Source organism: Nocardia sp. NPDC059691 (assembly GCF_042733915.1).
GTDB classification, from domain to species: Bacteria; Actinomycetota; Actinomycetes; order Mycobacteriales; family Mycobacteriaceae; genus Nocardia; species Nocardia sichangensis.
Genome location: NZ_JBHWFB010000006.1, coordinates 1 through 57,318, shown reverse-complemented (window position 1 = coordinate 57,318; position 57,318 = coordinate 1). Strand labels below are relative to the sequence as shown.

Annotated in this window: 50 protein-coding genes and 2 pseudogenes (1 of these 52 only partly in view); 24 read left to right on the top strand and 28 right to left on the bottom strand. The window is 66.9% G+C overall.

Annotated features, from left to right (window positions below):
* The 4 genes in view from ACFV2O_RS15025 to ACFV2O_RS15010 are tightly spaced (each overlapping or abutting the next) and all read left to right on the top strand, a layout consistent with a single transcriptional unit that may run on beyond the window.
* Window positions 1-497 carry the 3' portion of an FAD/NAD(P)-binding protein gene (locus tag ACFV2O_RS15025; protein WP_379252232.1) on the top strand. It extends 358 nt beyond the left edge of the window, so 497 of the gene's 855 nt are visible here — the last part of the coding sequence; its start codon lies beyond the left edge, outside the window; the stop codon is at window positions 495-497.
* A complete protein-coding gene (locus ACFV2O_RS15020) occupies window positions 494-1,267 on the top strand; it encodes an oxidoreductase (protein ID WP_379252231.1) in 774 nt (257 codons plus the stop codon). Before ACFV2O_RS15025 ends, ACFV2O_RS15020 begins: the two co-directional genes overlap by 4 nt.
* On the top strand, window positions 1,254-2,543 hold the full coding sequence (locus ACFV2O_RS15015) for a Ni/Fe hydrogenase subunit alpha (RefSeq protein WP_379252230.1): 1,290 nt from the start codon (window positions 1,254-1,256) through the stop codon (window positions 2,541-2,543). The genes ACFV2O_RS15020 and ACFV2O_RS15015 overlap by 14 nt, the downstream gene beginning before the upstream one ends.
* Window positions 2,540-3,019 carry a hydrogenase maturation protease gene (locus tag ACFV2O_RS15010; RefSeq protein ID WP_379252229.1) on the top strand — a complete coding sequence of 160 codons (480 nt, stop codon included), beginning with the start codon at window positions 2,540-2,542 and terminating at the stop codon, window positions 3,017-3,019. Before ACFV2O_RS15015 ends, ACFV2O_RS15010 begins: the two co-directional genes overlap by 4 nt.
* Window positions 3,020-3,045: 26 nt before the next feature.
* On the opposite strand, the gene ACFV2O_RS15005 is transcribed toward ACFV2O_RS15010, so the two are convergent.
* The 5 genes and pseudogenes from ACFV2O_RS15005 to ACFV2O_RS14985 all read right to left on the bottom strand — a co-directional run bounded on the left by ACFV2O_RS15005 (window position 3,046) and on the right by ACFV2O_RS14985 (window position 5,068).
* On the bottom strand, window positions 3,046-3,204 hold the full coding sequence (locus ACFV2O_RS15005) for a hypothetical protein (RefSeq protein ID WP_379252228.1): 159 nt from the start codon (window positions 3,202-3,204) through the stop codon (window positions 3,046-3,048).
* A complete protein-coding gene (locus ACFV2O_RS15000) occupies window positions 3,201-3,803 on the bottom strand; it encodes a hypothetical protein (RefSeq protein WP_379252227.1) in 603 nt (200 codons plus the stop codon). The genes ACFV2O_RS15005 and ACFV2O_RS15000 overlap by 4 nt, the downstream gene beginning before the upstream one ends.
* 79 nt (window positions 3,804-3,882) lie before the next feature.
* Window positions 3,883-4,266 (bottom strand): annotated as a pseudogene (locus ACFV2O_RS14995) (STAS domain-containing protein); the annotation flags it as partial.
* Between the two features lie 82 nt (window positions 4,267-4,348).
* A complete protein-coding gene (locus ACFV2O_RS14990; RefSeq protein WP_379252226.1) occupies window positions 4,349-4,762 on the bottom strand; it encodes a DUF302 domain-containing protein in 414 nt (137 codons plus the stop codon).
* 36 nt (window positions 4,763-4,798) lie between these two features.
* Window positions 4,799-5,068: a metal-sensitive transcriptional regulator gene (locus tag ACFV2O_RS14985; protein ID WP_379252225.1), complete on the bottom strand. Its 270-nt coding sequence runs from the start codon at window positions 5,066-5,068 to the stop codon at window positions 4,799-4,801.
* A gap of 181 nt (window positions 5,069-5,249) precedes the next feature.
* On the opposite strand from ACFV2O_RS14985, the gene ACFV2O_RS14980 reads away from it, so the two are divergent.
* On the top strand, window positions 5,250-5,711 hold the full coding sequence (locus ACFV2O_RS14980; protein WP_379252224.1) for a disulfide bond formation protein DsbA: 462 nt from the start codon (window positions 5,250-5,252) through the stop codon (window positions 5,709-5,711).
* A 623-nt stretch (window positions 5,712-6,334) separates the two neighbouring features.
* Here ACFV2O_RS14980 and ACFV2O_RS14975 read toward each other — a convergent pair.
* Complete coding sequence (locus ACFV2O_RS14975; RefSeq protein WP_379252223.1) at window positions 6,335-7,318, bottom strand: 1-phosphofructokinase family hexose kinase; 984 nt, start codon at window positions 7,316-7,318, stop codon at window positions 6,335-6,337.
* Between the two features lie 150 nt (window positions 7,319-7,468).
* Window positions 7,469-9,751 (bottom strand): heavy metal translocating P-type ATPase, encoded by a 2,283-nt coding sequence (locus ACFV2O_RS14970; RefSeq protein ID WP_379252222.1) that lies wholly within the window; start codon window positions 9,749-9,751, stop codon window positions 7,469-7,471.
* 384 nt (window positions 9,752-10,135) lie between these two features.
* On the opposite strand from ACFV2O_RS14970, the gene ACFV2O_RS14965 reads away from it, so the two are divergent.
* From ACFV2O_RS14965 to ppsA, 5 genes are all read left to right on the top strand, one after another.
* A complete protein-coding gene (locus ACFV2O_RS14965; RefSeq protein WP_379252221.1) occupies window positions 10,136-11,656 on the top strand; it encodes an AAA family ATPase in 1,521 nt (506 codons plus the stop codon).
* 259 nt (window positions 11,657-11,915) lie between these two features.
* Complete coding sequence (locus ACFV2O_RS14960) at window positions 11,916-13,358, top strand: wax ester/triacylglycerol synthase domain-containing protein (RefSeq protein WP_379252220.1); 1,443 nt, start codon at window positions 11,916-11,918, stop codon at window positions 13,356-13,358.
* A gap of 188 nt (window positions 13,359-13,546) precedes the next feature.
* Window positions 13,547-16,267, top strand: coding sequence for a cation-translocating P-type ATPase (locus ACFV2O_RS14955; RefSeq protein WP_379252219.1), 2,721 nt, complete (start codon window positions 13,547-13,549; stop codon window positions 16,265-16,267).
* 68 nt (window positions 16,268-16,335) lie between these two features.
* Window positions 16,336-16,890, top strand: coding sequence for a flavodoxin domain-containing protein (locus ACFV2O_RS14950; RefSeq protein ID WP_379252218.1), 555 nt, complete (start codon window positions 16,336-16,338; stop codon window positions 16,888-16,890).
* 26 nt (window positions 16,891-16,916) lie between these two features.
* Complete coding sequence (gene ppsA / locus ACFV2O_RS14945) at window positions 16,917-19,244, top strand: phosphoenolpyruvate synthase (RefSeq protein ID WP_379252216.1); 2,328 nt, start codon at window positions 16,917-16,919, stop codon at window positions 19,242-19,244.
* Here the strand turns inward: ppsA and ACFV2O_RS14940 are convergent.
* The 3 genes from ACFV2O_RS14940 to ACFV2O_RS14930 form a co-directional block, all read right to left on the bottom strand.
* Window positions 19,222-20,121: a universal stress protein gene (locus ACFV2O_RS14940; RefSeq protein ID WP_364425278.1), complete on the bottom strand. Its 900-nt coding sequence runs from the start codon at window positions 20,119-20,121 to the stop codon at window positions 19,222-19,224. The two genes, ppsA and ACFV2O_RS14940, sit on opposite strands and share 23 nt — an antisense overlap.
* A gap of 25 nt (window positions 20,122-20,146) precedes the next feature.
* Complete coding sequence (locus ACFV2O_RS14935; protein ID WP_379252215.1) at window positions 20,147-20,683, bottom strand: hypothetical protein; 537 nt, start codon at window positions 20,681-20,683, stop codon at window positions 20,147-20,149.
* Between the two features lie 95 nt (window positions 20,684-20,778).
* Window positions 20,779-21,768 (bottom strand): Acg family FMN-binding oxidoreductase, encoded by a 990-nt coding sequence (locus tag ACFV2O_RS14930; protein WP_364425274.1) that lies wholly within the window; start codon window positions 21,766-21,768, stop codon window positions 20,779-20,781.
* A gap of 398 nt (window positions 21,769-22,166) precedes the next feature.
* Between ACFV2O_RS14930 and ACFV2O_RS14925 the strand changes: the two genes are divergently transcribed.
* The gene (locus ACFV2O_RS14925) at window positions 22,167-23,960 is read left to right on the top strand and encodes an AMP-dependent synthetase/ligase (RefSeq protein WP_379252214.1); all 1,794 of its coding nucleotides are present in this window, start codon (window positions 22,167-22,169) and stop codon (window positions 23,958-23,960) included.
* Between the two features lie 95 nt (window positions 23,961-24,055).
* Window positions 24,056-24,484 carry a hypothetical protein gene (locus ACFV2O_RS14920; protein WP_379252213.1) on the top strand — a complete coding sequence of 143 codons (429 nt, stop codon included), beginning with the start codon at window positions 24,056-24,058 and terminating at the stop codon, window positions 24,482-24,484.
* Between the two features lie 113 nt (window positions 24,485-24,597).
* On the opposite strand, the gene ACFV2O_RS14915 is transcribed toward ACFV2O_RS14920, so the two are convergent.
* The gene (locus tag ACFV2O_RS14915) at window positions 24,598-24,723 is read right to left on the bottom strand and encodes an Rv1535 domain-containing protein (RefSeq protein ID WP_364425270.1); all 126 of its coding nucleotides are present in this window, start codon (window positions 24,721-24,723) and stop codon (window positions 24,598-24,600) included.
* Window positions 24,724-24,789: 66 nt separating this feature from the next.
* Here ACFV2O_RS14915 and ACFV2O_RS14910 point away from each other — a divergent pair, with 66 nt between their 5' ends.
* Window positions 24,790-25,056: a hypothetical protein gene (locus ACFV2O_RS14910; protein ID WP_355078183.1), complete on the top strand. Its 267-nt coding sequence runs from the start codon at window positions 24,790-24,792 to the stop codon at window positions 25,054-25,056.
* 48 nt (window positions 25,057-25,104) lie between these two features.
* Here ACFV2O_RS14910 and ACFV2O_RS14905 read toward each other — a convergent pair whose 3' ends face one another.
* On the bottom strand, window positions 25,105-26,982 hold the full coding sequence (locus ACFV2O_RS14905) for a glycosyl hydrolase 53 family protein (RefSeq protein ID WP_379252212.1): 1,878 nt from the start codon (window positions 26,980-26,982) through the stop codon (window positions 25,105-25,107).
* Between the two features lie 233 nt (window positions 26,983-27,215).
* On the opposite strand from ACFV2O_RS14905, the gene ACFV2O_RS14900 reads away from it, so the two are divergent.
* From ACFV2O_RS14900 to ACFV2O_RS14875, 6 genes are all read left to right on the top strand, one after another.
* Window positions 27,216-27,992: a response regulator transcription factor gene (locus ACFV2O_RS14900; protein ID WP_379252211.1), complete on the top strand. Its 777-nt coding sequence runs from the start codon at window positions 27,216-27,218 to the stop codon at window positions 27,990-27,992.
* A gap of 191 nt (window positions 27,993-28,183) precedes the next feature.
* A complete protein-coding gene (locus ACFV2O_RS14895) occupies window positions 28,184-28,801 on the top strand; it encodes a TetR family transcriptional regulator (RefSeq protein WP_379252210.1) in 618 nt (205 codons plus the stop codon).
* A gap of 214 nt (window positions 28,802-29,015) precedes the next feature.
* The gene (locus tag ACFV2O_RS14890; protein ID WP_379252209.1) at window positions 29,016-30,734 is read left to right on the top strand and encodes a CocE/NonD family hydrolase; all 1,719 of its coding nucleotides are present in this window, start codon (window positions 29,016-29,018) and stop codon (window positions 30,732-30,734) included.
* 311 nt (window positions 30,735-31,045) lie between these two features.
* Entirely contained in the window at window positions 31,046-31,402 is a 357-nt protein-coding gene (locus tag ACFV2O_RS14885) for a DoxX family protein (protein WP_364425257.1), read from the top strand.
* Window positions 31,403-31,583: 181 nt separating this feature from the next.
* On the top strand, window positions 31,584-32,474 hold the full coding sequence (locus tag ACFV2O_RS14880) for a fumarylacetoacetate hydrolase family protein (protein ID WP_379252208.1): 891 nt from the start codon (window positions 31,584-31,586) through the stop codon (window positions 32,472-32,474).
* A gap of 34 nt (window positions 32,475-32,508) precedes the next feature.
* The gene (locus tag ACFV2O_RS14875) at window positions 32,509-33,258 is read left to right on the top strand and encodes an IclR family transcriptional regulator (RefSeq protein ID WP_379252207.1); all 750 of its coding nucleotides are present in this window, start codon (window positions 32,509-32,511) and stop codon (window positions 33,256-33,258) included.
* A gap of 211 nt (window positions 33,259-33,469) precedes the next feature.
* Here ACFV2O_RS14875 and ACFV2O_RS14870 read toward each other — a convergent pair whose 3' ends face one another.
* Window positions 33,470-33,817, bottom strand: coding sequence for a nuclear transport factor 2 family protein (locus ACFV2O_RS14870; protein WP_379252206.1), 348 nt, complete (start codon window positions 33,815-33,817; stop codon window positions 33,470-33,472).
* Between the two features lie 178 nt (window positions 33,818-33,995).
* Between ACFV2O_RS14870 and ACFV2O_RS14865 the strand changes: the two genes are divergently transcribed.
* Window positions 33,996-34,676, top strand: coding sequence for a class II aldolase/adducin family protein (locus ACFV2O_RS14865; protein ID WP_379252205.1), 681 nt, complete (start codon window positions 33,996-33,998; stop codon window positions 34,674-34,676).
* A 162-nt stretch (window positions 34,677-34,838) separates the two neighbouring features.
* On the opposite strand, the gene ACFV2O_RS14860 is transcribed toward ACFV2O_RS14865, so the two are convergent.
* Complete coding sequence (locus ACFV2O_RS14860; RefSeq protein ID WP_379252204.1) at window positions 34,839-35,318, bottom strand: SRPBCC family protein; 480 nt, start codon at window positions 35,316-35,318, stop codon at window positions 34,839-34,841.
* On the bottom strand, window positions 35,315-36,208 hold the full coding sequence (locus ACFV2O_RS14855) for an NAD(P)-dependent oxidoreductase (RefSeq protein WP_379252202.1): 894 nt from the start codon (window positions 36,206-36,208) through the stop codon (window positions 35,315-35,317). Before ACFV2O_RS14855 ends, ACFV2O_RS14860 begins: the two co-directional genes overlap by 4 nt.
* A gap of 139 nt (window positions 36,209-36,347) precedes the next feature.
* On the opposite strand from ACFV2O_RS14855, the gene ACFV2O_RS14850 reads away from it, so the two are divergent.
* Complete coding sequence (locus ACFV2O_RS14850; protein WP_355078195.1) at window positions 36,348-37,091, top strand: GntR family transcriptional regulator; 744 nt, start codon at window positions 36,348-36,350, stop codon at window positions 37,089-37,091.
* 148 nt (window positions 37,092-37,239) lie between these two features.
* Here the strand turns inward: ACFV2O_RS14850 and ACFV2O_RS14845 are convergent, their stop codons facing one another.
* From ACFV2O_RS14845 to ACFV2O_RS14830, 4 genes are read right to left on the bottom strand one after another with little or no spacing between them, the layout of a single operon-like run.
* A complete protein-coding gene (locus ACFV2O_RS14845) occupies window positions 37,240-38,877 on the bottom strand; it encodes a long-chain fatty acid--CoA ligase (RefSeq protein ID WP_379252201.1) in 1,638 nt (545 codons plus the stop codon).
* A gap of 54 nt (window positions 38,878-38,931) precedes the next feature.
* Window positions 38,932-39,786, bottom strand: a complete 855-nt coding sequence (locus ACFV2O_RS14840) for an alpha/beta fold hydrolase (RefSeq protein ID WP_379252200.1) — start codon at window positions 39,784-39,786, stop codon at window positions 38,932-38,934.
* A 3-nt stretch (window positions 39,787-39,789) separates the two neighbouring features.
* Window positions 39,790-40,698 (bottom strand): VOC family protein, encoded by a 909-nt coding sequence (locus tag ACFV2O_RS14835; protein ID WP_379252199.1) that lies wholly within the window; start codon window positions 40,696-40,698, stop codon window positions 39,790-39,792.
* Window positions 40,699-40,737: 39 nt separating this feature from the next.
* Window positions 40,738-41,376 (bottom strand): VOC family protein, encoded by a 639-nt coding sequence (locus tag ACFV2O_RS14830; RefSeq protein WP_379252198.1) that lies wholly within the window; start codon window positions 41,374-41,376, stop codon window positions 40,738-40,740.
* A 98-nt stretch (window positions 41,377-41,474) separates the two neighbouring features.
* Between ACFV2O_RS14830 and ACFV2O_RS14825 the strand changes: the two genes are divergently transcribed.
* Entirely contained in the window at window positions 41,475-41,870 is a 396-nt protein-coding gene (locus ACFV2O_RS14825; RefSeq protein ID WP_379252197.1) for a YciI family protein, read from the top strand.
* A gap of 338 nt (window positions 41,871-42,208) precedes the next feature.
* Window positions 42,209-42,754, top strand: coding sequence for a hypothetical protein (locus tag ACFV2O_RS14820; RefSeq protein ID WP_379252196.1), 546 nt, complete (start codon window positions 42,209-42,211; stop codon window positions 42,752-42,754).
* A gap of 31 nt (window positions 42,755-42,785) precedes the next feature.
* On the opposite strand, the gene ACFV2O_RS14815 is transcribed toward ACFV2O_RS14820, so the two are convergent.
* Window positions 42,786-43,547 (bottom strand): dienelactone hydrolase family protein, encoded by a 762-nt coding sequence (locus ACFV2O_RS14815; protein WP_379252195.1) that lies wholly within the window; start codon window positions 43,545-43,547, stop codon window positions 42,786-42,788.
* 920 nt (window positions 43,548-44,467) lie between these two features.
* Here ACFV2O_RS14815 and ACFV2O_RS14810 point away from each other — a divergent pair.
* Entirely contained in the window at window positions 44,468-44,761 is a 294-nt protein-coding gene (locus tag ACFV2O_RS14810; protein WP_355073792.1) for a hypothetical protein, read from the top strand.
* Window positions 44,762-45,054: 293 nt separating this feature from the next.
* Here ACFV2O_RS14810 and ACFV2O_RS14805 read toward each other — a convergent pair whose 3' ends face one another.
* From ACFV2O_RS14805 to ACFV2O_RS14770, 8 genes and pseudogenes are all read right to left on the bottom strand, one after another.
* Window positions 45,055-45,693 carry a hypothetical protein gene (locus ACFV2O_RS14805; protein WP_379252194.1) on the bottom strand — a complete coding sequence of 213 codons (639 nt, stop codon included), beginning with the start codon at window positions 45,691-45,693 and terminating at the stop codon, window positions 45,055-45,057.
* A 201-nt stretch (window positions 45,694-45,894) separates the two neighbouring features.
* The gene (locus tag ACFV2O_RS14800; protein WP_379252193.1) at window positions 45,895-47,037 is read right to left on the bottom strand and encodes a fatty acid desaturase family protein; all 1,143 of its coding nucleotides are present in this window, start codon (window positions 47,035-47,037) and stop codon (window positions 45,895-45,897) included.
* Between the two features lie 307 nt (window positions 47,038-47,344).
* Window positions 47,345-48,835 (bottom strand): glyceraldehyde-3-phosphate dehydrogenase, encoded by a 1,491-nt coding sequence (locus ACFV2O_RS14795; protein ID WP_379252192.1) that lies wholly within the window; start codon window positions 48,833-48,835, stop codon window positions 47,345-47,347.
* A gap of 137 nt (window positions 48,836-48,972) precedes the next feature.
* A complete protein-coding gene (locus tag ACFV2O_RS14790; protein WP_379252191.1) occupies window positions 48,973-50,211 on the bottom strand; it encodes a VWA-like domain-containing protein in 1,239 nt (412 codons plus the stop codon).
* Window positions 50,208-51,449 (bottom strand): AAA family ATPase, encoded by a 1,242-nt coding sequence (locus tag ACFV2O_RS14785; RefSeq protein ID WP_379252190.1) that lies wholly within the window; start codon window positions 51,447-51,449, stop codon window positions 50,208-50,210. Before ACFV2O_RS14785 ends, ACFV2O_RS14790 begins: the two co-directional genes overlap by 4 nt.
* Before the next feature lie 57 nt (window positions 51,450-51,506).
* Window positions 51,507-52,907, bottom strand: a complete 1,401-nt coding sequence (locus tag ACFV2O_RS14780; protein ID WP_379252189.1) for a hypothetical protein — start codon at window positions 52,905-52,907, stop codon at window positions 51,507-51,509.
* A gap of 998 nt (window positions 52,908-53,905) precedes the next feature.
* Entirely contained in the window at window positions 53,906-56,299 is a 2,394-nt protein-coding gene (locus tag ACFV2O_RS14775; protein WP_379252528.1) for a heavy metal translocating P-type ATPase, read from the bottom strand.
* A 142-nt stretch (window positions 56,300-56,441) separates the two neighbouring features.
* Window positions 56,442-57,318: pseudogene (locus tag ACFV2O_RS14770) on the bottom strand (hypothetical protein); the annotation flags it as partial.

Genomic DNA, 57,318 nt, shown 5'->3' with positions numbered 1-57,318 from the left:
TCGTCATCGTGGGCGGCGGCGTCGGGCTGGCGCCGCTGCGCTCCGCCATACTCGCCGCGCTCGCCGCGCGCGACGACTACCGGCGGGTCGTGCTGATCACCGGAGCCCGGACCCCGGCGGACATCCTGTTCCGGAACGACCAGCGACTGTGGCCGGCAGCCGGGGCGATCGAACTCCATCAGACCGTCGATCACCCCGCACCGGATTGGGACGGCCGCGTCGGGTTCGTCACCGAGCCACTGGCCCACCTGACCGTGGAACCCGGCAAGACCACCGCCCTGCTCTGCGGCCCCGAACCGATGATGCGATTTTGCGCGGGATCACTGCTGCGCAAGGGCGTTCCCGCCAGCGACATCCAAGTGTCGTTGGAGCGCAACATGCAGTGCGGTGTCGCGCGATGCGGGCACTGCCAGCTCGGTCCGCTGCTGCTGTGCCGAGATGGCCCCGTCGTGGACTACGCGACTGCCGAACCACTGCTGGCGGTGCGTGAACTATGACGAAGCCACCAACACTCGCGGTGTGGAAGTTCACTTCCTGCGATGGTTGTCAGCTCACCTTGCTCGACTGCGAGGACGAACTGCTCGCTCTCGCCGGCCGGGTGCGCATCACGCACTTCGCGGAAGCGTCCAGTGCCATGGAGCCCGGCCCATACGATGTCTCACTGGTCGAGGGTTCGATCACCACGGAAGAAGAGCGACGCCGGATCATCGAGATTCGCGAGCGATCCCGGATTCTGGTGGCGATCGGGGCGTGCGCCACACACGGCGGAATCCAGGCGCTGCGCAATTTCGCCGACGTCACCGAGTTCACCTCGGTGGTGTATGCCAGTCCGGAATACATCGCCACCTTGGGCACCTCCACTCCCATTTCCGCGCACGTACCGGTCGACTTCGAATTGCGTGGCTGCCCGATCGACCGGCGGCAACTGCTCGACACCCTGTGCGCGTTCCTGACGGGCCGCGCGCCCGACATCCCGAACACGAGCGTATGCACCGAGTGCAAACGTCGCGGCACCACCTGTGTCATGGTCGCCGAGGGGATTCCCTGCCTGGGTCCGGTCACGCAAGCGGGATGCGGCGCCCTGTGCCCGGCGTATCACCGTGGCTGCTTCGGTTGTTTCGGTCCTATGGCGAATCCCAACATTCACGCGCTGCTTCCCATCCTGCGAGTCAATGGCATGGACACCGACGACATCGATCGCGTTTTCGCCACCTATGCCGTAGCCGCGCCGGAGTTCGCGAACAGGAACGGCGATGAGTCGGCATAGGCAGCTGAAAGTCGGCACCCTGGCTCGTGTCGAGGGCGAGGGCGCGCTGCGTGTTGTCATCGCGGACGGGCAGGTGGAAAGCACCGAGTTGAAGATCTACGAGCCACCGCGGTTCTTCGAAGCTTTTTTGCGTGGACGCGCCTACACCGAGCCGCCCGATATCACCTCCCGCATCTGCGGGATCTGTCCAGTGGCCTACCAGACCAGCGCCTGCAACGCACTCGAGCAACTCTGTGGGGTGGAGTTGGACCGACCACTGGCCGATCTGCGCAGGCTTTTGTATTGCGGCGAATGGATCTCCAGCCACTCTCTACATATTCATCTGCTGCACATGCCCGACTTCCTCGGCTACCCGGACGCGATCACGCTCGCCGCCGATCACCGCGCACTCGTCGAGGAGGGATTGGCGACGAAACGAGCGGGCAACGCGCTGCTCGAACTCCTCGGCGGCCGGGCCATCCATCCCGTCAACGTCCGGCTCGGCGGCTTCTACTCGGTCCCCGAACGCGCCGAGTTCGCCGCCGTGATCGAACAACTGCGCCGCGCGCGAGACCACGCGACGAACACCGCTCTCCGGGCTGCGCGGTTCGAATTCCCCGAGCTGGAAATCGAATACGATCTGCTGGCGGCGAACGATCCGGACCGATACGCCATCGACCACGGTGACGTGCACACCAGTACTGGGCTTCGCTTCCCGGCGATCGATTTCCCGAATCACGTACGAGAACATCAGGTTCCGCACTCCACCGCCTTGCACGCGACGCTCGACGGCGCACGCTACCTCACCGGGCCGTTGGCCCGATACACACTGAATCACCACCAGCTGTCACCGATCGCTCAGCAGGTCGCGGCCGAAATCGGACTCGGCGCGCAATGCCGTAACCCCTTCCGCAGCATCCTGGTTCGAGCGGTCGAAGTCGTCCATGCGATCGACGCGGCACTCACGATCATCGACGGTTACGAACGCCCCTCCCGCGCCGCGGTTCCGGTCGCTCCTCGAGCCGGCACCGGGCACGGCGTGAGCGAAGCGCCTCGCGGCCTGCTATACCACCGGTACGAGCTGGACGATCACGGCATCGTGCGCTCGGCCCTGATCATCCCGCCTACCTCGCAGAATCAGGCAGTGATGGAGGACGATCTGCGGCGCGTCGTCTCCGACCACCTCGACCTCGATGACGCCGCGCTGGCCACGATGTGCGAACGCGCGATCCGGAACTACGATCCGTGCATATCCTGCTCGGCCCACTTCCTGGACCTCGACATGGTGCGCCGATGACCGAGCCGTGGGCGGTGGTCGTCGGCGTGGGCAACGAATACCGCGGAGACGACGGGATCGGTCCGGCCGTCGCTTCCCGGATCGAAAATCTCCACATGCCAGGCGTTCTCGTGGCGATTTCCGATGGCGAACCAACGAGTCTGCTGGATATCTGGACCGGCTTCGATCTAGCTGTCGTGATCGATGCCGTGCGGTGCGTTCCCCCGGTCCCCGGCCGGGTTCGCCTGACGGACATCGACCTGCTCCGGCGTGCGGGAACCGCCTCTTCCCACTCCCTCGGCATCCGGGATGCGCTGCCATTGGGACGCGTGCTCGGCCGTCTTCCCGCCAGGATCGTCGTCGTCGCGGTGGATGTGGCGTGTCTCGAGCCGGGCGTCGGCCTATCCGAGCCGGTGGCGTCCGCCGTACCGCGCGCGGCGGAGGCCGTGGTGGGGGAATTGCGACGGTCCGAGCGCACGAGTCGGCCCCGGACATGAATCCGTCCGGCGGCAGTACCTCTCGTCTACTGCTGAGCGCGCCGATCGAGATCCGCCGGTGCGCCGGGGACGGGATGCAGCACCGCGACAAGCGCGATCGCCACCGCGATCCACAGGGGGACGGCAAGCAAGATCATGGGAACGAACATCCACCACTGCGCACCGTCCCCGTTCCAGTACATCATTGCGAACCCTCTTTCGTCGCACGACTCATCTGCCGCCACTCGCGGTCCCACCGCGCGCTCCGGCGCCGCTGTAGTAGCAGCGTCGCCCCGTTCATAAGGCACCATCCACACAGCCAGACGCCGATCAGGACGAACACACCCACGCCGATCCCGGTCACGACGGCGACGTCCGGGTGACGAGGTTGCGCAGCCGGCGCACCGTGGTCATCCAGCCAGAGATCGATGCGATCGCCGCGTTGTGCCGTCTCCCGCACCGGTATGACGGCGGTGCCGCTACGGCCGTCTTGGTCCCATCGCACCCGTGCCTGGTAGCGGTGCGAATCGATGCTGCTGGGCCCCTCGGTGATCACGGGCTGCACAAGAAACCTTGTCGCGTTTTCGGTGCGGATCTCTGCGGAAGTGTCGGTATACGCGTGAGTGCCGAAGGCGCCTGCGACAGGAACTGCGATCAGTGCCACGATCGCCGCGATGATTCGGACAGCGGATTCGATGCGGTCGCTGGGGCGCATCAGCCGATTCGAACTGCACGGTTGCAACGACCACAGGCGCGCCAGCCGGGTCCACCACCCCTGCCACGCGATGGTCACGCTATCGGTCATCGCCGTTCACCTCTTCTGACAGCTCGTGCCGTCAGCATCGATGATCGCGAGAGCGCCCGTTCAGGGGCAGAGACGAAGGTCATTCACCGGACGGACCATCGGACTCGGGCCGACGGCCCGCTTCGAAGGCCGCCACCGCGGTCGGCAGTGTCGGGTACAGATATTGCGCACCGATTTTCGACGCCAGCCCGGAAGCATCCAAGGCTGCTCGCAGGTCGGGTTCGACCCGGGCCATCGCGAATACGATCCCGCGCTCGTGGAATTCGGCTCGAAGCCGCTCCACCGCGTCGAGCGCCGTCGGGTCGACCTCCACGTTGGCCTCGATGTTGAGCACGAACCAGCGCACCGGTGTGCTCCGGCGTTCGGCGGCGGACTCGACCGCCTCCAGTGCTCTGCGGCGGAAATCCTCGGCGTTGGCGAAGCACAGCGGCGCGTCATAGCGATAGATGACAAGTCCCACCACCACGCGTAGCGCGGCGGCAATCACGGGCGCCGCACCGACGCCGGGTGCACTGACACGCGAAGGGCGCGCCCCGCGGACTGCGTTAGGGCACGCGGCTGGTGGTCTTCAGAGAGTCGATGGCCGCCTGTAGTTTGGCGGCGGCTCGAGTGGCCACCGTTTGCAGGGCCGGTTCGTTCGTGACCTGAACCATCAGTTGCGGATTCATCGCTTCGACGATGACTTCATCGTCGGAGTCGGGGTTGCGACGCACGACGACGTTGCAGGGCAGTAGGAGCCCGATCTGCCGGTCGATGCCGACCGCTTCGTGCGCCAGAGGCGGATTGCAGGCCCCGAGGATGAGGTAGTCCTCCATGTTCACGTCGAGTTTTGTCTTCAGTGTGGCTCGCACGTCGATCTCGGTGAGAACGCCGAATCCCTGCTCGCTCAGAGCGGCGCGGGTCCGATCGACGGCATCGCCGAAATTAATGTGCAACGTGGCGGACAGTCCCAGGTCCATAGTGCGGTCCTTTCTCCCGTGAGTGGACGATCTGAGTCAGGCCAGAGCGAGGAACAGTTTTTCCAGCTCTTCGACGGTCATCGGCTTCTGGCCGTCGGCGGAGTGCCCGCTGAGGCATTCGCGCAGTCCGGTCGCGACGATCTTGAATCCGGCGCGGTCGAGCGCACGGGAGACCGCGGCGAGCTGGGTGACCACGTCTTTGCAGTCGCGACCCTGCTCGATCATGGCGATGACGCCTGCGAGCTGACCGTGCGCGCGCCGCAGCCTGTTGAGTGTTTCGGTGATAGCGGTTTCGTCGCCGACCATGGGTGCGCCTTTCTCCTCGGCATCTGGCCGTTCAGCATACCCCATGGGGTATATACATACCATCACAGCGGGGTCGACTTCACATACCCCCACAGGTATAGTTCAGTATACGGGCGGGGGTATTTTCCCGCCAGCGACAGGAGGATTTCATGGCCGATATCGATCTGTATGTGGATCCGGTGTGTCCATTCGCCTGTTCGACCGATCACGCCGGGTGGGCCGCGTGTTCGCCGCCGCCGTCCGGCAGCACGGCCAGACCGCGTTCACCCCGCTGTACCTGGCGTTCGGGCAGCGATCACATGAACACGGGCAGGACGCCGAGGAGGCGATAGCGGCAGCCATCGCCGAGACCGCCTTCGGTCACGAACTGATCGAAGCCCTCGATGACATCGGCTGCGACGCCGCGGTCGCCCACGCCCATCACGCCAGTCGAACAGCGCTCGGCGGGCGCGGTGGCAGCCCCATCATCAGCGTCGACGGTCACGTATTCAACGGTCCCGTCTTGACCGAGCCGCCGCGGTCGGAACACGGGGCCGAACTGCTGGACGCGATCGTCACCGCGGCCGCAGCTCCCGGCTTCGCCGCACTGCAGCGCCCCTACCAAGGCCCGCCCAGTTTCACCGCTACCGAGGGACAGCGCTGATGTGCTCACCCGCCAGGTGTCGCGTGTGCGGGAAGACCACCTGGGCCGGCTGCGGTGCGCATATCGACGCCGTCCGCCGCGCTACCCGGCCGGATCAGTGGTGTCCCGGACACGATGACGATGGTCAGACCTCCCCTGCTCCCCTACGAAGTCCCCGTAGCCGATGGTTTCGCTGACCTCCGGCCGACCGAGGAAAGCGACCGAGGCGCTTAGATGTCGCCGTACCGCGCTACTGAACACCTCTGAGGCCGCTCGGTACCCGACATCGCGGTGGCGGAAACCGGCCATGCCGATCACCAGCCCGACGAGGGCGACCGAGGTGAGCAGGAAAACCGGTGCGGCGGTTGCCGCTCGGAGCGGCACTCGCGAAACATGCGTGAACGGCGAGGCCTCGTCGAACCATAGTCCTCGATGCTTTCGGCGAACGAGCCAAACGCGGCCCGGGGCTTTCGCACCTTCTTGTTCGCCTGCTACCCAGTCGGGGCCCTATCAGCATGCGGCCTGCGCGGACATAGGCGAAGGAGGACCTCGACTCGAAGTGCGAGGCCGAATTTCCTACATGCGTTCTGTCTCTGGATGACTGTGGACGAACCCGTCCCCGGACTCCCTCGCTCCGGCGAGCACTACGGCAGCCGCGGGGCGGTCGGTGCGAGAGCATCGATGCCGCCGGTGGAATTACCGGTACGCCGAAGTTCGTCGTGCACCTGCCTGATGTGCTCGGCTCGCCCCGGACACGTCCCCGTGGTGGCGAGCGCCGCGGTCGCGGCCGCGATACCCAGACGCACCGCGTCGGCCAGCTCGTACCCGCGGGCCAGGCCCACTGTGACGCCGCCGACCATCGCGTCTCCGGCGCCGATCCCGCTACGAACCCGCGCGGGCACGGCCGCGAACCACTCCTGTGAGTCCTGCGTCACCAGGAGCGCTCCGTCGGCTCCGAGGGACAGCAGCACGATCTCTGTCATTCCAGCGGCGATCAGGCGGCGGGCCTGTGCCAGCTGTTCGGCGCGGTCGATCAGCGGATGCCCGGCGTAGTCGCCGAGTTCCCGCACGCTCGGCTTGATCAGATGGACGCCCCGGTGCACATTGCGCAAAGCGATACCGGACGTATCCAGCAACACACGCACATCCAGATCGCCGACGAGGTCGGTGAGGATTTGATAGAAGTCCGGGGACACACCCGGCGGAAGCGTTCCGCTGGCCACGAGGTACTCCGCGCCGCTCGCCGCACGTTCGACCTCGGCCAGGCAGCGATGTTGTTCCGGATCGGTGAGCCGAGGGCCGGGAAAGACCAACCGATATTGCTCGCCGCTCGAGGTCTCGGTGACCGACATGCTTTCCCTGGTGGATTCGGCCACGGGCACCGGCCGTGGCGGCACCCCGGTATCGCGTACCAACTGCTCGAGCAGCCGGCCGGGCGGGCCGCCCGCAGGGAACACCGCCGTCACCTCGACTCCCAATGCGGCCACTGTGCGCGCGACGTTGATGCCACCGCCACCTGGGTCGTAGCGTGGTGTCGCACAGCGCATTTTGTCCGTCGGTACGACTCTCGCGACCCGGGTCGCGACATCGATCGCGGGATTCATCGTCAGTGTCACGATTCGGCCCACCGAAAGCCTCCTCGATCGTCCTTTCGCGACAGCCCACTGTGTGCCCGATCCTGTCCGCGGGAACATACCGCTGTCGGTACCGATTACTCTGCCCGTTCGCAATCGGGCCGGAGCAGAGTCGGCCGCCCCTCGGGCGCTGGACTTAGGTCCTCAGGCCGAACTCGGCACGGGCTTGTCGGCTGCGGGAGCCAGCGTGAACAAAGCTTCGTCCTCCTGTGCGAAATGCAAGGTGAGGATGGCATCCAATCCGTAGAGCGAGGCGCGCAGGTCATCGAGCTGATCCGCTCTGATTCCGTGCGGCGCGTCATCGAGATGACGGCCGATACGGCGAATCAGACGTTCGATTTCGGTGTGCTCACGACTCATGGTCACCATCGCCTCCGGATCGCGGAGGTAGCCGGTCAACGCTGGGTACAGTTCCGACTCCTCGGCGTGCTCGTGCGGCAGTATGTCCTGCACCAACAGTTCGAACGCGTGGCGGACCGCGGCGTCGGCATCCGGTCCTGGACCGGTCGACAACGCGTCGGCCGCCTGCCGGACGGACGCGCGCGCGGCATGCAGCCTTTCGTGCTCCCGGGTGAAGCGTGCCACCAGCGGCTCGATCGCCTCGGTCGGGCGTCTCCGGGGCATTCGCAGGGCGCGTAACGCGTTCAAGATCACCACGACATCGATGCCCTCCTGCAGGAGCGCGCCTGCCGCGGGCACCAGCAGTCCGAAAGCGGCGGCGATCATCGCCGCCAGCGACATCGCCATCCCAGCGGCCGCACTCTGTACCGCAAGGCGATGTGATCGCTGGGCGATCTCCACCGCATCGGCAAGCCGGTCGATGCGGTCGTCCACGATCACCGCGTCGGCGGCTTGCACCGCCGCCGTGGACCCGCGCGAGCCCAGAGCCACACCCACGTCGGCGGCCGCCAGCGCGGGTGCGTCGTTCACCCCGTCGCCGACCATCACCGTCACACCGTTGTGTCGTTCCGCTCGGATCGCTGCGATCTTGTCGGCCGGGTCGGCGTCCGCGACGACTTCGGTGAGCCCGAGCAGACGTGCCACCTCGGCCGCGTTGTCGACTCGGTCGCCGGTGAGCATGAGCAGTCTTCGCAAACCCGCCGATCGCAATCTGCGCATCGTGCGCCCAGCATCTACGCGGATACGGTCACGTAGCAGCAGTGCGCCCACAGGTTCCTGCTCGACACACACCCACACGACGGCGGCCAGATCCAACCGTGCCCGCCGCAGCGCCGCCAACGCCCACGGCGCCGGCTCCGTTCGGGCGGGAAGCCGCCCGACCCGCACCGCGCGACCGTCTACGATCCCGGTCGCACCCTGTCCCGGTTCTTCTGAAACATGCTGTGCGAGGGCAGGTTTCAAGCCGCGGTGCGCCGCTGCGGCGACCACTGCACGTGCGAGCACATGCGGCGAGAATTGCTCCACCGCCGCCGCCTGGCGCAGCACCTGCTCGGCGTCGGCGTCGGGCGCGGTGACGATATCGAGCACCTCCGGCCGTCCCACCGTCACAGTGCCGGTCTTGTCCATCGCCAGGCACCGTGCCCGGCCGAGCGCCTCGAGCGCGGCGCCGTCTTTCACCACCACACCCGCCCGCGCCGTTCGCGACATTCCGGCCGTGATCGCGACCGGCACCGCCAGCAGCAGCGGACACGGCGTCGCTGTGACGACCACCGCCACCGCTCGCACCGGATCTCCCGTAGCGAGCCAGGCCGCGCCCGCGATGGTGAGCGCCAGCGGAAGGAACCACACCGCGACCCGATCGGCGAGTCGCGCTGTCGGTGCGGCAGCGGCGGCCGCCTGCCGCGCCAACGTCACGATCCCGGCGTAGGTGCTCGCCTCCACCGTCGCCGCGGCTCGGATGTCGACAGCCGCGCCCGCGTTGACCACACCGCTGCGGACCTCGGTGCTCGCGCGCCGCACCACCGGGACCGACTCGCCGGTCAGCGCTGATTCGTCGAAAACGCCCGCCGTGGCGAGGATGCCGTCGACCGGCACCGTCTCACCCGGCAGCACGACCACGAGGTCCCCGGGTGAGATCGCTGTCGCGGCCACGGTCTCCACGTCGTCGCCACGACGGCGATGTGCCTGTGCCGGGGCCCGCCGCAACAGCGCCGACAGATCGCGTCCGGCGCGGCGACCCGCGTACGCCTCCAGCACCCGCCCGGTCGCCACCATGAGCGCGATCAGCGCACCGGCGAAGTATTCCTCGACGATCAATGCGCCGGCCAGCGCTATCAATGCGAGCAGGTCCGCGCCGTAGCGTCCTCTTCGCAGATCCTGCAGCACCCACACTGTCGCCGGAACGAGCGCCGCCACCGTAGCCGCCGACCACATCAGATCAGCGGCCTGCGCATTGAACAAAGCCACCGCCGATCCGCCGACGACCAGCACGGCTATCACACAGGTCAGGGCGAGCAGACGGATCATCCGGGTATGCCCCGACCGCGACTCGCCGTCTGTCGCTCCAGCGACTTCCTGTGGGTGGTTCGACAGATCTCGCACGAACTACCTCCGATCCCGCCGCGCTTGCGCCGACTCCGCACCCGCCACGGGCCGGAGAAGACGCCGTGATTTTCGGAGGTCGCCGCCCGCGCAGCAGCCATGTGGTGTCCAGCCTGCGCAACGACCGCGAGATACGACAGATCCGCGGGTCGGTGAACAGATGGCAAATGGTCCCGAGCCGATTGGACGAACGACCTTCGCGCCATCGACGCCCACGGCACGGCCCGGGCGGTAGGCCATTGGACCCTAGGCACAGGAGGTTGCCACGGACGACCCTGAAGCTCGACTCGTCTAGCAGAGGGAGCCGTCATGCTCGATGTCTCGGCCCTACGCGTCGCCCTGCGAACCACCCACGAATCGTTCGCGCAACTTCGCGAGACGCACACCGGGCTCGTGCTGCTGTGCGGCGACCGTGCCTACAAGGCGAAGAAACCGATCGTCACCGACTTCCTCGACTTCGGCACGCCGGAGAACCGCGAGCGGGCTTGCGCCCGCGAACTCGAGTTGAATCAACGTCTCGCGCCCGACGTCTATCTGGGGCTGGCGCATTTGACCGACCCGGAGGGTGGCGCCGCGGAGCCGGTCATCGTGATGCGCCGGATGCCGGACGCGTTACGCCTGTCCACCATGCTCGCGGCCCCGACCCGCCAGACGGCCGGGCTGCGCGCGCTGGCGGAGACTCTCGCGCGTTTCCACGCAGGGGCACGGCGCGGCGCCGACATCGACCGAGCCGGCACACCGGAGCAGCTGCGACGGCGCTGGGACGCCCTGTTCCAGCCGCTACGCGAACGTCCACAGGGGACGATCGATCCCGGCGCGCTCGGTCGCGCCGTGCACCTGGCGACGCGCTTCGTCGACGGCCGCACCGCCTTGCTGACGCAGCGCATCGCCGACAACCGCATCGTCGACGGTCACGGGGATCTCCTCGCCGAGGACATCTTCGTCCTGCCCGACGGCTTCCGAATCCTCGACTGCTTGGATTTCGATGACCGACTGCGCTGCGTCGACGGTCTCGACGACGCCGCATTCCTGGCGATGGATCTCGAATTCCTGGGTCACCCAGCGAAAGCCGACGCCTTCTTACACGACTACCTGCGCGCCGCGCGCGATTCGCCGCCGCCGTCGCTTCGGCATCACTACATCGCCTATCGGGCGACGGTCCGCGCGAAAACAGACGGAATCCGGGCCGATCAGGGCGATCCGGAAGCGGCGGGGCGCGTCCGGCGACATCTCGCCCTCGCTGTCGAGCATCTCGAACAGGGCGCCGTACGTCTCGCGCTGGTCGGCGGCCTGCCCGGCACCGGGAAATCCACGGTGACTGCCCGTTTGGCGGCCGAGACCGACGCCGTCGCGATCTCCAGCGACAGTGTCCGCGCCGCTTTGCGCGCCACAGGATCCATCGCCGGCGCCGCGGGAGTCTTCGGCGCGGGCGCCTATCGGCCCGCCGCGAAGGAATTGGTGTATTCGCGGATGCTCGCCCAGGCCAGGGACCTGTTGGAGCACGGCGTCTCGGTGATTCTCGATGCCAGCTGGACCGACGCGAACCAGCGCGCCCGAGCCGCCACCGTGGCCGAGGAGACGCGCAGCGATCTGGTGTCGCTGCGGTGCGCCTGCCCACGAACACTCGCGGCCGAGCGGATCGGTGCCAGGCCCAAGAGCGACTCGGAGGCCACACCCGCGATCGCGGACGCCTTGGCCGCCGCGGCAGCGCCGTGGCCCGAGGCCATCGAACTCGACACCGCACAACCGATCGAGAGATCGATCATGACGGCGCTGAAGGTCTGGAGCGACGTGACGGACCCAGTGCCGACCTCCATCGGGCGCGGGTGAGCCACCCCACCGCACCGGAGGTCGTACGCCGCGGATCGAGAAAACCGCCCTGGCGACTCGACTGCCTCGGCCGAAGGACGAAGGGCCTCCGGATAGGGGTCTTCGTCATCGGTCGCCGTCGAGGGAAACTCGGCAGACTGAGTGAACCACTGGCCCGCCGACACCGCGTAGGACATCGGCCGTACCGGTCTCGCGGCGGGGCCAGATCCGGAGTGGGTAACCGCTCCACCTGATACGCAGTGGACGAAGGCAGCAGCTGATGGACTCCCGCGAAATCCACATGTCGCAGTCGGATCTGTTCTCCTGGAACATGGAACGCGATCCGGTCCTGCGCTCCACGATCGTGTCGGCCCTGATCCTCGATTCCGAACCGGACTGGGACCGCCTACTGCAAACGATGGATCGCGGCACCCGTGTGGTGCCCAGGCTGCGGCATCGGCTGATCGCCGCACCACTCGGCCTCGCCCCGCCACGGTGGGTGCTCGACCCGGATTTCGATCTGTCGTGGCATGTGCGTCGATCCGCGTTACCGGAACCGGCGAGTCCGGCCGAGGTACTCGAATTCGTGCGTACGGAGGCCATGACCGGTTTCGATCCGGCCCGCCCGCTGTGGCGCTCGACGTTGCTCAGCGGTTCGGCCGGCGCGGGCTGCGCCCTGGTGCTGACGGTGCACCACAGTCTCACCGATGGCATCGGCGGCATCCAGATCGCTACGGCGCTGCTCGACTTCGACCGCGCGGGCACCGACCGCGGGCATCCATCCGAACCGCGGGGCGACCCGGAGAGCGCGCTGCGCGACATAGTCTCGTGGAACGTCGCGGTCGGCTCGGATCTCGTTGTGAGCGGGGTCCGTTCGACGCCGCCCACGATCCGGCGAGCACTCGCCGATCCAGCGCGGGCGGTGCGCGAAGGCACCGCGCTGGCCGGCTCGCTGGTCCGGTTGGCCCGGCCCATCACCACGACGCTGTCGCCCGTGATGACAAGGCGAAGTCTTGGTCGCCGGGTAGCGGTCCTCGACGTGCCGCTCGAACGATTGCGCGGTGCGGCACGGGCAGCGGGCTGCACGTTGAACGATGCTTTCCTCACCGCCGTGGCGATCGGTTTGCGCACGTACCACCGCCACCACGGGGCGAAGCTCGACCAGCTACGGGTGACGATGCCGATCAGCCTGCGCACCCCCGACGACCCGCTCGGTGGCAACCGCATCACCCTCGCCCGTTTCGCGCTACCGGTCGATCTCGACGAAACCGGGGAACTCATGCGCGCCGTCGACGCCGCGGTCGCGGCTTGGCGGCGAGAACCGGCGATTCCGCTGTCGGGCGCCGTCGCGGCCGTGCTGAACCGATTGCCCGCCCGGCTGCTCACCGGACTGCTCAAACACGTCGATTTCGTCGCTTCCAACGTCCCCGGCTCCCCTGTGCCCCTCTACATCGCCGGGGCGCGGATCGACCGGATGTATTCCTTCGGCCCCACCATCGGTACGGCCGTCAACGTCACGCTGACCTCGCATGCCGGGATCTGCTATGTCGGGATCAACGCCGATACGGCCGCGGTCCCGGATACCGACACGTTGACCGAGTGTCTCGCCACCGGCTTCGCCACGGTGCTCGAGCTCGGCACCGAGCGCGCGGCGGTACCCGGCCCCGAATCGCGAGAAGACGTGGACTCGCAGCCGTCGTATCCAGCCTTCCGACACCGGTAGGGCCCCACAGAGCGGGACTTCAGCCCCGCTGCCACGACTACCGCAGCGCACGCTCATGGCGAGAGGAATTCAGAGGAGGCTTCGATGAAACGCCACCTCCGAGCCGCATCCGCCTCGCGCCAGGTCGGCGGTGAGATCCGGCGGCTCACCGCCGTCCTGGACCGCCTCCGCGACGGGGCGGCACCGTTGTGACCGGCCTGGCCGAAGCCGAACCCGGTCTGCGGGTCGATCCGACCGAGCGGATCGACCTGTTGCTGCGCGATCTGCGTGGCAGCCGCCGCGGGCTCACCACACGCGAGGCCGAGCGACGCCTCATCCATTACGGACCGAACATGCTGCGGAGGCGGGGCCGCCGGACCTGGCCACGGGACCTGGCTCGTCAATTCACCCACCCGCTCGCGCTGTTGCTGTGGGCAGCGGCGGTTCTGGCCGGGGCGGTCGGCATCGTTCCGGTCGCGCTCGCGATCGTGGTCGTCATCATGATCAACGCCGCGTTCGCGTTCGCGCAGGAAAGGCATGCCGAGCAGGCGGTGGAGGCACTGGCGGCGTATCTACCGATGCGAGCACGAGTGGTGCGGGACGGGCAGGTCGCCGAGGTCGAGGCGACCGGCGTCGTGCCAGGCGACGTACTGGTCATCGCCGAGGGCGACCGAATCTGCGCGGACGCGCGGCTGCTCGACGGCGGCATCGAGGTGGATCTGTCCGAACTGACCGGCGAGTCGATGCCCGTCTACCGCAGCGCCGACACCGTCGACGCCGGAGTGCCGCTGGCGCAGGCCCGCGAACTGGTCTTCAGCGGCACATCCTGCACCGAGGGCGAGGCACGCGCGATCGTCTTCGCCACCGGCATGCACACCGAACTCGGCCGCATCGCGGCCCTGTCCGAACGCGTCGAGCGCGACGAGAGCCCGCTCGAACATCAAGTGCGCCGCGTGGCCTGGTTGATCGCGCTGATCTCCGTGCTGCTCGCGGCGGCGTTCATTCCGCTCGCGATGCTCGGCGCCGGACTGTCCCCGATCAATTCCGTGGTCTTCGCCGTGGGGCTCCTCGTGGGCAACGTCCCCGAGGGTCTGCTGCCGGTGATCACCCTCGCGTTGGCGATCGGCGTGCGCGATCTCGCCCGCCGCGGCGCGGTCGTCAAACGCCTCAGCGCCGTGGAGACCCTCGGCTCCACCGATGTGATCTGCACCGACAAGACCGGAACCCTCACCGAGAACCGCATGCGAGTAGTCGCCATCGACACCGTCACTGGAGCGCACACCCCTGACGCACGGTCCGGAAAGCGGGATCTCACCCTGACCCGCATCGCGAAAGCGATGGTCGCCTGCAACAACGCTCGTCTCGCCGATACCGGCCCCGCCGTCGGCGACCCCACCGAGGTGGCGCTGTTGGCCGCGGCCTCGGAGTTGGGTGAGCAGGTGCGCACCGACGAGCGAGAGCGTCTGCGGCAACGCCTGTTTCACTTCGACCCGGTGCGGAAACGCATGTCGACCGTCGACGCGGACGACACCGGTCGGCTGCGGGTGCACGCGAAGGGAGCCCCGGAGTCGCTGCTGCCGCTGTGCACCGCCGAGCTCGGCAGCGACGGCGGCATCCGTCCGTTGAATGCGCCGCGCCGCGACCAGCTCGCCGAACTCGTCGATTCCCGCGCGCAGCAAGGTCTGCGGATGCTGGCCGTGGCCGAGCGTGATGTCGCCGGTTCCACGGCACCGCGGGATCGGGAACTCGCCGAGAGAGATCTGGTCCTGCTCGGTGTGGTCGCCATGGAGGACCCGCCTCGGCGCGAGGTCGCCGAGGCCGTGCGACTGTGCCACGACGCCGGCATCCGCATCGTCGTCATCACGGGTGATCACGGGCTGACCGCTGCGGCGGTCGCCGATCAGATCGGCATCACGCGGGGAACGCCGACCGTGATCACCGGCGCGGAACTGGAGCGGATGAGCGAAGCGGATCTCGACGAGCTGCTGGCGGGCCCGGCCGAACTGGTCTTCGCCCGCTCCTCGCCCGAGGCCAAACTGCGCATCGCGGACGCGCTGCGTGCGGCGGGCCATGTCGTCGCCATGACCGGAGACGGCGTCAACGACGCGCCCGCGCTACGGCGCGCGGATATCGGGGTGGCGATGGGTCGTTCCGGTACCGACGTGGCTCGCGAGGCGGCCACCATGGTGCTCACCGACGACAACTTCGCCACCATCACCGCGGCCATCCAGGCCGGTAGACGGGTCTACGACAACATTCGCAAGTTCATCTGCTACATCTTCGCCCACACCACGCCCGAGGTGACTCCGCTGCTGGTGTTCGCGCTCTCCGGCGGCGCGGTACCGCTGCCTCTGACCGTGATGCAGCTGCTGGCCTTCGACGTCGGCACCGAGACACTCCCCGCGCTGGCGCTCGGACGAGAAGCGGCCGAGCCCGGCCTGATGCGCAGACCACCACGCGAACGCGGTGAGTCGGTGATCCGCACACCGATGCTGCTGCGCGCGTGGCTGTTCCTCGGGGTGATCGCGGCGATACTCGCCATGACCGGCTTCTTCTTCGTGCTGCTGCACGGCGGTTGGCACCCGGGCGATCCGACCGGCCCCGGTACCCCGCTGCACCACACCTATCAGCAGGCGACCACGATGACCTTTTTCGGCATGGTCGCCGGCCAGATCGGCACCGCGTTCGCCGCACGCACCGATCGTGCCTCACTGCACTCCATCGGCGTACTGTCCAACCGCTTGCTGCTGTGGGGAATCGTCTTCGAACTCGCCCTCGCCGCGGTGATCATCTACGTCCCGGTGATGCAACGTTTGCTCGGGACCGCCGCATTGACCCCTGCGATGCTCGCGTTCACCTTGCCGTACCCGTTCATCGTCTGGGGCGCCGACGAGATCCGCCGCTGGTTACTGCGCCGCCGCCGGCAATGACCATGGTCCCCCGGCCCAGGGCACGAGTCCTCTCACCCAGCTCGGCGCCCGCGAGCAGAATTTTCGGCATGGACCAGGACCAACACCGCATCGCCGTCGTCTACGCGACCGAACAGGGATCGACCCGCGACATCGCCGAATTCATCGGCACCGAGCTGTCGAGTCGCGACGCGATCGTCCAACTCGCCGATATCGACCACGCGCCCGACCTGTCCAACTTCGACACCCTCGTCCTCGGCAGCGCAGTCCACAACATGAAGCTCCTGCCTGCCGTCGCCGACTACGCACACGCCCACCACGACGAGCTGGCGAAAAAGGACGTCTGGCTGTTCAGCGTCGGGCTCGCACCGGCACTGCGCGGACCGATCGGACGCCGACTCGGCCGGATCGTCCCGAAGAAGATCGCCGCCCTGCGCGACGACATCGACGCGCGCGACTATCGGGCGTTCGCCGGACGGTACGACAGCGACGGCATCTCGCTGCGAACCCGGATGCTCTACCGGCTGCTCGGCAAAGGCCGCTACGGGGATCTCCGCGACTGGGCAACGGTCCGCTCCTGGACAGACACCATCGCCAGAAGCCTCCGGCTGCCGCCCGCCCGCTCCACCACCATCACTCCGTGAGCTGCCACAGTCCGATCGGAGCCGTTATGGGCGACTACGTAACCGACCTCGGTGACCTGCGGCTGACGGACGCAGACCGCGTCGGCGGCAAGGGCGCGAATCTCGGGGAGCTGGTGGCGGCGCACCTGCCGGTGCCACCCGGGTACGTGATCCTCAAATCCTGCTACGAAGAGGTGATCATCCACGGGCCGCACGGTGCCGAACTCGACGCCTTGCACGCCGAGGCGCTGCAAGCGGCATCGGAGGGCACTCGCTCCGACGACACGCGACTCGACGAACTGTGCACCCGTATGCGCACACTCGTGCACCGCACACCGATGGCGGCGGGAGTGCACGACGCCGTGCTGACCGCCTACCACCGGCTCGGCGATTCCGTTTCGGTCGCGGTGCGCTCATCCGCCGTCGGCGAAGACAGCGCGACCGCCTCCTTCGCGGGAATGAACCTGTCGCGAACCAATATTCGCGGCGACGACCGGCTGATGGATGCCGTCGTCGACTGCTGGGCATCCCTGTTCACCCCGCGCGTACTCACCTACCGCGCCCGCCGCGAGATGCACGAACGACCGGATATCGCGGTGGTGGTGCAACGTATGGTCGCCGCCCGCAGGTCGGGCGTCGCCTTCACCGCCGACCCCGCGACCGGCCGCCGCGATCGCGTGGTCATCGAGGCAGCGCGCGGCCAAGGCGAAGTCGTGGTCTCCGGAGCGACCGAGCCCGACACTTACATGCTCGACGCCAAGGGGCCCACGCTGATCGCCGCGCGCACCGGCCACCAGGGATTCGCCGTCGTGCCCGGGCCCGACGGTGACCAGCGGATCCAGCTGACCGACGAGGAGGCCGCGGCTCAGGTACTCAGCGAAGACGAGGCCTTGACGGTAGCCCGGACGGCCTTGCAGGTACAGCAGCTGCACGGTGGCATCCCGCAGGATGTCGAATGGGCATTCGACGACGAGCGGCTGTGGCTGGTGCAGGCCCGGCCCATCACCACGCTGGCCGGCCGCGCGGATACCGGAACTCCGGCGCATGCACCAGCCCCCACCCAGGTCCTGTTACGAGGTCTTGCCGCCGCACCCGGCCGAGCCAGCGGCGCCGTCCGGATCTTGCGCTCGCCGTCGGAGGGCTCGACACTGCGGGTCGGCGAGGTACTCGTCGCCGCCATGACCAATCCGGATTGGCTACCGACCATTTCGCGAGCATCGGCCCTGGTCACCGATAGCGGCGGGATGACATGCCATGCCGCGATCGTCGCCCGCGAACTCGGCGTGCCATGCGTGGTCGGCACCCGCACGGCAACCACCACCCTCACCGAAGGCGCCGTCGTGACCGTCGACGGGTCCGCGGGTCAGGTGCACGCCGGGCGATCGGAACCGGTGCACACCGCGCCCAGGCCGTCGGAGCCGACCGCCCCGGCGGAACCGACCGCGACCCGCGTCTACGTCAATCTCGCTCTACCGGATGCCGCCGAACGAGTCGCGGCCACCGATGTCGACGGTGTCGGGTTGCTGCGCGCGGAAACGCTGATCACGCAGGCCCTCGACGGACGCCACCCCCGGGATCTGATCGCCCGCGGCGAGCAGGACGCCTTCGTCGAACGGCTGTCGGCGCCCTTGCACCGGATCGCAGCGGCATTCGCCCCGCGGCCGGTGATCTATCGCGCGACCGATCTACGGAGCAATGAATTCCGTGACCTCGCCGGCGGGACACGCTATGAACCCGACGAACGCAATCCGATGATCGGGTACCGCGGTTGCTACCGCTATATCCGCGAACCCGAGGTCTTCGCGCTCGAACTCACCGCCCTGGCCCTCGTCCGCGAGAAAACGCCGAATCTGCACTTGATGATCCCGTTCGTGCGCACCCGCTGGGAGCTGGAGGCCTGCCTCGACCTCGTCGACACCAGCCCGCTGGGCAACCAGCGTGGACTACACCGCTGGGTGATGGCCGAGGTGCCCTCGGTGGTGCACTGGCTCCCCGAATACGTAGGGCTGGGCATCGACGGCGTCTCGATCGGTAGCAACGACCTCACTCAGCTCATGCTCGGCGTCGACCGCGACTCCGCTACCTGCGCCGAGTTGTTCGACGAATCCGACCCCGCCGTACTCGACGCGATCGGCAGGATCGTCGAGACGGCGCGACGGCTGAAGATCACGGCCTCGCTGTGTGGGCAGGCCCCCTCGACACGCCCCGAATTCGCCGAACACCTGGTACGGATGGGCATCACCTCGATTTCGGTGACGCCGGACGCGGTGCCCGCGGCCCGTCGGGCGATCGCCGCCGCCGAACGGCGCGTGCTACTCGAGCAAGCGCTCTCGGTGCGAAACGACGCCCGCGTCAGCTCTGACGCACCACGATGACGGGGCACTCCGCCGTATGCAGCAACGCCGCGCTGGTGGAACCGAGCAGCATGCCGGGGAACCCGCCGCGGCCGTGGCTACCCACCACGAGTAATTGGGCCTCGTCCGATTGATCGACGAGAGAACGAACCGGCCGGTCACGCACCAGCACACGCCGCACCGGCACCTCCGGGTAGCGCTCGCCGAATCCGGCGAGATTCTCGGCGAGCAACGCGTCCTCCCGTTCCCCCACCGCATCCCAGCCGGGCACGAGATCGATACCGCTCGAATCGCTCCACGCGTGCAGCGCGATCAGCCCGACCTTACGGCGCGCGGCCTCCTCGAAGGCGACTTCGATGGCGGGCACGCTGTTGTCGGTTCCGTCCACCCCGACCAGCACGGGCTTTCCCGCGGAGAAGGCGTCGGTCGCCGAAGTCGAGCGCACGACCGCCACCGGACAGTGTGCGTGCCGCGTCACCGCCGTGCTCACCGAGCCGAGCAACTCGCGCCGATACGCACCGAGCCCGCGGCTGCCGACGACGAGCATTCTCGCGTGCTCGGACCGGGCCAGTAGGTCCGGGATGATCGGCTCGAGCGTCGACTCGGTACTGATCGCCAGCGCCTCCCCCGATGCCGTGGTCCTGGCGACGCGGGCAGCCTCGGTGAGCACCCGTTCCCCGTCCTTGCGCAGCCATTCCATATCGGATTCGGTCAGTGTGGCGCCGAGGCCGAACCCGGGCGGCACAGCGACGGACGTCACGATGTGCAGTCGGGAACGATGCAGCGCGGCGTCGGCCGCGGCCCACGCCGCAGCGTGATACGAGCTGGCCGAACCATCGACGGCGACGACGATCGGCCGATCCGGCGGTTCCACGTGCGCGGTCGAGTTCTCCGTCATGGCGCTCTCCTCGATCCCAGGTCCGTCATTCCATGTCCGTTCCGATCGGTCCGCTCAGACGCCGCCATTCGGCCGCCAAGCGAGCGCCACGCATTCGGTCGAGCAACCGTGCGGTAGATGAAGCCGAAACCATCGCACCGAAACACATTCCGACAAAGGTGACCGAGCCGAGCGCGACTCCGGCCCACAGCGCGTCCGAGTACGGCCGCGGCGGTGTGGTTGTCTTCCCGGCCGAATCGAACCACACCGTGACGTGGCTGCCGGGTTCCGCCGCGCCGGGGACCGGGACGGTCGCGCTGCCTTCGCGGCCGTCCCGGCTCCACCGCACCGGCGCTTGGAACCGTGCCCGTGCGTCGTCCTGTCCAGCGACTGTCAGCACCGGTTCCGGTGCGCCTGCCACCGTCGCCGTCACGGCCACCTTGGCGGAGTTCTCCACTCGGATCCGCTCCGCGGCCTTCGTGCTGCCTGCCGTGCCCGCGACAACGGCGAGCGGCACGGCGATCAGCACTGCCATCGCGGCGAACAGCCGCACCAGTGCCTCCCACCGGTCCGAAGCGCGCATCAGTGGATTGCCGTTCCACGGCCGCCATCGCCACAGGCGAACCGTCCGCGACGGATACCGCGCCACCTTGGATCACCCCTCCGGGGCACGCCTCGTCATGAACCAGAACGATCCAGCGGATGCACCACCTCGTCGAGCGGGCGGCGCGGCGTGGGCGGGACCGGATCCGCGCTCGGAACCGCCCAACCGATCCGCACGATCATCTGCGGATGCGCGCTGTCGTCGAGAACGTGGGCACGGATGCGTTCCCTGGTGTCGGCCAACTCCATCGGCTCCGTCAACGGGCAAGTGGCCAGCCCGAGCGACGTGGCGGTCAACAGCACCGCGCTCGTGGCCTCACCGGCCCGCAGCTGGGACAACCGATCGTCACTGCTGGTGCTCAGCAGGATCATCCGGTCGGCGGCATCGATGTCACGCACCACCGCCTGCGGCAATCCCGGGTTCGAGAACGGACGCACCGTTGGGTCGGCCTCGGTCGCCACCGCGTTGCGCGCCGGCACCCCTTGCGGCGCCGCGTGCCTGCCGCTCCACTGGGCGAGTTCGGCGCCGTAGGAGACGTCACGGGCGTGCTGCCAGGCCGCCTGTTCGAACGCTCGCAGCAACTGGGTCCGCGCCGGTTCGGCCTCGACATCGCGCACGAGCACTCCGGTCGCCACCCCGGCGGCGACGATGGCCTCGATATGCGCGGACGGCACCTCCCACGAGCTGAAGCGGCGGCGATCCGTGCTGCGTTTGCCGATGGCGCGCGCCAACTCGACGTGTTCGGGCGTGCATGTGGTCGGACGGAATTCCACGGCGGCGAGATGCTCGGGCGCGGCAGGGTTCGGTAGCCGATGGATCACCGTCTCCCACCCCTCCGCGCGAGCGGCGACGCGCAGATGATGCAACGCCGCACCGCAACTCAGCAGCAGGTCACGTCCATCAGGGTCCGTGTGCGGGAGCCTTCGGCTCTCGTCGGCGTACAGGTGGACGGTCTCGCGTCCCAGCCGCCACTGCCAGGGCTGGGTGTTGTGCACCGATGGCGCACGAGATGCCAGCGCCAACGCGGATCGCAGTGTCTCGGAATCGGGGTGTGTTCTCGGCATCGCTTGCCTCTCATCGAGATTCGTCCGGCAGGCGCGAAACCGGATCCGCGGCCGCGCCACCGTCCAGCACGAACTCCGAGCCGGTCCGGCAGGTGGCCTCGGTGACCAGGAACCGGTGGGCCCGCTTTCGCCTGGATTCAGCATCGCGCGAACCCGTCGCGCAGGTGACGGCCGAAGGTCACCGAACAGCGGGCACTCTGGCACGTCACCGGCTGCCGAGAACTTGGGCGTACGGCGTCGTGGGCCTACCACTCAGCACTGAAGAGGACCTATGTCCTTGAGCGCGACTGCCAACGTCCATCGCCGCATCGATGCGCCGCGGACCATACTCGGTAGTGCGCGGCTCACCCAGGTCGAGCGCATCGTGCGCCCTCCGGCAGCGCCGAGGAGGACCGATCATGCGGGAATTCGGACTGCCGGCTCTGTACCAAGTGCCCGCCGAGGCGAACCTCACCGACTTGATCGAACGTAACGCCGAGCGGTACCCCGATCTGACCGTCATCTCCCGCAAGGTAGGCGGCCGCTGGCAGGATGTGACCGCCGCCCAGTTCCGCGCCGCGGCGTGGGCGACGGCGAAAGGACTGATCGCCAACGGCATCCAGGCAGGCGATCGCGTGGCCATCATGTCCCGCACGCGGTACGAGTGGACGTTGGTGGACTTCGCGATCTGGTACGCGGGCGCGATTTCGGTCCCCGTCTATGAAACTTCCTCGTCCGAACAAGTGCAGTGGATCGTGTCCGACTCCGGCGCGTCCGCCATCGTCACAGAGACCGATCACCACACGGCCGTGGTCGCCGCAGTACGCGACCAATTGCCGAAATTGACGCACAGCTGGCAGATCGAGGCCGACGCCATAGCGAACCTGACGGCGGAGGGCGCACGGATCAGCGACGCCACCGTCGTGGAGCGGCGGACCGCCGTAGCGGCCGACGCGCCTGCGACGATCGTGTACACCTCCGGTACCACCGGCCGCCCGAAAGGGTGTCAGCTGACCCACGGCAACTTCCTCGCCGAACTCGGCAACATCACCGCCCGGATGCCGACGCTGTTCCGCACCGGAGAGTCTTCGGTGCTGTTGTTTCTGCCGCTGGCACATGTGCTCGGCCGAATCGCCGAAGTCGCGGCGGCCTACGTCCCGGTCGACATCGCGAACGTCAGCGATGTCAAAGATGTCACCGCCGAACTCGGCGCATTCCGGCCGACGTTGATCCTGGGCGTGCCACGAGTCTTCGAGAAGGTGTACAACACCGCACGCGCTCGAGCCGAACTCGCCCACCGCGAGCGCGTCTTCGATCTGGCAGCCACGACCGCCATCGACTACGGCCGGGCCCGGGGCGCCGGGCACATACCGCTCCCGCTGCGGATCCGGCATGCGCTGTTCGACCGGCTGGTCTACCGGCGGCTGCGCGCCGCGCTGGGCGGCCGCGCCACGCACGCCATATCCGGCGGCGCGCCGCTCGGCGAACGCCTCGGCAACTTCTACCGTGGAGTGGGATTCACCGTGCTGGAGGGCTACGGGCTGACCGAGACATGCGCGGCCGCCACGTTCAATCCGGACGACCGGCCGAAGATAGGCACGGTCGGCCAACCGCTCCCGGGCTCCTCGGTCCGGATCGATGAGGACGGCGAGATCCTGTTGCGCGGAGCGAACGTGTTCACCGGGTATTGGAACAATCCGCGTGCCACCGCCGAGTCGTTCCGCGACGGTTGGTTCGCCACAGGCGACCTCGGCACTCTCGATGACGACGGGTACCTCACCATCATCGGGCGCAAAAAGGAGATCATCGTGACCGCCGCCGGTAAGAACGTGGCTCCCGCGGTGATCGAAGACCGCATCCGCGCCCACGCCATCATCGGTGAGGTGATCGTCGTAGGCGACGGCAAACCGTTCGTCGGTTGCCTGGTGACCATCGACGATGAGCACTTTCCCCTGTGGAAACAGCTGCATGACAAACCCCAGGACGCCAGTGTCGACGATCTCGCCGCGGACCCCGATCTACTGGCCGCTGTCCAGGCCGCTGTCGACGACGGCAACCGAGCCGTGTCCCGCGCCGAGGCCGTCCGCAAATTCCGCCTGCTGCACACCCAGCTGACCGAGGACAACGGATATGTCACCCCATCGTTGAAGCTCAAACGCAACCTCGTACTCCGCGACTTCGCCGCAGAGGTCAGCGCGATATACAGCGAGTGATCGCGGACTGACGCAACACCCGCTCCGACTTCTCGCCAGAGGTAAACTTTGGTTTGCTCGTAGGTGTCCAAATGGTGAACGCAACGGAGTGACCCATGAAGATTTCCGAAGGCGTGGTGGACATGATCGCCCGGACGGCCGGCGCGACAACGGCTGCGGCAGGCGCCGTGGGCGGCGCCGCTGTCAACGGTGTGATCGGCGGCATCCAAGGTGCCGCGATCGGCGTGAAGAAGGGGCTCGGCAGCGGCAGCCACTCGACACCGGCGGCGGCACTGACTTTGGTGGCGATCGGCGCCACGGGTCTGGTGGACTGGCCGGTGCTGCTGGGTGTCGGCGGCGCTACCTTGGTGGTTCAGAAGCTCGGGCAGCGATCGGGCAGGCTGCCGCCGCCCGAGGCCGGTGATCGCGCCGGGCGCCCCGAGCCGCACGCGCAGAGCGGCCAGTCCGCCCGTCGAGACGACGAGCGTGCGATTCCCGCGCCGGAGAGCGCGGGCCGGGCGCAGCGCTCGCCGAGCATGCATTAGTCGTCGCACGTGGACCTGCGGTACGCCCCGGTGGGTCGGCGCCAGGCGTTGTCGACCGCCGTCGCCGACATGCCCCCGTGGCTGTTCGCCGCGGGCGGTCGGCAACGTGGTGATCAGTCGACGATCTCGACGACCCCGAGGCGCCACAGCACTGCGTACAGCTCACGCAACGGCACGGCCAGAACCTGCGTCAGCGCGCCCGTCAGCTGATCCGAGCCGCCGCCTGCACCATTTGTCATCACACTGGACACCGTGCGGATGCCAGGCATCGACCTATCCAACACACTCTTACCGGAAGGTAAAAAATGGCCGAAAAATCGCATACCGGCCACCGGAATGCCGTAGATCGCGTGCTGGCCGCGCAGGGTTTCGCGGTGGAACTGCCGGTAGTGGGCCGGGTCCGCATCCCTCGACCCGAACAGTTGGCGTACTACGGTGCACTCGGTGCGCTGGCTGCGGCGGAGATCATCGAATGGCCCGTTGCGGTGGTCCTCGCGGCCGGTCACTGGCTGGCGCAGGACCAGCACAATCGCGTCGCTCACCAAATCGGCGAAGCCCTTGAAGAGGCCTAGATCCAGCGCTCGGGCCCGGGGCTGTCCGGTCGAGCGTGGCGTACGGCACTAACGTGGCCCGGCGGCTTCGGCTATGAGTGTGTTGGCCCTCGACCCCGGATTCTCCTTGAAGGCCGAGAGTGCAGGAAGAGGGCGCCAATCGGCGTCGAAGAGGGCGTGGGCGCGGAAGTAGTCGACGGACCGCTCGACGCTGTCGTCGATGAAACATGCTCCCCACCAGAACAGTCCGCATCCTGTCGACAGGTCTCCAATGGTTCGCAGAGCGGATCTGAGGTATTCGTGCTGCCCGCGCGCGTCGAAGGAGAACTCCCGCTCGATGTCGGTGTAGGTACGGTCGTTCCCCGCGATCGGTCTGAAGGGATACGCCGTCTCGCCGATCAACACGCTCTTGTGCGGTCGCGATGCGCAGAGGGATTCGATTCGGCGCAGCCGCGAAATCGTAGCGTTGTGATGTGCCAGTGGATAGAACGACAGCGACACGGCGTCGTAGTCGACGTCGAAATGGTCCGCGTACCGCAACCACCACTCGGCGCCCTCGACGTCGGCGCCGCGGTCGAGATGAACAGAGATGAGGGTGGAATCGGCGGTTTCCCGCACGCCCATCGTCGCCGCGCGCAAGAGCTCGGACAGAATCACCCATTGATCGGCTGAATTCCAGTCGCTCTCGACGCCGTCTTCCGGGTGTAGCCGCGCGCCGCTGCGTGGATCCTGTCCCGGCTCCGCCCACAACATCCCGTTGGTGATTTCGTTGCCGACTTGCACCATGGCCGGCTGGATGTCATGACGGCGGAACTCGGTGAGGGTGTGTGCGGTGTAGCGGCGAACTTCCTCGATCAGCGTCCGGATCGGCAGCGATGCCCACGCCCGTGGCTTGCACTGTTTACCCGGATCCGCCCAGGTGTCGGAATAGTGCAGAGTGAGACATATCGCGAGTCCGGCGGATCGAGCGGCCTGAGCCAAGCCGATGGCGTGCTCGAGGTTCATCGGCGAGTTGTCGTCGACCCATACGCTCAGGCGAACGCTGTTCACTCCGTGGTCGGCGAGTGTCGTCGCGACCTCGTACGCGCGCCCACCCGGGCAGTGCGACAAGTCGACTCCGTGAAAGAAGTCGGTGACGTGCCGGGATGGTCGTCGTGCGGCGAAATCGCCAGTGTGCCGGGCCGGCTCGGCTCGAATGTTCGTGTAGCCGCCCGATCCGTATCCTCCGTCGGCGAAGTCCAGCCCGAGAAGCAGCCGACAGTAGAATCTGGCTCTGGGATGGCGGCTGTTCCCGATACTGGATTCCGCTCCGGTATGGCGTACGACATCGGGAACGAGGCGGTAGGCGTCGAGCCGCACATGCGCCGCGGCCGGATTGATGGGCAGTTTCCAGAAGTAAGGGAACGCATCGTGTCGTTGTACGGACTCCGCATGGGCGTACATCTGGAAGTCGAGCGGATCCTTGAGTGGAGTCATGATCTGCAGGAGCTTGACCGCACCCGCGAGTCCGACGAGATACCCCTCGGTACCGGCCCCGCCGATCAGGTCAGCGTAGGAGAACCTGCCGCTGGTCGAACGAATCCGGCCCGGTGTGGCCCTGCTGCTCAGAAAGACGAGATCACAGTCCGGAGGGAGTCCCCACTCGTCGACGTCGTGGGGTAGCGGAGAGATCAGCTCGGCGTCGTCCTCGAGCACGATCGCCCACGGAATCCTGTGGTCGACGATATGGCGCCAGAGCCTGATATGACTGATCCCGCAGGCAGCCTCCAGCGACGCCCAGCGGCCGAAGTCCTGGACAACTTCGCCCTGCTCCGGATGATCGAAATCCAGCGTCCGCCCGTCGGTGGCAGGCCACCGCTCGAAGATCATCCCGTGGCGCGCCAAATTCTCGCAGATCACGGTCAGTCGCTCGGTGTCACGATCGAGATTGACGACAAATGTTCGCATACATTCCCCCGGCAAACTTGCGCGCGCTTCCAGCGCAGCGTGCTTCCTGGTCCGCTTTCCGGGCGAACCATCCTTCGATGCGGCCGACGCCGTGTCGATCCAAAGGGACGGTCCGCCGGATACTTACGGAGACCAACGATAATTTCGGTGCTCCAAGGCGGATATACGAAGAACTTCGTATACCGTTCTCAGCTCGAGCCGATCTCCGGGAACCGGTGCTGCACAATGCTGGAATGGACGCTGTGCCAGGGGGAGACGCCAAACGCATCCACGATCTCGCGTTGCAGATCATCACCGAGAAGGAGCCGGTGCGGGTCTGGCCGCTGCTGATGGAACGCTTGACCGCCGATCTACCGTGCGACTTGGCGGTTCTCATCGACCTGAACTGGCGGGCAGGAACCGGCCATGCGCTCACCGGATCGCCGGACTGGCTCCACGAGGCACCGCTCGACGCACTGATCCACGCGCATATGCGGTCTCACCCCCTGCTTCGGCATTATGCGCTGACGCGAGACAAAACCCCGCTGACGATGGACGAGGTAGCCGACGATCGCTGGTGGAAGGGTGAGGCATACCGGGCAGGAAAGGATGCCATCGGCATCGACCGCCAGCTGGCGTTGCCGTTGAGTTCCGAACCCGGCCGGATCCGCGGCGTCATCATGAGCCGCAGCGGTGGCGGGTTCAGCGACCGGGATCTCGAATACGCCGTGCTCGCCAGGTCGCTGCTCGACACGGTCGAAGCGCACGAGGCGGCAGCCTTCGCACACCACACGATGCGCGCGGATCCCGCGGAGTACAAGATCACTCCCCGGGAGTCGGCGGTGCTCGCGCTCCTGTGCGACGGCCTTACCGCGCATGCCATCGGCACCCGACTCGGGATCAAGGCGGCGACGGTGACGAAACATACCGAGAACCTCTACCGCAAGCTCGGTGTGCACGATCGCATCGCAGCGCTGCGAAAGGCCCAAGCCCTCTCCCTCATTCCCCCTACGCCCGGACAGCGGCGATAGCGGTAGGACACCCTTCGAAGGCCCTCGCGGCCATACGGGTCACTTTCTCTCGCGGGCTCGGACGGCTGTGCGAAGCCTCCCGCAGGACCGGGAGCTGAATTGCCCGGTAGGCTGAAACAGATTTCAGTGCGTGTGGAAACTTGGTCGCACGCAGTCGGGAAGTGCGGAACCGGCAGAGGAGACGGTGGAACATGGTGGCACGAGCGGGGCGCGGGCCTCGGGGGGAACGTGGCGCGCAGGCGGACCGCATCCTCGCAACGGCGCGTAAGTCCTTCGCCGAGCGAGGTTACAGCGGAACCTCGTTGCGAGCCGTGGCGAGGGCAGCCGAAGTGGACCCCACCCTGGTGAACTACTACTTCTCCAACAAGATGGGACTGCTGAAGGCGGCGCTGGAGCCGCCGGAATCCTTTGGTGCGGCAATCGGGGAGGCCGCTCGAGTGCCACTGGAGGAGCGCGGACGAGCCTTTGTCGAGGCGGCGCTGCGCATGTGGGACGATCCGGCCACCTCGGAGATTCTGCGGTCGATCATCCTCGCCGCGAGTCACGAGCCCTTCGCCATGGAGCGCCTCCGCGCCGTCTTCTCCGATCTTGTCTTGCAGGTGGTGTCGGCGAGCCTTCCCGACGACGAGGCCGGCCTGCGGGCGGACCTGGTGGCCACTCAGATCGTGGGACTGGCCATGACGCGTTATGTCTGGGCCCTCGACAGCATCGCCGATCTGCACACGAAGCAGGTCGTCCGCCTGATCGGGCCGACCGTGCAGCACTACCTCACCGGCCCCTTGGGCACGGATGTTTCGGAGAGCGCCTGAGCGGCGGATGACCCCGCAGGGATGAGTCGGTCGGCGCCGCGGTCGAGTACGCCGGCGGCCGCACCATGCTCGTCACCGTTCGCCCCGCCGAGCGCGGCGCGCGGGCCGCCGACGACCAATATTTCAGCATATATGGAAATTGCTCTTGCCTGCAGCGGGGCGCCGGGCGTACCGTGAGCCCGTTAATTTCTGTATATGTGGAAATGAGGATGCCGTGGCTCGGGTAAGAGCAGCCGGTGCGGAGCCCGGTCAGCGTCAGTTGAACGGACCGCAGACCACAGGTCGCGAGTATCGCGACCTGTCCCCCGCTCTCCACGGGACGACCCGCGAGAACAATGTGCCTGTCCTGGTCCGTGACGGCACCAGGCTGCTGGCCGACATTCACCGCCCCGCCGCCGACGGGAGATTTCCCGCGCTCATCGCGGCGGCACCCTATCCCCGCCAACTCCAGGACCTCGGTGCCCCCGCGGCGGTCATCGAGGCCGGCACCACCGACTTCTGGGTTCCACGCGGCTACGCCCATGTCATCGCCAACCTTCGTGGCACAGTGGGCTCGGACGGCACCTACACCTTTTTCGACGAGCAGGAGCGCCAGGACCTGTTCGACCTGGTCGAGTGGGTCGCCGGTCAGCCGTGGTGCGACGGCAACGTGGGCATGATCGGCATCAGCTACTACGCCATGACCCAGATGGCGGCGGCCACCCAGCGCCCACCTCATCTCAAGGCCCTGTTCCCGTTCAATGTCACGGTTCAGGCCTGGGAAGCCTCTTACCACAACGGCCTGTTGAGCCAGGCTTTCATCACCCCGTGGTTCCGTGCGCTAGGCGTCCTGTCCGCCCACGGCGACTCTCTCTACCGCAAGGGCCTGTCCCGCCTCCTGCGCAGAATTCTCGCGATTCCCGCCGTCCACCGCCGGTTCAGGCACACCGACGGCGTCCAGGCGACTCTCGGCCTGCGGTTGGTGAGCCGCTTCCGCCACGATGCCCACCCGTGGGAGGCCCTGTTGAACGCGGTGGCCACCGAACACCCCACCCGGGATGCGTGGTGGGACGACCGTGACCTGACCGAACTGCTGTCCCGCGTCGACATCCCCGTCTACCTCGGCGGCGAGTGGTCCAACGTCCCCCTGCATCTACCCGGCCTCTTCCAAGCCTGGAAGGCCCTCGCCCACAACCCGCACGTGCGCATGACCATGCTCGGGGAGCACAGCTTGCCCTGGCCATGGGAGAGCATGCACATCGAGGCCCTCGCCTGGTTCGACCACTGGCTCAAGGGGCGGGACACCGGCATTCTCGAAGGCCCCGCCATCCGCTACTGGCTGCCCGGGGCCGAACGGTGGCTCACCGCCGACTCCTGGCCCCCGCCTGCGACACACATGGCCTTGTCGCTCAACTCCGACGGCTCCCTCACCGGCGACGAGCAACCGGGCGAGCGCAGCTACGCCACGGACGGCGCGAACGCCATGCCCGCAGAACTGAGTTGGACCAGCGATCCCCTTCTCGGCGACCTCGACATGGTCGGTCACCCCGAGCTACGGCTCACCGCCACCAGCAGTGCGGCCGACACGGGATGGATCCTGCTCCTGCAAGACGTCGGACCGGACGGCAAAGCCATCGACGTCACCCAAGGCTGGCTGCGAGCCGGCATGCGCTATGTCGACGAGGACGCGAGCGCGACGGGCAGGCCCGTCCTCCCGATGAGGACGTGGGAGCCCGTCCCTGCGGGGGACCCGGTCGACTACCGCATCCCGCTGGTGGCCAACGCCCGCCGATTCCGCCGCGGGCACCGCATCCGGCTCATCCTCACCAGTGACGACAGCCGCGAGGACTTCCGCCCTATGCTCCTGTTCAGTCACGCCCCCGTCGGCAGTCCGAGCGTCAATACGGTGCACTCCAGATCACGTCTGCTCCTGCCGATCCTGGAAGGAGAGTGAACAGGGACGGCCCGACAATTCGCCCCGCGCTCCCCTCGTCTACGACCGGACTCGGCAAGAGCACACCTGTACCAGGTGGCATCTCGAGCCACCCATATCACCTGCGGCTGGCGGCCCCGGATCTGAGGGCAGGCCCGCGCCGAACCGCTGGACGGAGCCGTCGACATCGGCGAGATCCAGATCGTCGGCGTCAGCCCACCCCCGAACCGAGGGGCTGCATTCGAGCCTCATATGAGGCAGACAGCACTCAGCTATGCCCACCGCCCTGACATCCAGGGACCAATTCTCGACATCGAAAACAGGAGATCACCATGACCGCAACAACCATCCTCGCAGCTTTGCTCGCGATCGTTCTGCTAGGGGCCGGTACAACCATGACCCTGGCCGTCAGCTTCCAACGCGACACCGCGGCGCACCTCGGATTCAGCGTCAACGCCTTCCGCGGTATCGGGGCCTTGGAGTTGCTCGGTGCGATCGGAGTACTTCTGGGGCTGACGATCCCCGCCGTCGGCGCCCTCGCCGCAGTGGGCATCGTGGCACTGATGGTCGGCGCCGCTATCAGCCACCTCCGCGTTCGCGACCGGTTCGCGCAGCTGATCCCAGCGATAGCGATCGCTGCCGTCGCGGTCGCGTATCTGATTTTGGTTGGGCAACAGGCAGTTTCGTGAGGCGCGTACCCGACGCAGGACTACGAGCGGACCGTCGCGGCCGTTCGACGTGACGCAGCGCCCGCACTCCACCGCCATTGCGCACGGGCTCCGGACTGGCGAGCCTGTCGAGCGGCCCGGCTTGACATCCGCCGCAAAAGTGTGTGCACTTTAGCGAGTTCTTGATTCCTAAGGGGTTTTCATGTCGTCGCAGCAGTGGTGTCTAGTCCAGTTCGTCGGGAGCAACCGAGCGCAGCCGAGTGTCGGCGTGCTCGCCGCCGGCGAAGTCGGCCGGGCGCCGGAGCCGCTATCGGGCCTCACTTTGTTGGAAGTTCTCGATCGGTGGGCCGAGTTCACGCCCCTGCTCCGGAACTTCCAGCCCTCGGCGCTCGAGGTCATACCGGATGTCGAACTCGTCGCACCTCTCACCTATCCCCGCAAGGTCATCTGCGCCGGGGCGAACTACTACGGGCACGCGGAGGAGATGGGCACGCAGCGTCCGGATCCGGACGGTGAGCCCTTCTTCTTCCTCAAGCCACCCACCACGACGGTCCTGGGCGCGCACGACGACGTGCGTCTGCCGGAACGCGCCGACGTGGACTGGGAGGTCGAGTTGGCCGTCGTCATCGGCGCGGGCGGTCACGATATCGATGAGCGCGCGGCCCTCGATCACGTGGCTGGCTACACGGTCGCCAACGACCTGTCCGCTCGGGGACTGTTCCCGAGGAAAGACGCGGTCCTCGCGCCATTCGGCTGGGACTGGTTCCAGCACAAGGCATTCGACGGGTCGTGCCCATTGGGGCCCGGACTCGTGCCCAGCTGGCAAATCGGCGATCCGCACGACCTCACGCTTCGGCTGACGGTCAACGGGGAGATCAAGCAGGAAGCGTCCACCGCCGACATGGTGATCACGGTGCCGCGGTTGATCGCCGCCGCGAGCCGCGTGCTGACCCTCGAGCCGGGTGACGTCATCCTGACCGGTACGCCGGCCGGTGTCGGCCTGCCGCGCAAGACTTTCCTCAACGCCGGCGACCTGGTCGTCAGCGAGATCGACGGCCTCGGTCGACTGGAGAACAGAATGGTCGCGGCATGACCGGGAGCCTCCATCGTCGATGAGGGCAGGGACCATGCCATCCCACGAGTCGATCTCTTCGGCCGAGAACGTGCTCACGCTTCTTGTCGCTCTGCGCGAGAACGGTAGGTTGCGCGTGGCCGACGCCGCGGAACTGCTCGCGGTGACGCCTCCCACCGCACACCGGCTGTTGTCCACCCTCAAGCGGCACCGGTTCGCCGAACAGGACCGCAAACGCGCCTACCTGCCGGGACCACGGCTGACGCAATTCCCGCGGGGCGCCGAGCCGCCACACGACCTCGGCGTCCTCGGCCATCCCTATCTGGCCGACCTTTCGCGGCGGTCGGGCTGTACGACTTTCCTGGTGACCCTGGAGGGCAACGGCTGCCGGTTCATCGACGGCGTCGAGAGCAGCCGCGCCCACCGCGTCCGAAGTCGTGTCGGGCACTTGCTGCCCGCACACACCACATCGGGCGGCAAGGTGCTCCTGGCCCAGCTTCCCGACAGCGAACTGGTCGCGCTCTACCCCGACCGCCACGTCCGAATGCGTGATGGCTCGACGCGTGAGCTCGTCGCGCTCCGTCGTGAACTCGGTGTCGTCCGCAGGCAGGGTTATGCCCTGTGCCTGGAGACGAACGAGCAGTGTGTGAACGCCGTCGGCGTCCCGGTCACCACCCGGCCCGGCATGGTCATCGCCGCGGTCGTGTTGGCGTGCCCTTCGGCAGGCTCCAGCCGCAGGCGCCTCGTCGACCTCGTACCCGACGTCCGGGCGACCGCGTCCGCGATCGCCGAGAACTTCGCCTGAAGGTCGGGGCCTCGCCTCGCGCTGGTCACTCCAGCGTTGACGCACTCCCCCGGCCGCAGTCCTATCGGCTGACCGACCGCGGCCAGGCCTTGCGCCCCGCCATGAACCCGGCGGTCCGGACCGGCCCATAGTCGGTCGCGGCGGTGCGGTCGGCACCGGTCGGCGGCGCCTCCGGTGACGACCGCGACACGCCCTGGTCACGTCGGCTTGGTCACGCGAAAACCGGGGCCACGTCGAAGAAGACACGATAGCTATCGATCAGGCCGCTGTCACCGACAGTCCAGATCGACACCACCGGGATGGAGACCTCTCGGCCATCTTTACGCGCATAGGTGACAACCAGCTCGACGATGGTGTCGTTGCCCACGACCCACTCGTGGACGATCTCGTGGTGCATCCCACTGAGCATGCCGAAGAAGCCGACAGTGCCCGCCTCGACCGCCTCGCGGCCCTCGAGAACGGGGCCGTTGCCGAAGGTGGTCTTGCCATCATGGGCGAAAAGTCCCGCAAAGGCCTTCGAGTCGAGAGTGTCGACCGCGTGGAACACGGCGGCGGTCAAAGCGCTGGTCATAATTGGATCCTTTCGAGATGAACTGCATACACTTTGACCCGATCCAGTCACGTCCGGCCATCTCCCTGAGCGCAAATTCCGCTTTGCGGAATGAACTGCCCGAAGCGAAGCGTCGATTTTCGCCCCGGGCTTGGCGCTGAGGCTAAAAAGTGCATACAGTTATCCGGTGAGCTCTTCCACCACCCAACCCATCGAAGTCCGGGTTTCCGACGCAGCGCGCGCCATGGCCACCATGGGGCTGGTCGACGCGTTCGGGCATGTATCCGCCAGGGACTTCGACCACATGGTGATCACACCCGCCGCGGATCTCGAGACCGTCGAGGCGTCGAACTGCATCCGTGTCCCGTTGAACGCGACGTCTTTGCCACCCGGATGCCCGGCCGAGGCGTGGGCCCATTTGGCCCTCTACAACCGTTTCCCGGCGACCGGAGCGATCGCGCGGGCCCAGCCGGCGGCATCGCTGGCTGTCGGCATGCTCGCCGACCGCATCGCCCCGACCCACGGCCAGGCGTGCTGGCTGGGCGATTCCGTGCCGGTGTACCCCTCCGCGCTACTGGTCCGCGAAGCCGACCGCGGCCTGCGACTCGCCGAGGCGATCGGCGCGTCGGACGCGCTCATTCTGCGCGGCAACGGCGCGATCACGATGGCAGCCGACCCCGCCACCGCAGTCGCCACCATGTCGGTGCTTGCCGCCGCGTGCACCGTCTGGCTCGAGACGAGGGACGCACCAGTCGCCGCCATGTCGGCGGAAGAGGTTCGCTCATGGCAAGCCGTCAAACACGAGCTACTGCCCAGACTGGGGGCACACCTGCTGCGCAAAGCGGCGACGACGCGCGCCGCCCGATGATCCCACGCGCGTATGCCACCCAAGGCTCACGCCGCTGAACTCCGTCGCCAGGCCGACCGGACTGGATCAGGTTGCGGTGGAAGCGAATTCGGGCGTGTGCGTACCCCGACCAGGCGCACGGTCCCGCGCCGGAACGCGGGGCCGTCGCCCACGGTCCGGACGTCAGCTCATGGGCAGCGTGACGGACGCTTCTCCACCGGCGACCCGACGGATGGCCGCGAGCGTTGCGCCGACCGCCGCTATGTACTGCGTCGTCATTTCCTCGGCGTACGCCGCCTCCTCGGGAGAACCACTCTGTAAGCCTTCGAGCACCAGCGCGAAGCTGAACCGGAGGAACAGCTCCCCCTCGTCTTCCTCGATGTCGTTGACGATCGTGCCGAGGACCGGCCCCGAGATGCGCGTGAAAATCACCCGCTGCTGCGGCTGGAGGCTGACTCGCTCGGAATAGCGGTCGCCGAACAGCTCGATCTCGCGCTCGAACGTCACGTCATCGAGGCGAGCGGTGACGAGGCAGTGGGACATGGCCGGCACGAAGGGCAGCGCATTGTCGGCCTTCATGACCAGGCCCTGCCACACGGCAGTCCGATCGAGCGTCGGCTCGCCGGTCTCGTTGACCGGGAGGCGGTGAGTGACGTAGATCATTTGGTGACTTCCTGTGCGAGTGCGTTCTGGGCGGAGATCTGGTCGTGCACGCTGGCTATATCGAGTTCTCCCCAACCGTCGGCCAAGGCCTGGTCGAAGACCGCTTTGGCCGCCTCGAACACCGGCCGATGCTCGCCGACCTCGTGCAGGTGCGCCTCGATCTGGTCAAGGATCTCGTGCAGCGTCGCGATGGGCCCGGGAGCGGGCAGCCATGAGCGTTGCGCCATCACGGGACCTCGCTGCTCGAGCAGCGCCGAGCCCGCGATGGACGTCTCCAGGGCGCACTGGACCATCTCGAGGTCCAAGTTGTCGCGGCGGGCCAGCGCGATCGCTTCCGCGGCCGCGACCGTATGGGTCGCCACCAGCATGGAGGAGATGTACTTCAGGTGGGTGCCGGTCCCGAAGTCACCGGTTCTGACCCAGGGCCCCGAGATGGCGTCCAAGACGTCGGCGACTCGATCGATCGCCTCCGCCGCTCCGGAGGCGAAGATCCTGGCCAGCCGCGGGCCGACCATTCCGGGGCTGCCGCTGATCGGACAGTCGAGCATGGTGGCCCCGACATGCTGGAGCTGACGCATCAATGCGAGCTTGCGCGTCACCGGAATCGTGCTCATCTCGAGGTGGATCGCTCCGGGGCGCATCGTCGACAGCGTGCCCTCGGGTCCGCTGACCACGCGCTGGACGTCATCCGCGGTCGGCAGGATCGACACAATGACCTCGCACGAGGTGGCCAGTTCCGCCGGCGACGACGCGACGGTGCCGCCCGCGGCCTCGAGCTCGGGACACTCGATGCTGCGCCGGTACCCCACGACGTCGAACCCCCGGGCCAGCAAGTTCTCAGCGATCGGCAGGCCCATCTTGCCCAGTCCGATGACTCCGATAATTCTCACATTGGTCACGTCCTCACGGGTTTTCGCGCGGGGAGGGGACGCCTTCGGCGACGCCACGACTCCGAAATACTGTATGCAGTTTACGCGGGCGACATCCGAAAGAGAAGGAATATGTATACACATCGCTTACGCTAGGGGTATGAGTCGCAAAGTGCTCGTCCCGCACATCACCAGGGTGGAACTACCCGAGGCACGCCAAGCTATCCCGTATGTACACGCCTACCTGCGCGAAAGGATTCTCGACGGCACGCTGCGGCCTGGGACGAAGCTCTCTCAGGTGTCGCTGGCCGAGCAGCTCGGCGTCAGCCGCACGCCGTTGCGCGAGGTGCTGCGGATGCTGCAGGAGGAGGGCCTGGTCCAGATCGAACCGAACCAGCGCACCCGCGTCTCCATGCTCGACCCGCGTGAACTCGACGAGATCTATGCCAGCCGAGTCGTGCTCGAGTCACTGGCCGTCGCCATGACAGTGGACAGCTTCGACGACGCCGCCCGAGATCACGCGACCGAGCAACTGGCGGCCATGCGCGTGGCCGCGGAGGAAGGTGAGACCGAGCGCTGGTTCGTCATCCACTCGGCGTTCCACCGCACGATCACCTGCGGCGCCGGTGACACCATGCAGAAGCAGTTGCGTCAACTGGCCGACCGGTGTGTCCGGTACATCCGGATCTACCAGGGTGGCGAGCCGAACAGCTGGCACAAGGCCGGCGATCACGAACACGCGCAGATTCTGTCCGCGCTGGTGGAGGGCGCCAAGGCCACGGCCCAAGCCCGCATGGCGAGTCACTTGGCCCACACCGCTTTCAAAGTATTGAGCGACACCTCGCCCGACTACCAGCCGACCGCTGTGCCATTGGCCCTGGAGATGGTCGGCGTTCCGGACTGACGGGTGAGCAACCGCCGTGAAGCCAATGATCTTCGCGATGAGGTCGAGACCCGGCTCGCGCCCGTGACACCGGCAGCCCGCGCGGCGGTTGCGTAGTCACCCCGCGTCACCACTGCCGATGCTGAGGTGGTGACGCGGGGCAGCAGGGTCAGGACAGGGTGGTGACTTCCAGGTCGCCGTCGGCGTACTGGGCGCGTAGCCGCTTCTTGTCGAACTTGCCCACGCTGGTCTTGGGGACCTCGGCGATGAACGTCCACCGTTCGGGCAGCTGCCATTTGGCGAACTTGTCGGCCAAGAACTCCCGCAGTTCTTCGGGTTCGGCTTCGGCGCCCTCGGCCAGCACGATCGCCACCAACGGCCGCTCGTCCCACTTCTGGTCCGGCACACCGATCACCGCGGCCTCGGCGACCGCCGGATGCGCGATCACCGCGTTCTCCAGATCCACCGACGAGATCCACTCACCCCCGGACTTGATCACATCCTTCGAGCGGTCCACCAACGTGAGATAACCATCGGGACTGATCTTGCCGACATCCCCGGTCCGCAACCAACCATCGTCGAACTTCTCCGGATCGATCACCGTGCCGTCGGGCGAATAATACGACCCGGTGATCCACGGACCACGCACCTGCAACTCCCCCAACGCCACCCCGTCGTTGGCGACCACACCCTCATCACCGACCAGACGCGCCCGCACCCCGGCCGGGAAACGACCCTGCGTCACCCGATACGCCCACTTCTGCTCCTCGGTGACCGCGGTCGCCGGCGGATGCGCCACACTACCCAACGGCGAGGTCTCGGTCATCCCCCACGCATGCAGCACCCGCACCCCATGCTTGTCCTCGAAAGTGCGCATCATCGACGGCGGCACCGCCGAACCACCCACCACCACCGCACGCAGATGCGTGATGTCCTGCGGGTTGGCCGCCAGCCCGGCCAGCACCCCACCCCAAATCGTCGGCACCGCCGCGGCGAAGGTCGGGCGCTGCGCGGCCATGCACTCCAACAACGGACCCGGCTGCAGGAACCGGTCGGGCATCAACAGATTCGCCCCCGCCATCAACGCCGCATACGGCAGACCCCACGCGTTCGCGTGGAACAACGGCACGATCGCCAGAATCGAATCGCTGCCGTGCAAACCCATCCCGTTGTTCGCCGCCACCTGCATCGCGTGCAACCAGTTCGACCGATGCGAATACACCACACCCTTCGGATCCCCCGTGGTACCGGAGGTGTAACACATCGCCGCGGCCGCGCGCTCATCGATCACCGGGAACTCGTAGGTATCCGGCTGCGCACCCAGCAGTTCGGTGTAGGAGTGCACCTGCACACCCTCGGGCGCGGTCAACGTCGCCGCGTCGCCGTTGACCACGATCACATGCCGCACCGTGGCCAGGTGCGGCAGGATCTGCCCGAACAACGCCACCAGGCTGCCGTCCACCAACACCACCTGATCCTCGGCGTGGTTGGCCACATACACCACCTGCTCGGGAAACAACCGGATGTTCAACGCATGCAGCACCGCACCCATCGCGGGCACCGCGATATAGGCCACCAGATGCTCGTTGTTGTTCCACATGAACGTCCCCACCCGATCACCCACCCCGATACCCAACCCGCCCAACGCGTTCGCCAACCGCGCCGACTCCGCCCCGACCTCACGATAGGTCATGGTGCGCACACCGGTACCCGTCCACGTCGACACAGTCGAATCCCCAGCGAACGTCGATGCGTAGCGCAGCAACGTCGCCAACGACAACGGCTCGTCCTGCATAGTGCTCAACATCGCAACTCCTTCTTCCATCGATGACTTCCCCACAGAAAGCCACATTGAGCGAGGTCAGGCCTCGGACAGGAACGGTTCCACGACGCCGAGGAACTCGGCGGTCTTCTCGATCATGGTCCAGTGGCCGCAGTTGCCGAGCACATGCAGCCGGACGTCAGGAAGAAGTTCCAGCAATGCCCCCGAGGATTCCTTCCACGGCACCACCCGGTCGTCTCGCCCGTGAATCATGAGGGTCGGCTGTGCCACCCCGGTCAACTCGGCACCGGACAGGGCCAGGTCGTCGACCCAGCGTTGGCGCGGTTCGGGAAACATCGCTTCCCACGATTTCGCGACGGCGGGCTCGACACTTGCCCCGTATCGCATCTCGACCAGCTGATCGGTGATGAGTCCCCGGTCGTAGGCGAACAGCCCGATGATCTCGCGCATGTTCTCGATTCCCGGCCGGTAGTTCCAGACGGTGTCGAGCCCTTGCGGTAGCGCCATCGCGACACCCATCGAGCCCATGAGAACGAGTCGACGAACGGCCTGCGGACGCTCGGCCGCGAGTGATAAGGCGATTGCCCCGCCCATCGAGTTGCCGATGATGTCGTAGGTCTCGATGCCGAGTTCGTCCATGAGCGCGAGTGCGTGCCGGGTCCACGCCTGTCGGCCCCACGTGCGCGCCGCACCGGTGGCTGTGCCACCGAAGCCCAACTGATCGGGGGCGATGACGCGCCGGCTCTGCGAAAGGGACGGCAGCACGGGTCGCCAGTTGGCCGCGGCGCTCACACCGGGACCGGATCCGTGCAGGAGCAGCAGCGGCGGCTGCGCGCTCTCGCCTGCGTGCTCCCCGGTGTCGATGACAGCGGTGCGTACCCCATCGACTTCGCGTATCGATGCGGTCGGATGATCGCCGGTGATGACGGCCACTTGCTAACTCCTCGTCGGGGCGGGTCGGGTTCCGGCCATCGAGGCCGCGTGCTGCGTGGAGACCCGCTTGACCGGACCCAGCCACATGTCGATCGAGCCGGGTTCATCCGGATCGAACGTGCGCGGTCGCCAAGCCGCGTCGTCCTCGATGCGACGCACCCCGAACGAGTATTCGTAGGTGAAGCCTTCGGGACCGAGAAAGTAGAGGAACACCGCTGTCGACTGCGGGTGGCGACCAGGGCCCATTTCGATCTGGACGTCGCGTTCTCGCAGGAAGTGCCAGGAACGGAAGACGTCGTCGATGGACTCCACCTGAAAGTTCATGTGGCACAGACCAGCGCTCTCGCCCTGGAATACGGCGAGCTTGTGGTGGACGGGATCGATCCGCATCAGGCACGCGGCGTCGCCGATCCAATCCGACACGCGGGCGTTGAAGTGCCCGTTCCAGAACCGGTAGGCCTCGTGCACATCCGGTGCGTCGAGGCAGAGGTGCCCGAACTCCGTGATGCCTGCCGGCCGAGCGAAAGCGACGGGGCGGGTGATCGTCTCCTGTTGGCTGACCAGCTCGATGCGATTGCCGAAGGGATCGTCGAAGCCGATGAACTCGGCCACGCGTCGCGAGCGAGCCTCTTGCCTCGACCCGCGCCGCACAGCGAAACCGGCGTGCTCGAGTTCGTTCTCGGCAGCCTCCAGCGCATCCATGTCGGCGACGGTGAACCCGGAGGCCAGAACCCCCGACACCCCCTCGACCAAAGCCAGACAGTGGTGGCGGGAGTCAGCGCGAAGGTGTGCGACCCCTGGTTCGGTCTCACCGGCGAGTTCGAGACCGACGATGCGGGTCGCGAAGTCGACGGCGGTCCTGAGATCGGCGACTCCTGACCGCACATAGGCGATGTCGGTCAGCGTGATCATGGGTGTTCTCTCCTGTGGAAACTTGCCGAACGCACGGTGTCAGGAGTCGATCGCGTCCGGGATGAGGTTCTTCACCAGCCCCGGCTGCAGATAGCCGGTCTCCCCGTACCGAGCTACCAGCGCCGCGTTGTCGGCCAGCAGTTTCTCGATCGGTTCGGTGAGGTCGATCGCTGCCAGGAATGGCTGGCGGGCGGGCAGTCCGGTCTGCCAGTACACCTCGCAACGGTTGCCCTCGGGATCGAAGAAATAGATGCCGAACGCGTTGCCGTGCGTCACGATCATGTCGAAGTCGACATCGTGCTCGATGAATCTGCGGTGGAACTCGATCAACTCGGTCAGATGATTGACCCGGAACGAGACCTGCTGAATGAGTTTGGTGTTCTCGTCGGCGCGCGCCACGGTCCGGCCTTCGACGAGCTGGAACTCGTGGTGTTCGAAGTTCGGCCGGGCACTGAAGAACCGCATGCCCAGATTCAGGTCCTCATCGGTGACCGTCAGTCCGAGGACGTCGCGGTAGAACGCTGTACTGGCTTCCAGGTCATCGCAGAAAACTCCGAAATGACCGAGTTCAGCGATCGGCATGGTGAATTTTCCTTCCCGTGGTGGCGGCCGGGTCATGTGCTGGTCGATCGAGTGCTCCTGGAACCGCCCGGCCGAGGAGTCCGCAGGTGGCGTCACTCCTGTTCCCTACGCGTCCGACCGTAATGTGTATGCACTTTTACTGTCAAGGTTCTTCCGGATGTTGCTGCCGCACGGAAATTGCATACAGTTATGCGATGAGTTTATTGCCCCCCGCCGCCGATCGCGACGCCCCTGACCCCTCACTGCTCCTGGGCCAGGACTACTGGATGCTGACCTCCACCCCTTCGGCCGGGACGACCTCCGAGGACATCGCCGCCCTCGCCCCCGCGCACATAGCCTGGCTGCTGGACCTCGAGGAACGCGGCCTCGTCTTCCTGTCGGGCCCCCTCGTCAGCGGCCCCGGCGCCGGTCCGGGATCGGGCGTCACGGTCTTGCGCGCCTCCGACGAAGCCGACGCAACCGCCATCGCGTCAGCGGATCCGTTCGTCACGGCGGGTCTGCGCAGCTTCGTCGTTCATCGGTGGCGCCTCAACGAGGGCAGCGTTTCGATGCGCCTGTCACTCGGCCGCGGCACCTACGAATGGCATTGAGCGGGAACCCGTTCGAGCCCGCATCTCGTCGCACGCCCACCTTCGGGCACATAACCGTTGACGAACGCATTCTCTGATGCCATAGTGTATACACTCTGCTGATAATGGCCGATCAGGTATCAAGGTGCGGCAGATCTCCACCGTCCGCACAGGTCATCGGCGACGACCGCCATCGACAGCAACGGCAAAACCCGGTTTGAAGGAACTCCAGTGGGATGCTTGGACGAACGCGTCGAATTCACCTCCGGCGCAGCTCATGGTCAGGGACTCCGCCACGCGGTTCACCTTGCCGAAGAAACCGCACCGACCTCCGTCGCGCCTCGGTATGAGGTGCGACGATGACCGCCACGGTCTTCTGCTCCCGGGCCGAACCACTCCGGCCGCGCGACGACGGCGATCCGGAGGAAGGGAAAGCACCGTTGCTCGGGCCTGATCAGTTATTGGCGGCGATCGCTGGTCACCTTACGCAAGGATCATCGCTGATCGAGTGGGCTAGGGAGTTGGGCGATCTGCACGCGGCACTGATCCCAGTGCGCCTGAATCGAACGCGTCTTCCCGCCGAATTCGATGAAGCCCGCGTCCACATCGACATTGCCGAGATCGTCAGCGAGATCGATTCGTGGGCGTTCGTCCATGTTCCGAGAGCCCCCGGCGCGCGCAGGCACACCCATTCCCTGGGAGAGGTGATCAGCCATATCGCAAAGATCTATGCCAACGCGTGGTGGACGGTGCTACACGTCGATGACAACGACGTGCGGCACGAGGCATGGTTTCACCTCGGTGAGGCCTGCGAAGGCTACGCGCAGCTGATTCACGACGTCCAGGCCTCTGGGGTCCGATTCCCGCTAGGGTGGCGGGGCATCCGACACGCGCCGCCGACCTGACAGGTGCTTCCGCGAGGTCGGCTGAGCCCGGCTAGCGGCGCAAATTGCGGTCGAACAGGGCCAGCAGTTCGCGGTAGTGCCGTTCATCGGCCTCGGGATCGTGTGCGGAAGTATCGGCCTGGGTGTAGCCGTGTTGGGCACCCTCGTAGACCTCGGTGCGGTGGCGGACACCGGCGGCATCCAGCGCCTTGTCGAACAGGGCGATATGTTCCGGAGTCATGTGGTGATCCTCGCCCGCGTGGGCGAAATACAGTTCCGCCGTGATGTTTCCGAGGGTGAGATGCGGACTGTCCGGGGTGTCGGTCACCAGCGGTCCGCCGTGGAATCCTGCCACCGCCGCAACCCGATCGGGGAACATGGCGGCGGTCAGCACCGCCAGCCGCGCACCCATGCAGTAACCCGTGACGCCGACCTTTCCCGCTATGACCTGCGGCGACGCTGCCAGCCACTCGAGATATGCGCCGACATCCGAACGCAGGAGCTCCGGGGTCAGCTCGCGGATCATCGGGAAGACCTGTTGGAAGATCTCCGGCCGCTCCCCCGGGTCGATGAAGTCCGGCAGCTCGATCACAGGCGCACGCCCGTGCCGGTAATAGGCGTTCGGCAGCAGAACGGTGTAGCCATGGGCGGCAATACGATCGGCCAGTGATCGCAGGCTGGGCCGCAGTCCGAAACCGTCCTGAATCACGAGCACTCCCGGATGGGCGGCGCCATCGTCGGGGTAGGCGACATACGAGTCAGCGACACCGTCGGATGTCCGGACGTCGACCGACATACCGTTCACTGCGGTCACCCTCGAATCCTCCTGCCATGCCAGCCTTTCGAACATACCCCATTCAAGATCAGCCGATTCGACTCGACTACCGGTCGTCGGAGCATCGAGCCGAGACAGGGGCGGAGCGATCGAGCCCGACGCGAACCCGATCATCGGCGACTGGGTCGACCTTCTCGTCGACCTCACCGCACACGACCGGGCCCGGGACAACCGGCCGATCGTGCTGTGCGGGCTCAGCGCAGGCGGCGTGCTCGTCTATCACGTCGACGCCAAGGCCCCAGGGCAGTCTCAGCGGCACCAGCCAGCACATCCGGCAGGTCCGTAACGGGATGCAGTCGCCGATTTCATCTTCAACAACAGTCCGTCCAGGCTCATGCATTGTCTGCATATTTGCAGAAGACGTGTTTATTTCTGCGCCATAAAGCGATCACGACGCCGAGGATCCGCAGATTTGCGCAATATTCGACCGAAACCGGAGAGCATGCTTCCACTTGGATGGATCGACCGGAGGGGCGTTCGGTAGGCGAATGCATCGGTTGAGCACGGGGGAGCCGCCGCAGGATGTGCATCGGATGCGAAATTGTACCGACTTACCGCAGTGCGACCCGTCCCCTAGCAGGTCAAATCGGACGACACAGGTTAGTGGCGCCGAGTGTGCCGTCGGCTCGACTCACGCCGAACAGAATGGAAGCGCACCGCGAGATCGACTCCGCCGCACGTTGATACGCGGGGTGTCGAGAAATCGACTCGATTTGATCATCGACTTCACCGGTGGATGAAGATCAATTTGTGTTACCTCGGCAAAATACTCAGTTAGCCAACTATTAACGGTGATGATTACCACAGCAATAGAAGTGGATTTGTAGATTTCTTTTTCTTAACGTTGCTGGTGCGCCCGTGATGGCGTCGTTATCCCACTGTGAAAGGAAGCTCCGTAGATGTTCTCTCGTAAGGCCCTTCTCGCCGCCAGCACCGTCTCCGCCGCTGCCCTGTTCTTCGGCCCGGTCGCGGTGGCCTCCGCCGCCCACTCCGCCGCCGGCACCGGTTCGGCGGGCCTGGCCTCGGGTTCGGCCGACGGTGGCTCGTCCACTGGTTCGGCCGGCTCGTCCTCCGGTTCCGCCATGCTGGACTCCGGCAGCTCGGCCCTCGACGGGGGCACCTCCGCCGTCGTCAACGTCATCGATGCGATCACCGGCATCCGGGACCTGACCCAGCCCAAGCCCGCCTCCTGATCCGGTCTCGGTAGATCACCGCATCGTCCGTCTGCCCCTTCGGGGCCGGACTTCCCTGCGCCGCTCCGCTCCACACCGCGGCCCGCACTACAGCGGTGAATTCGCTACAGCTGAACTAGTCGATTCGCCGCATCGAAGCAGATGCGGCGGGTGGACCCCAAGATTCCGTTTGCCCGCTAGGGAGACAGCTCCCAGTGCTGCGAGCGCTGAGCTTCCTTGAACACAGGTTCGTGCCGCCCGGTGAAGTCGCCGGACGGCACGAACTTTTTTTCGGGCCACCCACCGAATGAAGTTCAGCAGGCTACGTCTCCCTGGGCGGCCTTGTCGAACGACACATGCACATGGTCGTAGTGATTGGCGGTCGGGCTCCCGCGGTCTTCCAGATAGGACCAACCGCTGCCATCGTTGTACCGCTGCCGCCAGATCACGTAGGTCACACCGAAACGCTGCTGATTGGCCAGCACGTATTCGGCGATCGCGTCGCCCCGCGCGGAATCGGGTGTCATGAGATCGAGTGCCAAGCCTGCGCCGTGGTCGCCGTCGCTACGGCCGATGGCGCCGCCGATGTCGGCGACGGCGAACGTCTTCTTGAGTAGGTTGCCCACCTGCGCCACGTGCGGCCGCGTGCCTGCGAGTTCGGTCGAGCACGGTACAGGGGGAGGCGGTGGTGGCAGGTGCTGCGCAGCCTCCCTGGCCGACGGTGGTGGTTTCTCGGCCGCGGACGCCGCCGCTGTCGGCCGAGTGATCGACGGCACGCTGGTCGGCGGCGCGACGGCGGCCGACGGCGGCGAATCGGCCGCTGCGGCATGCTGAGCCTCCAGGCCCGGTCGCGTTACCGCCCACAACACGACGGCGAGGGCCGCGGCGATGCCGCATACGGCCAGGGCACTGAGCTTCCGGGCTGCGGTCCGTTTACGGTGTTGACCAGGCATGATGTCGGCTACCGATTACAGTCGAGAATAGGTCACCGATACATTACGAAATGGTCGCGAAAATGTCACGCCGAGCGGGCGAAAGGGTGCTCGGTCCGCTGACAGGATCGAGTCCGAGTGTCCTGCTGTGCCGCGGAACGAACGAGCTACCAGCCCAGAAGCCGGTAGACAGCGCTGTAATGGTTCAGCTGAGGTGAGAAGTCAGTCGGGTCGACTGTCGGCTACCGCAGAAGATTGCGGGCCGGCGAGTCGGCCGACGGCGTGGAGGTGGCTCAGCGCTTGGCGGTAGGAGTCCAGGACGCTGGTCTCGCAGTAGGGCACCTCGAGTTCGACGCAGAACTGTTCGACCACCGGCTTGGCCCGGCGCAGGTTGGGCCGCGGCATGGACGGGAACAGGTGGTGCTCGATCTGGTAATTCAGTCCGCCGAGGGCGGCGTCGACGAGTCGGCCGCCGCGGACATTGCGGGACGTGAGCACCTGCCGACGCAGAAAGTCTGTCGACTCGCCTTCGGCCAGTACCTCCATCCCCTTGTGGTTGGGCGCGAAAGTGCAGCCCATATAGAACCCGAACAGGCCCTGGTGCACAGCGATGAAGACAAGCGCTTTACCCGGCGACAAGACCAGGAAGACCGCGGCGAGATACCCGGCGGCATGTGCGGCCAGCAGCGCGGCCTCCCAGACGCGGTTGGGTATCGCCCAGCGCAGCACCGCCCGGACACTCGCATAGTGCAGACTGCCGGCCTCGAGCAACAACATCGGAAAGAACAGCCAGGCTTGATAGCGGAAAATCAACCGCCGGATGCCTTTGCCGGTCCGTGCTCGATCGCCGGAATGGGCCAGCACCCCCATCACGTCCGGATCCGAACCCTCGGTGTTGGGGTGAGCGTGGTGGCGGTTGTGATTACTGACCCACCAGCCGATGCTCACCCCGATGCCGAGATTGCCCGCGATCACACCGAACAAGTAGTTGGCCCGCCGACCGGCGAAGATCTGTCGGTGCCCGGCATCGTGGCCGAGGAACGCGATCTGCGCGAATACCACTGCCAAGAACGCGGCAACCACCAGCTGCCACCACGAGTCGCCGACCATGACGAACACCGCCCACCCGGCAGCGAACGCCACCGCGGTGGCCGCACTCTTCCAGACGTAATACCGCAACCGCCGATCCAGTAGCCCGGCTTGGCGCACTAGACGCAGCAACACCGCATACTCGCTGCCACGCGCCGGTCGGTTTTCCTTGGTCTCGGCGGTCGGCGACGAAGCAACCGGCGCTGCTTGCTGTCCGTCCGGATCGATCGGGTCATAGTCCGCGAGCGCGGTTGTCGTGACGGAGGATGTCGGCATCGTCCGACCGGTAGAACCTTCGAGAACCACGGATTGCCTGCACATCCTGTTGTCACTGTTGGTTTCCGGGCTCGGACCGTTGTCCTTCCATACCCGGCGTCGACGACAGCAGGCTATCGGAAGTCAGCGCGGAAGACTCGCCTGGCTCGGGAACAGAGTCGCGCGAGGAGACCACCGCGAGGTGAACGGATGTGCCGATCGACGACACATCCGCGTGACGATCGGGTTGCACAGACATCGGCGAGCGCGAGACATATGTCCGTCGCGCTGCTCGGCCGGTTGCCGACCAATATCTCGGCTGTGCGAGTTACCGAGCGTCGGTCGCAGTCAGCACGCGGGCGTCGGCGGTGCCGTCCAGCCGCGCGCCGGTCTGAGGATAGGTCGGGTACTCGATGCCCGAGATGTACTGCACCGTCCGCACCACCTGGCACGAGTAGCCGAATTCGTTGTCGTACCAGACATAGAGAATCGCGGTGTCACCCTCGACGATCGTGGCATTGGCATCGATGATCGACGCTGCGCGCGATCCGATGAAATCGCTGGAAACCACGTCCGTGGCGGCGGTGTAATCGAGGTTTCGGCTCAACGGTCCGGCGAGCGAAACCCCGCGCAAGTAAGCGAGCACGTCGCTCTTCGTCGTCTCCCGCTGAAGCTGCAGGTTCAGAATCGCGACCGAAACGTCGGGGGTGGGAACACGAATCGAGTTGCCGGTGATCTTGGCCTTGAAATCCGGCATAGCCTTCGCGACCGCGGACGCGGCACCCGTTTCGGTGAGCACGAGATTGAACGGCGCGGAACGACCGCGCCGGTCCGCCTTGTGATAGTTGTCCAGCAAGTTCTGGTCGTTGGTGAACGAATGAACCGTCTCCACGTGGCCGCGGATGATGCCGTACTCGTCGTCCATGGCCTTGAGCGGCGGAACGATCGCGTTGGTCGTGCACGAGGCGCACGAGAAGATTTGCTGCGACAGGTCCAGGCCGCGATGGTTCACGCCGTGCACGATATTCGGGATATCGCCCTTACCGGGCGCGGTGAGAACGACTTTCGCGATGCCGGGGCGCAGATGCTGCGACAGCCCGTCCCGATCACGCCACCTGCCCGTGTTGTCGATCAGGATCGCGTTCGTTATCCCGTACTCGGTGTAGTCGATCGTCGTCGGATCATCGCTGTAGATGAACTTGATCGTGTTGCCGTTCGCGGTGATCGTGTCGTTGCCGGTATCGACCTTGATCGTGCCGTTGAATGCGCCGTGCACCGAATCCCTGCGAAGCAGCGACGCTCGCTTGTTCAGATCGTCGTCGCCTCCCTTGCGCACCACCACGGCACGCAGGTTCAGCCCGTTGCCGGATCCGGCCTTCTCGATGAGCAGGCGAGCGACCAGGCGACCGATGCGGCCGAAGCCATAGAGGACGACATCCCTCGGGCCCGGTGACAGAGCCTTGTTGCCGTTGGTCACCTCGGCCAGCACCGCAGCGGTGAACTCGCGGATCGACAGTCCGCGATCGTCGGCGCGGTAGGTCATGACCAACTGACCGAGATCGATCTTGCAGGGCCCGAGATCCAGTTCACTGAGCACTCGCAGGAAGGGAAGAGTCTCGTCCACCGACAACTCCTCACCGTCGATCTGCCGCGCGAAGCGGTGCGTCCGCAGGATGCTGATCACCGACTTGTTCACCAGCGACCGGCTGTGCAGCAGGATCGTCACGCCCTTCCCCCGATACAACGTGCCGATGATGGGAATCATCGCCTCGGCGGCGGCTTCCTGGGCGTTCCAGCGGTCGAGTTGTTCGGTAGTCAACGTAGGTCCTCGGATCTCCTCGATTTACACGCGTATCGATGCTAATGAGGGCCCCGATTTCACCGAGGCCGGATCCCCCCTGGTGAGATCGCCAGGTGGCGGCACCGACCGAGCATCATCATCCGAGCAGCGGGCGCCTATCCGATATCGACTACTCGGGCCCATGCGGGAGGCGCGTCCGGCACGTAATCGGGATCGTTTTCGCGCCACGAAGCGGCGTACTGCCGACGAAACAGGCCCACCACCGTCCGGCACGGTGGCCGTGTGGTCGGCCAAGGTGTGTGGCCGTCGGTCAGGACCACGAGGACATCGGGGCGGGGGTGGGCTCGTATCGCCTTGGCGATGCCCGTGCGCAGGTCAGTGCCGCCGCCGCCCACCAGTGGTATCCGCTCGGCACGGCACAAGGGATGCACGATCCTCGCCGCCGCGTCGCACGGCAGCACGGTGACCAGGTCGCGGCGGCCGCCCACGGCACGGGCCATGGCGGCCACCTCGAGCAGCGCGCTGCCCAGTTCCGTATCACTGACCGACCCCGAGGTATCGATGAGCACCGAGACCCGAGGCGGCGTTCGCCGCAGACTCGGCAGCACTACGCCGGGCACCCCCGCCGAGCGCCGTGCCGGCCGGCCATAGGTGTAGTCCGCACCCGCACCGGCGACGCAGACCGCGGAGCGGAGAGCCGCTCCCAGCAGATCCCGCCATGGTTGCGGCGGATGGAACGCCTCTTCCGCCCAGCGCCGCCACCCTTTCGAGGCGTTCCCCGGACGGCCGATGATGCCCTGCGCCACCCGGAATCGGACGGCGTCTCGTTCGTGTTCGCTGAGTCCGTCCGCACCGTCGGGCCCGAGTTCCCATTCGCGTTCCAATCCGTCTGCGCCGCTGCCGCAGTCGAGCCACGCTATGCCCTGCGTAGTGGGTCCGAGCCGGAACTTGCGCAGGTAGTCCTCCATGAGCTCCCCCTCGGGCAACCCCAACGACTCGGGCGTGACAGCGTCATCGGGGCGGGGCAGCCCGTCGCCGAATGCGTCGTCGTTGATTTCGCAGTCCGCGGCGATGTTCATCCGCAGTCGTTCCGCCGGGCCGGTCAAGTCGTGTTGCCGGGCGAAGCGGTCACTGCGACCGTGATGGTCGCGCAGCAGATGCGACACCTCGTGCACCCACACACCGGCCAGATCCGCTACCGCAGTTCGGTCCACGAACGCAGGCGACACGTAGCAGCGCCAGTGTCGGTCGACACCCATCGTCGGTACTCGGCGCGATTCGACGACGCACAGCGCGAACAGAGCGGTCGCCAGGTAGGGCCGGACCCTGGCGGCGTGCAATCGGGCGGCGAAGAGTTTGTCGCGGTCCAGCGTCCGCAGCGCGTTCGCGGTCATCGGCCTGCCTCCGCCGCGCCACGGCCCGCTGCCCGATCCGCTTCCGTGGACACCGATACCACTCCGGCGAGTTCCTCGATGGCCGCGGGCACGTCCCAGTCGTCCTGGCGCAGCGTGGCGAGAGTGGTTGCGGGAACCACGATCAGATCCGGCGCCCCGGTTTCCGAAGCCTTGACCAAAAGCGCCCATGCCGCATCCCAGCGGGATTTCTCCGGCCGTTTGCGGACCGCAGCCACAACGCCGTCGAGCACAGCCTGCCGCAGATCCCCCCGCTCGGGCAGGACTGCTCCCGCCGGGTCGGCGAGCAGTACTTCCGGGTCCGGGAGGTCCATCCGGTCCAAGCTTGCCAGCAGCTCGAAGCCCGGCCCGTCGCCAACAGTGCCTCGAACCAGCTGGGAAAGCACATCCCGGGATGAACCGGCCGCGGTGGCGAAGGCGATCAGCCGCAATGTCATCTCCCAGCTTCGAGGCGACGGCCAGGGACCGCCTCGGCGGGTTTCGGTGCTGGGGAGTTGATGCACGAGAGCGGGACGAGCCGCCAGAAGCGCACACACCGCTCGGCGCGCGAAAGCCACAGCCTCGCCCACTCTTTCGGAGGCCAGCCGCGGTAGTGTCGCGCGGGGCCAGGTCCCGCCGAGGCCGCGAACGACCACATCGTGATCGTGGGTCCATTGCAGATGCACGAACCGGTTGGCCAGCGGCGGGCTGAGTTCCCAGCCATCGGCCGCCGAGGATCGCGGATTGGCCGCGGCGACGATCCGGACACCGGGCGGCAGTTGCACGGTGCCGATCCGCCGCTCCAGGACCAGACGGAGCAGGGCGGCTTGCACGGCAGGCGGGGCGGTGGACAGTTCGTCCAGAAACAGCAGTCCGCGCCCGGTCCGGACGAGCCGTACGGCCCAATCCGGCGGAGCCATCGGGACTCCGTGTTCCGCGGGATCGTCCCCGATGATGGGAAGACCCGAAAAGTCGGACGGCTCATGCACACTCGCGATCACCGTGGTCAGCGGAAGGTCCAAGTCGGCGGCGAGCTGGGTCAGGGCCGCGGTCTTCCCGATCCCTGGTTCACCCCATAGGAGAACCGGTAGGTCGGCGGCCACGGCCAGCGCCAAGGCCTCCAGTTGGTTATCGGGGCGCGGTTCGGTGGCTACCTCGCGGAGCAGACTCAGCAACTCGTCGGCCACATCGAGTTGGGCGGGGCGGGCCGGATCGGCGGACGTACGGACAGCAGTAAGCATGTGTGATCACCTGAAAGGGGTTGCGTTGTCGAGTGGATGTGCGGCGAGGTCGACGGGTCAGCGCGAGGTCGCGTTGCGTGGGTGCGCGCGGCGGTCGCGTGGACGGCGCACCGGAGGAACGCGCCCGATCCCTGGCTCGGACAGGCCCGCCTTGAACAGTCCGTAGGTAATTCGTTGTCGCGCCGACGTTTCCAGTTCGTCGCGCAGAGCACCGTCGCGCAGTACCGCGTCGGGACCGAGCAGTCCCGCTACGATGGCCAGCGCGCCGGCGGTGTCGCCATGGTCCAAACGCTCGCGGACGCCGACCAGACAGTCCGGATGGCGGTGCGTCTCATCGATGGCCTGCAGGCAAGGCAGCGGAGTGCCGTTCAGGGCGACCAGCAGTTCCTCCCGCCGGATCTCGACCTGGTCGTGGTCCAGCGCGGCCAGGACCCCGTCGACCAGCCCGATCCTGTGCTGTTCTCCCCTGCACTGCACCAGGCGCGGTTGACCTGCGCGGTCCGGGACGCGGGGCGCATCGTTCGGTGAGTAGTCGGGTACCAGTGCCGATGCGACCAGCGGGTGCAGCCGATCGGCCGCTATCGCGCCGGCACGAAGCAGTTCCAGATCGGGCAGCACCCAGGTCGCCGCGTCGGGCAGGACGGGCAGCGCGGAGACGCCGCCAACCGGGTATCTCGACGCGATCCGCACCATGGGCGGCCCAGAACCGTTGCCGTCCAAGTCCAGAACCAACCGTTGCCTGGCCCCGAGCCGCACCACGAAAGTACCGCTACGCCGTCCCTCGGCGTGGCGCAGAATCTCCGCCTCGGCCGCCCAGCGGTCGACGGCGCACGGACGGATCTGCGGCACCGCGGCGAGCAGTTCGGGTTCCGGCATCGCGCAAGTATTCTCGGGCCGCTCGGCCCCGGACCGTGTCCGCAGCTCGCCGACCCTGCGCGCGTCCCACAAATGGCGATGGAGATCCAGGCGAAAACGCCGGTCGGGACGAGGATGCGGATGGAGCCCCGCACCGGTCCCGGCGGCGGATCCGTCCCACAGCGCGAGACTGATCCGCTGACCGCCATCCGCCCAAGTCGGCGCGGTCCGAACGACAAGGTGCATGGGACGTGCGCCGCCGCGCTGGTCCGGTGCCGTGTCGTACCGCGCCAAGGCGATGGTCAGACCCGGCCGCAACAACCCGTCCGGAGCGACTCTCGGCAGATGCCAGCGCAACAGGTCAGGAGCCAGATGGCGGAGGTCGGCCCGGATTCGAGCCGCGAGTTCGTGCCCGTGGCTACGCGCCACCGACCGGACAGTGAAATCGACATCGAAGCCTGCCGCGGCACACGCGCCCGCCCAGTCCCCCACGCGACGGCGGGCGGTAGCAGTCTCGATCATGGAGGGCGGCACGGCGAATTCACGCACACGCAGCCAGAAGGAAAGGCGGGAGTCGTCCTCGTTCGCGATGTGAGTGAGCATCAGCACTCACCTTGTGCGAACGGAACCCCCAATCTTTGAACAGATGGAGTCATCATCGCGTTGATCATAACCTCCCGAACCGCCACCGGCCAGCCGAAGGGGCTCGGCGGCAGTTTCGCCGAACCGCTTCCCCCTCACGAGCACTCGCCAGAACGGTTGGCGCAGTTGATGATCAGCAGCCGATTTCCGGCGGCACATTGGCGCCACATCGCCTGTGGCATCGCCCAGGGGACGACTGCACCAGCCGATCCAATCGCCCCCGGAAGCGTCACTCGAGCCGTACGGCAACCGCCTACCGAGTGAACCAGCGAATCTGATTCCCAGCAAGAGGTTTCGAGTGCGACCACCTCCTCGACGAGGCGTCGGCGAACCTCGCCTGAATCCGCGCGCGAGCTATGCCGGTCGGAACAGGCCTTCGCCTTCGCGCTCCGACAGCTCAGCGACCCGGGCACCGAGGTCATCGTCCGGCCGTCGGCCGCCACCAGGCACTGGCGGTGGAGATCTCCGAGAAGACGTACCAGGTCTGTGGCCAGCCGTGGATGAGGACGACGGCGTGCCGCTACCGCCGGTCACATAGTGCAGACCGACACCGTCGACCTCGGCGAACTCATGCCGGAAAGTGTTCTCGAACGCGGGATCGCCGTGGATGGCCTTAGCGTACGCAGCGATCTCGGGTTGTTGTAGAGCAGGCTGCGGCGCCTGTCGTGATGAGAAGGGTGAGTGCGACGGTAGCTATCGCGCGTGCGGCCGTATCAACCGCACTGCTGCGCCGCGTGGGCGGCTCTCGCTGGCGACGCCTGCTGTCGAACTCGCCACCGAGAACGCCCGCCTTCGCGTAGCCGTCCCGCGAAAGTCACCGTTGTCGAACGGCCGGGCCCGGCACCTGGGCTATCAACACCGGCCTCTCGGATTGGCCCGAGCCACGAAGCAGCTCGGCTCGAGCCCACCCGACATCGCGGTCTTCCCGGAAGGATCGCAGGTTGACAGCGGCTTCGGTGTCATTTGGAGTTGTCGGGCAGTCGGAGTCGTTTGAGTGCCAGTGCGTTGACAGCGACGATGATGCTGGAGCCGGACATCGACATCGCGGCGATTTCCGGGCGCAGGGTGAGCCCGACGAGCGGTTCGAACACTCCTGCCGCGATCGGCAGGGCGATGGTGTTGTAGCCGACGGCCCAGGCCAGGTTCTGGTGCATTTTGCGCAGGGTGCCGCGTCCGATGCGCAGCGCGGTGGGCACGTCCAGCGGATCGGATCGCATCAGCACCAGGTCCGCGGTTTCGATGGCCACGTCGGTGCCGGCACCGATCGCGATGCCCAGATCGGCCTGTGCCAATGCGGGGGCGTCGTTGACGCCGTCGCCGACCATGGCGACCTTGCGGCCGCCGGCCTGAAGTTCTGTGATCCGGGCGGCCTTGTCGCCGGGTAGCACCTCCGCGATCACGGTGTCGATGCCCAGCCCAGCGGCGATGCGGTCGGCGGTGGCTTGATTGTCGCCGGTGAGCATGACCACCTCGACACCGAGGTCGTGCAGTTCCCGCACCGCGGCGGCCGAGGTCTTCCGCGGCGCGTCGGCGATGGCGATCACCGCGGCCGCCTTGTCGTCGACGGCGGCCAGCACGGCGGTGTGCCCGCTGCCGGCCAGCCGGTCCCTGGCCGCGGCCAGTTCGCCCAGCTCGATATTCTCCCGTTCGAACAATCGCCGGTTGCCGACCACGACCCGACGTTCACCCACCACGGCGATCGCCCCGTGACCGGGCACGTTCTCAAACCGCTCCGCGACCGCATGGCCGGCCCCGTGGGCTTCGGCGTAGCGGACGATCGCTTCGGCCAGGGGGTGTTCGGACTCGCGCTCGACCGCCGCGAGCAGAGCGAGCAACTCGGTGTCGGCGCCAGTGTTGCCGTCGGTGACGATGTCGGTGACCTCCGGCTCGCCCTTGGTGAGGGTGCCGGTCTTGTCCATAACCACTATCTGCACCCGGGCCGAGGACTCCAGAGCCATCGCGTTCTTGAACAGCACACCGCGTCCGGCGCCGAGCCCGGTGCCGACCATGATCGCTGTCGGGGTCGCCAGACCCAGGGCGTCGGGGCAGGTGATCACGACCACGGTGATCGCGAACAGCATCGCTTTCGCGAAGCTCGCGCCCGCCAGCAACCACACCGCCAGGGTGAGCCCGCCGACGACGAGGGCGACCAGCACCAGCCAGAACGCGGCCCGGTCGGCCAGCTTCTGCCCGGGTGCCTTCGAGTTCTGGGCCTGTTGAACCAGATTCACGATTTGTGCCAGTGCGGTGTCGGCACCGACCTTGGTGGCGTGCACGCGCAGGGTGCCGTTGGCGTTGATGGTGGCACCGATCACCGATGAGCCGGGTTGCTTGTGCACCGGCAGGCTCTCACCGGTGACCATGGACTCGTCGACTTCGCTGTCGCCGTCGGTGACCACGCCGTCGACGGCGATCTTCGCGCCGGGCCGCACCAACAGCACGTCACCGACCACGACCTCGGCGGTGGGTATCTCGGCCTCTCGCCCGTCGCGGATGACCACCGCCTTCGGCGGCGCGAGATCCAGCAGGGTGCGGATGGCGTCGTTGGCGCCGCCGCGGGCCCGCATCTCGAACCAGTGCCCCAGCAGCACGAAGGTGGCCAGCATGGTGGAGGCCTCGTAGAACACCTCACCGCCACCGGTCAGCGTGATCGCCAGCGAATACAGCCAGCCTGTGCCGATACCGACCGCGACCAGCACCATCATGTCCAGCGTGCGGGCCCGTAACGCTCGGACCGCACCGGTGAAGAAGATCGTCGAGGAATAGAAGATCACCGGCAGGCTCAGCACCAGTGCCCAGATGTCCTGCCGCACCCCCAACGGGGTCGGCAGATGCAGCCCGAACATGTCACTGGCCATCGGCGACCATGCCATCACCAGCAGCGAGAACACCGCCGCCACCACGAACCGGTTGCGCATGTCGGTGGCCATCGCCGCCATCGACATCCCCGCATGACCGGCGTGTCCCATTGCGGCGTGGTCGTGTGCGATCTGCGCGTGTTCGATGCCCTCGGGCTTTGCCGCAACATGATCGATGCGGGTGTGTCCGGCATGGTCACCCGCTGTGGCCGCGACAGCCGGCGGATCCGGTTCGGCCATGGGATCGCAGATATGCGCGGGCACCGACTGACCGGCGCAATGAAACCCGCAATCGCGAACCCAGTCCCGCAGCTCGGCCACCGAGGTGCGCGAAGCGTCGAAGACCACGGTGGCGGTCTGCGATACCGGATTCGTATCCACCGACACCACCCCGGGCCGCCGCCCGAGCACCGATGTCACGGTGTTCTGCTGACTCGCCCACCACAGCCCACGCACGTCGAGAACCGCGGTACTTCGCCCGGCTTCGTCGACCATCCCACCACTCCTGTCTTGCGGCACTCGTGCACACCCACTATATACCCCACGGGGGTATATGGCGACAGGGGCCGAGGTCACCTGCTTCAGGGGAAACCGACCACCTCTGCGGCCGGGAGGACCCATGTCCTGTGGTGAGCACTCATGCGGTGGTGTCGATGTCACGCCGGGTGAAGGCGAGGATCCCGACGCCGGCTGTGGCGGCTCCGAGGGTGGTGAGGACCGCGGCTGTGGTCCAGTTGACCGGTTCGGCGGGGGCTCGGGTGAGGTGGTGCAGGATGGACAGGTCCAGCAGCCAGGGGCTGAGTCCCAGGCTGGCGCCGATGACTTCGAGCAGGAACGACCAAGCGAGCACACCGTAGGAGGCGGTGGTGGTGAGGCGGGGCGCGACCGCGTAAGTGAGGGTTCCGATCCCGAGAACAAGGATGCCGACGGGGATCAGATTGATACCTGCGGCCAGCAGGGTGGAACCCGACTGTGCTCCGCCTGTGAGGAGTGTTCCGGCCCAGGTGGTGAGTCCGGCGATGATGCCGAGTGCGATGAGGGTGACCACCGATGCGGCGACGCGCCCGGCCAGCCAGCTGCGCCGGTCGACCGGGCGGGCGAGCAGGTGGTCGAGGTAGCCGTCGGCTTCCTGTTCACGGGTGGCGGCGGCGTGCCCGGCGGCAGCCATGGCGACCAGCAGAGCCATGATCAGGAAACAGATACCGAGGAAGATCGCTCCACCCTTGGCGCCGATGAGGGCGACGAACAGGCCGCCGGTTTGGTCGGCCCAGATGTCGGCAGAGCCCCTGGCGATCAGGCCGACCAGGAAACCGCCGAGCGCCAACCCACCGGCCCAGCCGAGGGCGCTAGCGCGCTCGAGGCGCACCGCCAGCCCGAACGGGCCGCTCAGCAAGCGGGTGTGAGCGGGTGCGGTGTCGCGGGCGGGCAGCAGCCCTGCGCCGAGGTCTCGGCGTCCGGCGAGCCATACGGTGGCGGTCAGCAGTGCCGCGGTGGTGGCGGCGACAGCGAGGAGC

Bases quoted from the DNA above. Each gene is read 5' to 3' on its own strand.
- ACFV2O_RS15020 (WP_379252231.1), top strand. From the start codon at position 494: ATGACGAAGCCACCAACACTCGCGGTGTGGAAGTTCACTTCCTGCGAT.
- ACFV2O_RS15015 (WP_379252230.1), top strand. From the start codon at position 1,254: ATGAGTCGGCATAGGCAGCTGAAAGTCGGCACCCTGGCTCGTGTCGAG.
- ACFV2O_RS15010 (WP_379252229.1), top strand. From the start codon at position 2,540: ATGACCGAGCCGTGGGCGGTGGTCGTCGGCGTGGGCAACGAATACCGC.
- ACFV2O_RS15005 (WP_379252228.1), bottom strand. From the start codon at position 3,204: ATGATGTACTGGAACGGGGACGGTGCGCAGTGGTGGATGTTCGTTCCC.
- ACFV2O_RS15000 (WP_379252227.1), bottom strand. From the start codon at position 3,803: ATGACCGATAGCGTGACCATCGCGTGGCAGGGGTGGTGGACCCGGCTG.
- ACFV2O_RS14990 (WP_379252226.1), bottom strand. From the start codon at position 4,762: ATGGACCTGGGACTGTCCGCCACGTTGCACATTAATTTCGGCGATGCC.
- ACFV2O_RS14985 (WP_379252225.1), bottom strand. From the start codon at position 5,068: ATGGTCGGCGACGAAACCGCTATCACCGAAACACTCAACAGGCTGCGG.
- ACFV2O_RS14970 (WP_379252222.1), bottom strand. From the start codon at position 9,751: ATGATCCGTCTGCTCGCCCTGACCTGTGTGATAGCCGTGCTGGTCGTC.
- ACFV2O_RS14965 (WP_379252221.1), top strand. From the start codon at position 10,136: ATGCTCGATGTCTCGGCCCTACGCGTCGCCCTGCGAACCACCCACGAA.
- ACFV2O_RS14960 (WP_379252220.1), top strand. From the start codon at position 11,916: ATGGACTCCCGCGAAATCCACATGTCGCAGTCGGATCTGTTCTCCTGG.
- ACFV2O_RS14950 (WP_379252218.1), top strand. From the start codon at position 16,336: ATGGACCAGGACCAACACCGCATCGCCGTCGTCTACGCGACCGAACAG.
- ppsA (WP_379252216.1), top strand. From the start codon at position 16,917: ATGGGCGACTACGTAACCGACCTCGGTGACCTGCGGCTGACGGACGCA.
- ACFV2O_RS14940 (WP_364425278.1), bottom strand. From the start codon at position 20,121: ATGACGGAGAACTCGACCGCGCACGTGGAACCGCCGGATCGGCCGATC.
- ACFV2O_RS14935 (WP_379252215.1), bottom strand. From the start codon at position 20,683: ATGCGCGCTTCGGACCGGTGGGAGGCACTGGTGCGGCTGTTCGCCGCG.
- ACFV2O_RS14930 (WP_364425274.1), bottom strand. From the start codon at position 21,768: ATGCCGAGAACACACCCCGATTCCGAGACACTGCGATCCGCGTTGGCG.
- ACFV2O_RS14925 (WP_379252214.1), top strand. From the start codon at position 22,167: ATGCGGGAATTCGGACTGCCGGCTCTGTACCAAGTGCCCGCCGAGGCG.
- ACFV2O_RS14920 (WP_379252213.1), top strand. From the start codon at position 24,056: ATGAAGATTTCCGAAGGCGTGGTGGACATGATCGCCCGGACGGCCGGC.
- ACFV2O_RS14915 (WP_364425270.1), bottom strand. From the start codon at position 24,723: ATGACAAATGGTGCAGGCGGCGGCTCGGATCAGCTGACGGGCGCGCTG.
- ACFV2O_RS14910 (WP_355078183.1), top strand. From the start codon at position 24,790: ATGGCCGAAAAATCGCATACCGGCCACCGGAATGCCGTAGATCGCGTG.
- ACFV2O_RS14905 (WP_379252212.1), bottom strand. From the start codon at position 26,982: ATGCGAACATTTGTCGTCAATCTCGATCGTGACACCGAGCGACTGACC.
- ACFV2O_RS14900 (WP_379252211.1), top strand. From the start codon at position 27,216: ATGGACGCTGTGCCAGGGGGAGACGCCAAACGCATCCACGATCTCGCG.
- ACFV2O_RS14895 (WP_379252210.1), top strand. From the start codon at position 28,184: ATGGTGGCACGAGCGGGGCGCGGGCCTCGGGGGGAACGTGGCGCGCAG.
- ACFV2O_RS14885 (WP_364425257.1), top strand. From the start codon at position 31,046: ATGACCGCAACAACCATCCTCGCAGCTTTGCTCGCGATCGTTCTGCTA.
- ACFV2O_RS14880 (WP_379252208.1), top strand. From the start codon at position 31,584: ATGTCGTCGCAGCAGTGGTGTCTAGTCCAGTTCGTCGGGAGCAACCGA.
- ACFV2O_RS14875 (WP_379252207.1), top strand. From the start codon at position 32,509: ATGCCATCCCACGAGTCGATCTCTTCGGCCGAGAACGTGCTCACGCTT.
- ACFV2O_RS14860 (WP_379252204.1), bottom strand. From the start codon at position 35,318: ATGATCTACGTCACTCACCGCCTCCCGGTCAACGAGACCGGCGAGCCG.
- ACFV2O_RS14850 (WP_355078195.1), top strand. From the start codon at position 36,348: ATGAGTCGCAAAGTGCTCGTCCCGCACATCACCAGGGTGGAACTACCC.
- ACFV2O_RS14845 (WP_379252201.1), bottom strand. From the start codon at position 38,877: ATGTTGAGCACTATGCAGGACGAGCCGTTGTCGTTGGCGACGTTGCTG.
- ACFV2O_RS14835 (WP_379252199.1), bottom strand. From the start codon at position 40,698: ATGATCACGCTGACCGACATCGCCTATGTGCGGTCAGGAGTCGCCGAT.
- ACFV2O_RS14825 (WP_379252197.1), top strand. From the start codon at position 41,475: ATGAGTTTATTGCCCCCCGCCGCCGATCGCGACGCCCCTGACCCCTCA.
- ACFV2O_RS14820 (WP_379252196.1), top strand. From the start codon at position 42,209: ATGACCGCCACGGTCTTCTGCTCCCGGGCCGAACCACTCCGGCCGCGC.
- ACFV2O_RS14810 (WP_355073792.1), top strand. From the start codon at position 44,468: ATGTTCTCTCGTAAGGCCCTTCTCGCCGCCAGCACCGTCTCCGCCGCT.
- ACFV2O_RS14805 (WP_379252194.1), bottom strand. From the start codon at position 45,693: ATGCCTGGTCAACACCGTAAACGGACCGCAGCCCGGAAGCTCAGTGCC.
- ACFV2O_RS14800 (WP_379252193.1), bottom strand. From the start codon at position 47,037: ATGCCGACATCCTCCGTCACGACAACCGCGCTCGCGGACTATGACCCG.
- ACFV2O_RS14790 (WP_379252191.1), bottom strand. From the start codon at position 50,211: ATGACCGCGAACGCGCTGCGGACGCTGGACCGCGACAAACTCTTCGCC.
- ACFV2O_RS14785 (WP_379252190.1), bottom strand. From the start codon at position 51,449: ATGCTTACTGCTGTCCGTACGTCCGCCGATCCGGCCCGCCCCGCCCAA.
- ACFV2O_RS14780 (WP_379252189.1), bottom strand. From the start codon at position 52,907: ATGCTCACTCACATCGCGAACGAGGACGACTCCCGCCTTTCCTTCTGG.
- ACFV2O_RS14775 (WP_379252528.1), bottom strand. From the start codon at position 56,299: ATGGTCGACGAAGCCGGGCGAAGTACCGCGGTTCTCGACGTGCGTGGG.